General features: G+C 65.4%; 53 protein-coding genes and 4 tRNA genes (2 of these 57 cut by a window edge). 46 read left to right on the top strand and 11 right to left on the bottom strand.

All coding sequences use genetic code 11. The features are described from left to right. The 3 genes in view from FM104_RS03895 to FM104_RS03885 are tightly spaced (each overlapping or abutting the next) and all read left to right on the top strand, a layout consistent with a single transcriptional unit that may run on beyond the window. Positions 1-254: the 3' portion of a hypothetical protein gene (locus FM104_RS03895; RefSeq protein ID WP_087130147.1), read on the top strand. Its footprint begins 13 nt before the window's first position; the window shows 254 of its 267 coding nt (coding positions 14-267); its start codon lies off the left edge, out of view; its stop codon occupies positions 252-254. Beyond that, positions 244-441 carry a helix-turn-helix domain-containing protein gene (locus FM104_RS16875; protein WP_087130146.1) on the top strand — a complete coding sequence of 66 codons (198 nt, stop codon included), beginning with the start codon at positions 244-246 and terminating at the stop codon, positions 439-441. Before FM104_RS03895 ends, FM104_RS16875 begins: the two co-directional genes overlap by 11 nt. Then, on the top strand, positions 441-1532 hold the full coding sequence (locus FM104_RS03885; RefSeq protein ID WP_087130145.1) for a tyrosine-type recombinase/integrase: 1092 nt from the start codon (positions 441-443) through the stop codon (positions 1530-1532). Before FM104_RS16875 ends, FM104_RS03885 begins: the two co-directional genes overlap by 1 nt. A 46-nt stretch (positions 1533-1578) precedes the next feature. Here the strand turns inward: FM104_RS03885 and FM104_RS03880 are convergent. Further along, a tRNA-Val gene (locus FM104_RS03880) sits at positions 1579-1654 on the bottom strand. A 196-nt stretch (positions 1655-1850) separates the two neighbouring features. Between FM104_RS03880 and FM104_RS03875 the strand changes: the two genes are divergently transcribed. The 5 genes from FM104_RS03875 (at position 1851) to FM104_RS03855 (ending at position 4987) form a co-directional block, all read left to right on the top strand. Next, positions 1851-1922 (top strand) — tRNA-Gly (locus FM104_RS03875). Between the two features lie 53 nt (positions 1923-1975). Continuing rightward, a tRNA-Cys gene (locus FM104_RS03870) sits at positions 1976-2046 on the top strand. Positions 2047-2073: 27 nt separating this feature from the next. Next, positions 2074-2145: transfer RNA gene (locus FM104_RS03865), tRNA-Val, on the top strand. Positions 2146-2492: 347 nt separating this feature from the next. Then, positions 2493-4430, top strand: a complete 1938-nt coding sequence (gene thrS / locus FM104_RS03860; RefSeq protein WP_218778553.1) for a threonine--tRNA ligase — start codon at positions 2493-2495, stop codon at positions 4428-4430. Beyond that, positions 4427-4987 (top strand): HIT family protein, encoded by a 561-nt coding sequence (locus tag FM104_RS03855; RefSeq protein ID WP_087130143.1) that lies wholly within the window; start codon positions 4427-4429, stop codon positions 4985-4987. Before thrS ends, FM104_RS03855 begins: the two co-directional genes overlap by 4 nt. Before the next feature lie 27 nt (positions 4988-5014). Here FM104_RS03855 and pdxY read toward each other — a convergent pair whose 3' ends face one another. Both pdxY and FM104_RS03845 read right to left on the bottom strand, forming a co-directional pair. Further along, positions 5015-5866, bottom strand: a complete 852-nt coding sequence (gene pdxY, locus FM104_RS03850; protein ID WP_087130142.1) for a pyridoxal kinase PdxY — start codon at positions 5864-5866, stop codon at positions 5015-5017. 35 nt (positions 5867-5901) lie between these two features. Continuing rightward, a complete protein-coding gene (locus tag FM104_RS03845) occupies positions 5902-7206 on the bottom strand; it encodes an aminotransferase class I/II-fold pyridoxal phosphate-dependent enzyme (protein ID WP_087130263.1) in 1305 nt (434 codons plus the stop codon). Positions 7207-7274: 68 nt separating this feature from the next. Between FM104_RS03845 and pdxS the strand changes: the two genes are divergently transcribed. Together pdxS and FM104_RS03830 are read left to right on the top strand one after the other, a co-directional pair. Further along, the gene (gene pdxS / locus FM104_RS03840) at positions 7275-8174 is read left to right on the top strand and encodes a pyridoxal 5'-phosphate synthase lyase subunit PdxS (RefSeq protein WP_087130141.1); all 900 of its coding nucleotides are present in this window, start codon (positions 7275-7277) and stop codon (positions 8172-8174) included. A gap of 568 nt (positions 8175-8742) precedes the next feature. Further along, positions 8743-8976: a helix-turn-helix domain-containing protein gene (locus tag FM104_RS03830; RefSeq protein ID WP_256971508.1), complete on the top strand. Its 234-nt coding sequence runs from the start codon at positions 8743-8745 to the stop codon at positions 8974-8976. Positions 8977-9102: 126 nt separating this feature from the next. On the opposite strand, the gene FM104_RS03825 is transcribed toward FM104_RS03830, so the two are convergent. The 5 genes from FM104_RS03825 to FM104_RS03805 all read right to left on the bottom strand — a co-directional run bounded on the left by FM104_RS03825 (position 9103) and on the right by FM104_RS03805 (position 16320). Then, the gene (locus FM104_RS03825) at positions 9103-9840 is read right to left on the bottom strand and encodes a hypothetical protein (protein WP_087130139.1); all 738 of its coding nucleotides are present in this window, start codon (positions 9838-9840) and stop codon (positions 9103-9105) included. A gap of 45 nt (positions 9841-9885) precedes the next feature. Beyond that, complete coding sequence (locus tag FM104_RS03820; protein WP_087130138.1) at positions 9886-10101, bottom strand: helix-turn-helix domain-containing protein; 216 nt, start codon at positions 10099-10101, stop codon at positions 9886-9888. Next, the gene (locus FM104_RS03815; protein ID WP_087130137.1) at positions 10098-13241 is read right to left on the bottom strand and encodes a type I restriction endonuclease subunit R; all 3144 of its coding nucleotides are present in this window, start codon (positions 13239-13241) and stop codon (positions 10098-10100) included. The genes FM104_RS03820 and FM104_RS03815 overlap by 4 nt, the downstream gene beginning before the upstream one ends. After that, a complete protein-coding gene (locus FM104_RS03810) occupies positions 13238-14308 on the bottom strand; it encodes a restriction endonuclease subunit S (RefSeq protein ID WP_179206658.1) in 1071 nt (356 codons plus the stop codon). The genes FM104_RS03815 and FM104_RS03810 overlap by 4 nt, the downstream gene beginning before the upstream one ends. A 68-nt stretch (positions 14309-14376) precedes the next feature. Further along, the gene (locus FM104_RS03805) at positions 14377-16320 is read right to left on the bottom strand and encodes a type I restriction-modification system subunit M (RefSeq protein WP_087130135.1); all 1944 of its coding nucleotides are present in this window, start codon (positions 16318-16320) and stop codon (positions 14377-14379) included. Positions 16321-16612: 292 nt separating this feature from the next. Between FM104_RS03805 and FM104_RS03800 the strand changes: the two genes are divergently transcribed. The 14 genes from FM104_RS03800 to FM104_RS03735 all read left to right on the top strand — a co-directional run bounded on the left by FM104_RS03800 (position 16613) and on the right by FM104_RS03735 (position 30415). Further along, positions 16613-16819, top strand: a complete 207-nt coding sequence (locus tag FM104_RS03800; protein WP_087130134.1) for a hypothetical protein — start codon at positions 16613-16615, stop codon at positions 16817-16819. After that, positions 16816-17028, top strand: a complete 213-nt coding sequence (locus tag FM104_RS03795; RefSeq protein ID WP_218778552.1) for a hypothetical protein — start codon at positions 16816-16818, stop codon at positions 17026-17028. The genes FM104_RS03800 and FM104_RS03795 overlap by 4 nt, the downstream gene beginning before the upstream one ends. Positions 17029-17165: 137 nt before the next feature. Next, complete coding sequence (locus FM104_RS03790) at positions 17166-18737, top strand: exonuclease domain-containing protein (protein WP_087130133.1); 1572 nt, start codon at positions 17166-17168, stop codon at positions 18735-18737. A gap of 235 nt (positions 18738-18972) precedes the next feature. Next, positions 18973-20145, top strand: coding sequence for a hypothetical protein (locus FM104_RS03785; protein ID WP_087130132.1), 1173 nt, complete (start codon positions 18973-18975; stop codon positions 20143-20145). Between the two features lie 32 nt (positions 20146-20177). After that, positions 20178-20582 carry a hypothetical protein gene (locus FM104_RS03780; protein WP_143738242.1) on the top strand — a complete coding sequence of 135 codons (405 nt, stop codon included), beginning with the start codon at positions 20178-20180 and terminating at the stop codon, positions 20580-20582. Positions 20583-20997: 415 nt separating this feature from the next. Then, entirely contained in the window at positions 20998-21594 is a 597-nt protein-coding gene (pdxT, locus tag FM104_RS03775; RefSeq protein ID WP_087130130.1) for a pyridoxal 5'-phosphate synthase glutaminase subunit PdxT, read from the top strand. 100 nt (positions 21595-21694) lie between these two features. Then, a complete protein-coding gene (locus FM104_RS03770; RefSeq protein ID WP_087130129.1) occupies positions 21695-22465 on the top strand; it encodes a YebC/PmpR family DNA-binding transcriptional regulator in 771 nt (256 codons plus the stop codon). A gap of 88 nt (positions 22466-22553) precedes the next feature. Continuing rightward, the gene (gene ruvC / locus FM104_RS03765; protein ID WP_087130128.1) at positions 22554-23135 is read left to right on the top strand and encodes a crossover junction endodeoxyribonuclease RuvC; all 582 of its coding nucleotides are present in this window, start codon (positions 22554-22556) and stop codon (positions 23133-23135) included. A gap of 9 nt (positions 23136-23144) precedes the next feature. Next, complete coding sequence (ruvA, locus tag FM104_RS03760; protein WP_087130127.1) at positions 23145-23753, top strand: Holliday junction branch migration protein RuvA; 609 nt, start codon at positions 23145-23147, stop codon at positions 23751-23753. Beyond that, positions 23746-24777 carry a Holliday junction branch migration DNA helicase RuvB gene (ruvB, locus tag FM104_RS03755; RefSeq protein WP_087130126.1) on the top strand — a complete coding sequence of 344 codons (1032 nt, stop codon included), beginning with the start codon at positions 23746-23748 and terminating at the stop codon, positions 24775-24777. The genes ruvA and ruvB overlap by 8 nt, the downstream gene beginning before the upstream one ends. Before the next feature lie 72 nt (positions 24778-24849). Next, positions 24850-25296: a preprotein translocase subunit YajC gene (locus FM104_RS03750; protein ID WP_087130125.1), complete on the top strand. Its 447-nt coding sequence runs from the start codon at positions 24850-24852 to the stop codon at positions 25294-25296. A gap of 39 nt (positions 25297-25335) precedes the next feature. After that, a complete protein-coding gene (secD, locus tag FM104_RS03745) occupies positions 25336-27102 on the top strand; it encodes a protein translocase subunit SecD (RefSeq protein ID WP_087130124.1) in 1767 nt (588 codons plus the stop codon). Then, positions 27102-28091, top strand: a complete 990-nt coding sequence (secF, locus tag FM104_RS03740; protein WP_087130123.1) for a protein translocase subunit SecF — start codon at positions 27102-27104, stop codon at positions 28089-28091. The genes secD and secF overlap by 1 nt, the downstream gene beginning before the upstream one ends. 71 nt (positions 28092-28162) lie before the next feature. Then, positions 28163-30415 (top strand): RelA/SpoT family protein, encoded by a 2253-nt coding sequence (locus tag FM104_RS03735; RefSeq protein ID WP_087130122.1) that lies wholly within the window; start codon positions 28163-28165, stop codon positions 30413-30415. On the opposite strand, the gene FM104_RS03730 is transcribed toward FM104_RS03735, so the two are convergent. The 3 genes from FM104_RS03730 to FM104_RS03720 form a co-directional block, all read right to left on the bottom strand. After that, entirely contained in the window at positions 30394-30957 is a 564-nt protein-coding gene (locus FM104_RS03730; RefSeq protein WP_087130121.1) for a hypothetical protein, read from the bottom strand. The genes FM104_RS03735 and FM104_RS03730 overlap by 22 nt on opposite strands. Before the next feature lie 67 nt (positions 30958-31024). Beyond that, the gene (locus tag FM104_RS03725; protein WP_444875228.1) at positions 31025-32395 is read right to left on the bottom strand and encodes a DUF349 domain-containing protein; all 1371 of its coding nucleotides are present in this window, start codon (positions 32393-32395) and stop codon (positions 31025-31027) included. 61 nt (positions 32396-32456) lie between these two features. Continuing rightward, positions 32457-32765, bottom strand: a complete 309-nt coding sequence (locus tag FM104_RS03720) for a hypothetical protein (protein WP_087130120.1) — start codon at positions 32763-32765, stop codon at positions 32457-32459. A 100-nt stretch (positions 32766-32865) separates the two neighbouring features. Here FM104_RS03720 and FM104_RS03715 point away from each other — a divergent pair, with 100 nt between their 5' ends. The 22 genes from FM104_RS03715 to carB all read left to right on the top strand — a co-directional run. Beyond that, on the top strand, positions 32866-34236 hold the full coding sequence (locus tag FM104_RS03715) for a replication-associated recombination protein A (RefSeq protein ID WP_087130119.1): 1371 nt from the start codon (positions 32866-32868) through the stop codon (positions 34234-34236). Between the two features lie 82 nt (positions 34237-34318). After that, positions 34319-35248, top strand: a complete 930-nt coding sequence (locus FM104_RS03710) for a hypothetical protein (protein WP_143738241.1) — start codon at positions 34319-34321, stop codon at positions 35246-35248. A gap of 166 nt (positions 35249-35414) precedes the next feature. Continuing rightward, a complete protein-coding gene (gene rpsD, locus FM104_RS03705) occupies positions 35415-36044 on the top strand; it encodes a 30S ribosomal protein S4 (RefSeq protein ID WP_087130117.1) in 630 nt (209 codons plus the stop codon). 133 nt (positions 36045-36177) lie between these two features. Then, the gene (locus FM104_RS03700) at positions 36178-36366 is read left to right on the top strand and encodes a hypothetical protein (protein ID WP_087130260.1); all 189 of its coding nucleotides are present in this window, start codon (positions 36178-36180) and stop codon (positions 36364-36366) included. Between the two features lie 63 nt (positions 36367-36429). Then, positions 36430-39090 (top strand): alanine--tRNA ligase, encoded by a 2661-nt coding sequence (alaS, locus tag FM104_RS03695; RefSeq protein ID WP_087130116.1) that lies wholly within the window; start codon positions 36430-36432, stop codon positions 39088-39090. Continuing rightward, positions 39087-39569, top strand: coding sequence for a Holliday junction resolvase RuvX (ruvX, locus tag FM104_RS03690; protein WP_087130115.1), 483 nt, complete (start codon positions 39087-39089; stop codon positions 39567-39569). Before alaS ends, ruvX begins: the two co-directional genes overlap by 4 nt. Further along, a complete protein-coding gene (gene mltG / locus FM104_RS03685; RefSeq protein WP_087130114.1) occupies positions 39562-40989 on the top strand; it encodes an endolytic transglycosylase MltG in 1428 nt (475 codons plus the stop codon). The genes ruvX and mltG overlap by 8 nt, the downstream gene beginning before the upstream one ends. A gap of 1 nt (position 40990) precedes the next feature. Next, the gene (locus tag FM104_RS03680; RefSeq protein WP_087130113.1) at positions 40991-41809 is read left to right on the top strand and encodes a shikimate dehydrogenase family protein; all 819 of its coding nucleotides are present in this window, start codon (positions 40991-40993) and stop codon (positions 41807-41809) included. 68 nt (positions 41810-41877) lie between these two features. Beyond that, a complete protein-coding gene (gene aroC, locus FM104_RS03675; protein ID WP_087130112.1) occupies positions 41878-43107 on the top strand; it encodes a chorismate synthase in 1230 nt (409 codons plus the stop codon). Further along, positions 43094-43615: a shikimate kinase gene (locus tag FM104_RS03670; protein ID WP_087130259.1), complete on the top strand. Its 522-nt coding sequence runs from the start codon at positions 43094-43096 to the stop codon at positions 43613-43615. Before aroC ends, FM104_RS03670 begins: the two co-directional genes overlap by 14 nt. Further along, positions 43612-44700: a 3-dehydroquinate synthase gene (gene aroB / locus FM104_RS03665; RefSeq protein WP_087130111.1), complete on the top strand. Its 1089-nt coding sequence runs from the start codon at positions 43612-43614 to the stop codon at positions 44698-44700. The genes FM104_RS03670 and aroB overlap by 4 nt, the downstream gene beginning before the upstream one ends. Then, positions 44697-45134, top strand: coding sequence for a type II 3-dehydroquinate dehydratase (gene aroQ, locus FM104_RS03660; RefSeq protein WP_087130110.1), 438 nt, complete (start codon positions 44697-44699; stop codon positions 45132-45134). The genes aroB and aroQ overlap by 4 nt, the downstream gene beginning before the upstream one ends. 123 nt (positions 45135-45257) lie before the next feature. After that, positions 45258-45821, top strand: a complete 564-nt coding sequence (efp, locus tag FM104_RS03655; RefSeq protein WP_087130109.1) for an elongation factor P — start codon at positions 45258-45260, stop codon at positions 45819-45821. Between the two features lie 2 nt (positions 45822-45823). Next, the gene (gene nusB / locus FM104_RS03650) at positions 45824-46234 is read left to right on the top strand and encodes a transcription antitermination factor NusB (protein ID WP_087130108.1); all 411 of its coding nucleotides are present in this window, start codon (positions 45824-45826) and stop codon (positions 46232-46234) included. Between the two features lie 54 nt (positions 46235-46288). After that, complete coding sequence (locus FM104_RS03645; RefSeq protein ID WP_087130107.1) at positions 46289-49564, top strand: DEAD/DEAH box helicase; 3276 nt, start codon at positions 46289-46291, stop codon at positions 49562-49564. A gap of 99 nt (positions 49565-49663) precedes the next feature. Beyond that, entirely contained in the window at positions 49664-51238 is a 1575-nt protein-coding gene (locus tag FM104_RS03640; RefSeq protein ID WP_087130106.1) for a Rieske 2Fe-2S domain-containing protein, read from the top strand. Between the two features lie 112 nt (positions 51239-51350). Then, positions 51351-51881 (top strand): bifunctional pyr operon transcriptional regulator/uracil phosphoribosyltransferase PyrR, encoded by a 531-nt coding sequence (pyrR, locus tag FM104_RS03635; protein WP_087130105.1) that lies wholly within the window; start codon positions 51351-51353, stop codon positions 51879-51881. Then, entirely contained in the window at positions 51878-52840 is a 963-nt protein-coding gene (locus tag FM104_RS03630; RefSeq protein WP_087130104.1) for an aspartate carbamoyltransferase catalytic subunit, read from the top strand. Before pyrR ends, FM104_RS03630 begins: the two co-directional genes overlap by 4 nt. Next, a complete protein-coding gene (locus FM104_RS03625; RefSeq protein ID WP_087130103.1) occupies positions 52840-54141 on the top strand; it encodes a dihydroorotase in 1302 nt (433 codons plus the stop codon). Before FM104_RS03630 ends, FM104_RS03625 begins: the two co-directional genes overlap by 1 nt. Beyond that, on the top strand, positions 54138-54644 hold the full coding sequence (locus FM104_RS03620) for a PH-like domain-containing protein (RefSeq protein WP_087130102.1): 507 nt from the start codon (positions 54138-54140) through the stop codon (positions 54642-54644). Before FM104_RS03625 ends, FM104_RS03620 begins: the two co-directional genes overlap by 4 nt. After that, entirely contained in the window at positions 54641-55798 is a 1158-nt protein-coding gene (carA, locus tag FM104_RS03615) for a glutamine-hydrolyzing carbamoyl-phosphate synthase small subunit (RefSeq protein ID WP_218778551.1), read from the top strand. Before FM104_RS03620 ends, carA begins: the two co-directional genes overlap by 4 nt. Then, a protein-coding gene (carB, locus tag FM104_RS03610; protein ID WP_087130101.1) for a carbamoyl-phosphate synthase large subunit crosses the window boundary here: on the top strand, positions 55798-57671 show its 5' portion. The gene runs 1414 nt beyond the window's last position; only the first 1874 of its 3288 coding nucleotides appear in the window; its start codon is at positions 55798-55800; its stop codon lies off the right edge, out of view. Before carA ends, carB begins: the two co-directional genes overlap by 1 nt.

Here is a 57671-nt window from a genome sequence, read left to right as displayed (position 1 = left end):
TTGACGATCTGGCGAACTACTCGCTGGAAGACTTGAACGCCTTCATTCGGCGCATGGAACTCGGTGCGATAGCTGCGGCGCGCGGTCAGGGTCCGGAGGCTGCGGACACGCTGGGTGAGCTTTACGAGCTTCGGGACCGTGTTTGGGAGCGGCAGCGTGCGCAGGAGTGGGAGCGGCAGCGTGAACGTGACTGGCACGCAGAGATCGAGGCTGCTGCTGATCGCGAGTTCGCAGAGGGGCGCGATGATGACTGATCACACGGCCTCGTCCGATGACCGGCTGTTCATTAGTGAGCGTGAGTTGGCGCGTGAGCTTGGGGTTCACCCCTCGACGCTCACGCGGCTTGCTCAGCAAGGCAAGTTGCCGGTGCAGCCCGTTTATGTCGGACACAGACGCGTCTATCCAAGAGCCGAGCTTCTGAAGCTCGGTCGGGTGTCGTAATGCCGTTCGCGCGAAAGACGGATGCGGGCCGGTGGCGGGGTGTCGCGAAGCGGGGTCGGGTGGTGCTGGGATCGCGTACTTTCGATCGTCGGCGCGATGCCATCGCGTGGGCTGAGCGCACGGAGGCGCAAGCGGTAGGCGGCGTTGACCTGAAGGCGGGGAAGGCGCTGGTGCGTGATCTGCTGCCGGAATGGTTGGAGCATCGGCGGGCGACGGTCACGCCCCAGGCGGCGGCGACGGACGGTCAGTTGATCCGGCTTATGTCGCCGTCGCTGGGTGCGCGTGCTGTGGCCTCGGTGCTGCCGGTTGACGTTGAACGCTGGTACGTCCACCTGCGTCAGCATCATCGGCAGTCGGACGGCTCGATGAAGCGCTATCGCGGGTCGCTATCGGCGTTCTTCGCATGGTGCATCGCTGAGGGTCGTGCGGCACAGAATCCGGTGACGCCATCGCGATTGCCAGCGCCAATCGGCCCGCCCTCTGAGATGCGCCCACTCTCTGAGGCTGATCTGTCCGACGTAGTGGAGAAGGTGCGCGCACGCTGTGCACACTGCGCTGATCTCGTCACGGTGCTCGCTTGGAGCGGCGTTCGATTTGGCGAGGCGCGCGAGTTGAGAGTGAAGGATGTGAGCGAGTTGCCCACGCCGTCGCTGCGGGTGTCGCGGAGTCGGTCAGAGGGTGAGCCGGTCAAGAGCACGAAGGGCCGTCGTGCCCGGCGTGTGCCGTTGGCGGAACCAGCCTGGGCGATCGTTCGCGAACTGATGCGCTTGAAGCGTCCGGATGACCTGTTGTTGACCGGTGAGCACGGAGGGCAACTTTGGCGCTCCCAGTTCCTGCGCTCATCAGGCTTCACGGAGGCCTCGGACGGACGCCGCATACACGATCTGCGACACTCATTCGCAACCTTGGCTCTCGCTCGTGGCGTCGATCTTGCGACCGTCTCGAAGTGGCTCGGCCACGGGTCGGTGTCGATCACGGATCGGTACATGCACTACCTCGGCACACAGGCTGACGTGGCTGGCCTGGCGCTGCTGAACGGCGGCGGGAGTGCGCCGGGGGTGCGCGACGATGAGAGTGAGGCGGGGCTATGACGGCAGCGAAAAGGCCTCCTGCCAAGCGACAGAAGGCCTCTCCATATGGTGGGCGATACCGGACTCGAACCGATGACCTCTTCCGTGTGAAGGAAGCGCGCTACCAACTGCGCCAATCGCCCTTGTGGAGTTGTTTCGTGCACGGTGGCACAGGTAGAAAGCATACCCGATCGGTGGGCCGGCGCTGACACGGCATCGGTTGCCGGGCGTGGCGGTGAGCGTCACAGAAATGGACACGCCCGGCTGCGCAAGACGGTTTGGTGATGCTCAGAACCTGGGCTAATGTATTGCAAGTGCCCGGGTCACCGGGAACAAAATGCGGATGTAGCGCAGTGGTAGCGCATCACCTTGCCAAGGTGAGGGTCGCGAGTTCGAATCTCGTCATCCGCTCGAGTGCAGGATCTCCTTCGGGAGTTCCGGCATGTGGGTTGAATCCACCTCGCGGTGGCGTGGCCGAGAGGCTAGGCACCGGCCTGCAAAGCCGTTTACACGGGTTCGAATCCCGTCGCCACCTCTCTGCACAACTGAATAGCCTGATTAGGCGCGATTGGCGCAGCGGTAGCGCGCTTCCCTGACACGGAAGAGGTCACTGGTTCGATCCCAGTATCGCGCACAGAGAAAAACCCCGGTTCTGCCGGGGTTTTTGCGTTTCCGACCGGATGCAGGGGAGGTCCGCTACCACTCGGAGCATCCGCCACCGATCAGCGCGACGATTCCGAACGCTGCAGGTGACCGGCGTAGACTCAGTGCATGGAATCGGTGTCGGCTGCTCTCATGACCGCGGTCATGAGCATCGTCACGCGAACGCCGGGCGCCTGAGCGGGCAGGGCGCGGCCGCGCCTGCAGCTGAGTCGTCTTGTTCCCACGTCTATCTGGAGAATCCCCGTGTCAGACATCGCCCAGCCCAGCGCCCAGAACCGCGATGGCTTCGCCCTGTTCACCGATCGTTCCGTGATCGCTATGCGTGTCAACGGCGAGTTGAAGGATCTGGCTCACGTCGTCGTCGAGACGGATGCCGTCGAACCGGTCCTCATTGACAGCAAGGACGGTCTCGACATCCTGCGTCACTCGACGGCGCACGTGCTCGCCCAGGCGGTGCAGCGCATCCGGCCGCAGTCCAACCTCGGCATCGGCCCGCCCGTGACCGACGGCTTCTATTACGACTTCGGCGTGGACGAGCCGTTCACCCCCGAAGACCTCAAGGCGATCTCGAAGGAGATGCAGCGCATCATCCGCGACGGCCAGCGCTTCACCCGACGCGTCGTCACCCCTGACGAGGCCCGAGCAGAACTCGCGAACGAACCGTTCAAGCTCGAGCTGGTCGAGTTGGCAGGCGGCCCCGGCTCCGGTGCGGATGCTGCCGAAGGCGCCTCTGCAGAGATCGGCGCCGGCGAGCTGACCATCTACGACAACGTCAGCAAAGACGGCTCCGTGGCGTGGAAGGATCTCTGCCGCGGCCCGCACGTGCCCAGCACCCGCATGCTCGGCAACGGCTGGGATCTGACCCGCGTCGCCGCAGCCTACTGGCGCGGCAGCGAGAAGAACCCCCAGCTGCAGCGCATCTACGGCACCGCGTGGCCGACCAAGGACGAGCTCCGTGCGTACCAGGAGCGCCTCGCCGAAGCAGCCAAACGCGACCACCGCCGCCTCGGCGCGGAGATGGACCTGTTCTCCTTCCCGGATGAGGTCGGCCCGGGGCTCGCCGTTTTCCACCCGCGCGGTGGCATCGTGCGCTACGAGATTGAGCGCTACATGCGCGAGCAGCTGCTTCGACACGGCTACGACATGGTGAACTCGCCGCACATCACCAAAGCCGACCTGTTCATGACCAGTGGTCACCTGCAGACCTATGCCGACGGCATGTACCCGGCGATGCATCTGGATGAGGCCGTCGACGACGAGGGCAACGTCACCAGGCAGGGCCAGGATTACTACCTGAAGCCGATGAACTGCCCGTTCCACAACCTCATCTTCCGCTCACGCGGTCGCAGCTACCGCGAACTGCCGCTGCGCCTGGCAGAATTCGGCACCGTGTACCGGTATGAGAAGAGCGGCACGCTCTCGGGGCTCACCCGCGTGCGCGGCCTGACGCAGGACGACGCGCACATCTACGTGGCCGAGGACCAGGTCGAAGCGGAACTCACCCGCAACCTGGAGTTCGTGCTGCAGGTCCTGCGCGACTACGGCCTGAACGACTTCTACCTCGAGCTGTCGACCAAGGACGACAGCAAGGACAAGTTCCTCGGCGAGGACGCGCAATGGGAGGCGGCCACCGAGACGCTCCGCAAGGTCGCCGAAGCATCCGGTCTCGAGCTCGTCGCCGACCCGGGTGGCGCGGCTTTCTACGGCCCGAAGGTGTCGGTGCAGGCACGCGATGCCATCGGACGCACCTGGCAGATGTCGACCATCCAGCTCGACTTCAACCAGCCGGAGCGCTTCGAACTGGAGTACACCGGCCCGGATGGGCTCAAGCACCGTCCGGTGATGATCCACCGGGCGCTGTTCGGCTCCATCGAGCGGTTCTTCGCGATCCTCCTGGAGCACTACGCGGGCGACTTCCCGTTGTGGCTCGCGCCCGCGCAGGTCGTCGGCATTCCCGTGGCGGATGAATTCGCCCCGTACCTGGATGAGGTGATCGCGCAGCTGCGCGCAGCCGGCATCCGCGCCGAGGTCGACCACGCCGATGACCGGATGCAGAAGAAGATCCGCAACCACACCACGGCCAAGGTGCCGCTGATCCTCATCGCGGGTGAGCAGGATCGCGCCGCGGGCACCGTGTCGTTCCGCTTCCGGGACGGCTCGCAAGAGAACGGCGTGCCCATCGCCGCGGCGATCGAACGCATTCGATCTGCCGTCAGTTCGCACGCGCGCGTGCTGACCGCAGAGGATCTGGCATGACAGACGGACCTTGGACAGACTCAGGGGACCAGCTGGAAGACGGCGACCAGTTCGCTGGCGTGCCGGATGAGTTCCAGCGGCTGTGGACCCCGCACCGGATGGCATACATCCAGGCGGGACCAGAGCCTCTGCGGGAAGAGTGCCCGTTCTGCGAGGCGCCGAAGTACGACGATGCCGAGCGCCTCATCGTGGCGCGCGGGAAGACCGCATACGTGCTGCTGAACCTCTTCCCTTACAATTCCGGGCACATGCTGGTCTGTCCGTATCGCCACATCGCGACATACGACCAGGCCACGGCTGAGGAGGTCGCCGAGATCGGGGCTCTCACGCAGATCGGGATGCGCGTGCTGAGCAAGGTGTCGCGCTGCGATGGGTTCAATCTCGGTATGAACCAGGGCGCCGTCGCTGGCGCCGGCGTCGACGCGCACCTGCATCAGCACATCGTGCCGCGCTGGTCATCGGACGCGAACTTCTTCCCGATCATCGCGAAGACGAAGGCCCTGCCGCAGCTGTTGGGCGAGGTGCGTGAGACCGTCTCGAAGGCCTGGCCCGCCTGACGAGCCCTTCGACAGGCTCGCGGTGGTTCAGCGCACCTGCCTGGCGGTGAACTGCATCCGCGGGTTCGCGTAGAACTCCTGTGCTTCGATCAGGCGCAGTTCGCGATCACCGGCATCCAGAGTCATCTGCAGCAGATCGAACACACTCGAGACGGTTCGCTCCAAAGCCAGCTTCGCATCGCCGGTCGCCACGTAGTGCGCGGTGAACAGCGCCGCTGTCACGTCTCCCGAGCCGTTCGCCTTCAGCGCCAGGTGCGGAGTCGTCACGAGCCACGCGCCTCGCGCATCCACAGCGAGCATCTCGATCGTGCCCTCGTCGCGGTCGGGGCGCTCGACCGAAGTCACCAGCACCGTCGATGGGCCAATCGCCATCGCGGCATCCACCGATGCCAGCGTCGATTCGAGCGTGTCGGGCTCGGTGTCCGTCAGATAGCCCAGCTCGAACTGGTTTGGGGTGATGATGTCAGCCACAGGAACCACCCGATCCCGCAGCAGATCGGGGATCGCTGGGGCGACGAAGCATCCGGACTTCGCATTTCCCATCACTGGATCGCAGGCGTACACGGCGTTGGGGTTCGCAGCCTTCACCCTCGCCACGGCATCGATGATGACATCTGCGATGCCCTCACCACCCTGATAGCCGCTCAGTACCGCATCGATCTGCGGCATCACGTCGCGCTCCTCGATTCCGGTGATCACCTCGCGCACATCGCTCGGATCGATCATCGGGCCCCGCCAGGCTCCGTAGCCGGTGTGATTGGAGAATGTCACCGTGTACACCGGCAGCACGTCGACGCCGATGCGCTGGAGCGGGAAGACAGCCGCGGAGTTGCCGACGTGACCGTGCGCGACGGCAGACTGGATCGAGAGGATCTTCATCCGACTATCCTCTCACCCGAGACCGCCGCTCCTGGTCACCGCTGTGCGGCGACGAGATCACCGATCAGACGCGCTGCATCCGCGTCTGACAGGTCGTGCACGGTCAGGCGCAGGTGATGCGACGTCGGCGCAGCGTCGTCGAGCCGGAACTCATCTCCGGTGCGGGCGAGCCATCCCTGTCGCATCAGCTTGTCGGCCGCGACGCGCGCGGGCACCTCCAGTCGCACCCACAGGCTGAGGCCGTCCGATGAGTTCGTGGTGATGCCGTGCTGTTCCAGGGCCGCGGTGAACGTGGCGTTGCGCTGGGCGTAGTGCGTCGCCGCGGCCGCGATCTGCGCCCGAACATCGGCATCCGTCAGCTGCGCGTGCGCGAGGCGCTGCAACAGGTGGCTCACCCAGGTCGTTCCCGGGCTCAGCCGCATCGCCAGCCGTTCGGCGGTCACCGGATCGGTGCCGGCCAGCGCGAGGCACATGTCCGGACCCAGAAACTTCGACACTGATCGAACCAATGCATAGCGGCGATGCTGCGGGCCGATCAGCGACGCGTACGGATGCGGGGACAAGAGCGAGAAGTGATCGTCTTCGATGATCAGCACATACGGGTGCTCCGCCAGCACGTCCTGCAGCGCTGCGGCCCGGGCGGGGGAGAGGCTCACCCCGGTCGGATTCTGTGCGCGCGGAGTGCTGATGATCGCCCGCACCCCGGCATCCAGGGCAGCGCGCACCCCCGCGACGGTCATCCCCTCGTCATCCACCGGCACCGGAATCGCGCGATAGCCGCCGAGACGGACGGTGTGGATGCTCGCCAGAAAACACGGATCCTCGAGAGCAACCGCGTCATCGCGCATCAGGGCCTGGGCGAGCAGTCGTTCCACGGCATCCACCGCTCCGCTCGTGACGCACACCTGCAGGTCGTCACGCGGCAGGTCTGCCAGCATCCATTCGCGAGTCCACTGCTCCAGTTCCGCATCGATCACGGGCTCGCCGTAGAGCACCGGACGCCCGACGATGCGTCCCAGGGCCTTCGTCGGATCGGGGATCAATCGGGCGTCGGGATTGCCGGACGCGACGTCATGCAGCACCGTGTCGGCGACGCCTTCCTGCGCCACGCCGCCGGAGCCGGCGATCAGCGTGCCCCCTCGCCCGCGAGAGATCACGAGGCCGGCCTGCGCCAGTTGGCGATACGCGGATACGGCCGTGTTCCGATTGACGCCCAGCAGGCTTGCCAGCTCGCGCACTGGGGGCAGAGCGTCGCCAGGGCGCAGCATTCCGCGCTCGCGCAGGGCCCGCACACTGTCGGCGATCTCGGCGGCGGTCGTGCCGGTGATATCAGCGTTCATCATCTCGATTCTATGGTGCTACCTTTTGACATAGGCCAAGCAATTCTTTGTCCCAAGGAGTGACCATCGTGTCGACAGAACAGAACCCGACCACCGGATCGCAGCGCGTCAAGCGAGGCTTCGCCGAGATGCTGAAGGGTGGCGTCATCATGGACGTCGTCACCGCCGACCAGGCGAAGATCGCCGAAGACGCGGGGGCGGTGGCCGTCATGGCGCTGGAGCGCGTGCCCGCCGACATCCGTGCTCAGGGCGGCGTTTCGCGGATGAGCGATCCCGACATGATCGACAGCATCATCGCTTCGGTCTCCATCCCTGTCATGGCGAAGGCGCGCATCGGGCACTTCGTCGAGGCTCAGGTGCTCCAGGAACTGGGTGTCGACTACATCGACGAATCCGAGGTGCTCTCACCCGCTGATTACGTGAACCACATCGACAAGTGGCCCTTCACCGTGCCGTTCGTGTGCGGTGCCACGCATCTGGGTGAAGCGCTTCGCCGCATCATCGAGGGCGCCGCCATGATCCGCTCCAAGGGCGAAGCCGGCACCGGCGACATCTCCGAGGCGATGAAGCACATTCGCAAGATCCGCGGCGAGATCGCGGCTCTGGGCGCCCTGTCGAAAGATGAGCTGTACGTCGCGGCCAAGGAGCTGCAGGCACCGTACGATCTCGTCGCGGAGATCGCCGAGACCGGCACGCTTCCGGTGGTGCTGTTCGTCGCCGGCGGTGTCGCCACCCCGGCCGATGCCGCGATGATGATGCAGCTCGGTGCCGATGGCGTGTTCGTCGGCTCGGGCATCTTCAAGTCCGGCGACCCGGCCGCCCGCGCCGCCGCGATCGTGAAGGCCACCACGTTCTTCGACGACGCCAAGGTCGTCGCTGAGGTTTCCCGCGGTCTGGGCGAGGCGATGGTCGGGATCAACGTGGCCGATTTGGCCGCGCCCCACCGCCTCGCCGAACGCGGCTGGTAGGGCGTTAAATCGCAGGTAGACGGCTATTTCCGAATCACTACCTGTGAACCACTCGTGGCGAGGGTAAGTCAGTCACCTATCGACTCCGAGTACGCATGAGTCGAACCAGGGCCCGGTGCCCCGCCGAGGCCCTGGTTCAGCTCCTCGACCCTTCGTCTGGATGCTTCTCGTCGTGCTTCGCGCCGTCGTTCGGCCCGTGCGAGTCTCAAGCGCTCCACGTACGCAGCCTTCTCTGCCAGCTCCTCTTCGCGAGCCATCTCGATGTGCGCCTGAACGCGACGCTGCATATCTGGCGGCAGCGTGTACCAGATGCGTGCGATCGAGCGCCAGAATTCGGACCAGCATTGTTGCTCGCTCGGGAGTGGCTCGTCGCCGTATGGTGCACTGGACGGGGCGGTGACTTCGCTATCGCCCGTACGGCTGGGCTCCGCACGCCGCCAGTGTTCGTATGGTGTCGGCATCGTGTTGCGCTCATTCCTTCCGGTGGGCGTTCAGCCTCATATCGACGTTAGTTCGATGCACGGCAAAACAGGAAGTGATAACTACCTGGAAGCCATCAGTTCCGGCCATGAGGCTGGATGATGTGTCCCGACCGTTGAAATCCGTACTCGGTGAGCGCGTGCGCGGCATCCGCCGCGAGCGTCACCTGACGCAGGAGCGCCTTGCTGAGCAGCTCGGCGTGACGCCGCGCTATCTGGCCGGCATCGAGCGAGGCGAACGCAACCTCACCCTCGACTCCGTCGACGCGCTGGCGGCGCAGCTGGGTCTCGAGGGGTTGTCGCTGCTGGACTCATCGCGCTGAGCGACGCGTCGGACCTCGACGTGGTTCGTGAGCGCATCGACACACTCGACTCCGGCCTCCGTATCCAGTGAAAAGCTGGTCCGATCACAGATTTGTCGGCTTGCCGCACCGGACGTGTGTCGGACGTCAGCGCTCGGTCGACTTCATCCGCGCAGCATCGTAGGTGAGTGCGTCCGCCTCGCGCAGCACGTCGACGTCGATGATCGTCATCGTCGGGAGATGGATGCGGCCCGCGCCGTCAGCCGTCACCAGCTTGTAGGGCGTGAGCCAGACGATGCAATCAACGTCGGCAGCCGTGATCACGTCGAGGAATGCTGCGTCATCAAACCACCGATGGTCACGCCTAGTCGTCGGCGGCGCGAACGACCCCATGGACTCGAAATACGCCGTCGACTCATCGAAGACGAGAAAGCCCAGATCGAACCCGGGCTGCTCTGCGCGATAGGCCGGGACCTTGCGGCCGTGCTTGCGCACCACACTCGTGAAGTGGTCGACATACGCCCGATAGCTGTGGTCCTGCTCCGTCGGCAGGCCGCTGCTGACGTTCGTCACCAACGTCGCGTTGGGGAACATCGCGCCGAAGCCCGCGTCCTCGAGCTCGCGCAGGATCTGGCTTTCTCGTGCGCGTGTTGCATCTTTCTTCCCCGGGCGCGGGTGGTCATCCACGCGCATCGCCTCGAGAAGAAGCGACCGCGTCACGTCCTCGAAGTCGGGTCGTTCGCGTTGCGTCAGCTCGGTGCCCCGGAGCGACGCGAGGCACCGATGAGCGAGATCGCTCTCTGCCGGGTAGAAGCACACATCGGCGTCCGCGACCTTGCGGGCCACGTCGATGATGTCCTGCTCATCCTGGTACGCAAGTTCCATCGTCCTGCCACTCCTTCATCCACATGACACCGGTTCGTAGGATGCTCAGCCCTCGTCTCGACCGGCCAGCCGGATCTCCAGCCCGAGCGCAGCAGCGACCTTGGCGAGGTTCGCTGTGGAGACATCATCTCCTCGCTCGACGCGTGCGATGGTCGGACGCGACACGCCGGCCCTCTCCGCGAGCTCCTCCTGCGTCCAGCCGCGCTGATTCCGCGCCTCGCGGATGTCGTCGCCGAAGGTCAGGCGATCCCGGCCGGTCATGCGCCGGCCTCGACACGACCATCGGCATCCTCCTGGTGCTGCGCGTGCAGGGCGTTCGCGGCGATCTCTGCGATGTCGTCCATGAACGACGGATCGGTCATGTACGACTGGATCTCCTGCGACTCGCGCACCGCCTTCAGCATCGCGAGCCCCACGGCGTTGTTGAAGCTCTCCGACGCCTTCATCTGCGCCGCACTGTTGTTGCGCGCCATCGCGACGGCGTCATCATCAGCGTCGAGGAAGCCCCAGAACGCGGTGATGAAACCGGCGACGCTGTCGGAACTCACATCGACGCCCTTCGCGGAGAACAGCTCGTTCACCGCGTCGATCGCCTCATCCAGCGGTCCCCGCTTCGGCGCAGATCCGACACCGCCACCCCGCTCTCCGTCGAACGCCGGCAACGGGATCGCCTCGCCGCTGCCTTCGCGCAAGGAATGGTCCTCACCGATCGCGGAGGGGACGAGCTTCACACCGGTCAGCTGCACGCCGTCGAGGTAGCTCATGTCGATCTCGATGCCATCGGTGTGGAGCCGGCGTGCCAGCAGCGTGGTGAGCACAGCCCGCTCTGCGAGCGCGGGGTCGTCGTAGTCGACGATCTGGCTGAGGAACTGCCAGGCGTTGCGGTAGCTGATCACATCGGCACGGAACGCCTCGATCTCGGCGCGAGCCGCCTTGTCGCCCGCGAGCTTCGCCTGCTTCCACGCGCCCTGCCAGCGAGCCGCGATCGGCGAGACCGCCTTCGAGATCTGCTCACCGCCGAGGCCTTCGAGGTACGCCCTGGCGACGGCCTCGAGCCCGCTCTCGGTGTAGTAGCCCGCGGTGTCGAGGCGCTCGGCGAGCGTGTACAGCGCGTTCGGATCGACCTCGCCCTCGACGTGGGCGTCCTCGTAGTAGAGCTGGAAGTCCTTCTCGATATGCTCCGGCGAGTTCATGAAGTCCACGACCATCGGTGAGGTCTTGCCGGGGTACATGCGGTTCAGGCGCGACAGCGTCTGGACCGTGGTGATGCCGGACAGCTTCTTGTCGACGTACATCGCCATGAGCCGCGGCTCGTCGAACCCGGTCTGGAACTTGTTCGCGACGATGAGCACCTTGTAGATGCCCTCCTCGCGGAACGCCGCGGCGACATCGCTGACACCGTTCATCGAGACCTCGGTCACCCGATCTCCGGATCCGTCGGCCAGAGACCCCGAGAACGCCACGAGGGTGTCCATGTCGGTGTAGCCCTGCTCCGCGATGTACGCGTTCATCTTCTTCGACCAGGTGTACGCCTCCATGCGAGTGCCCGTGACGACCATCGCCCGCGCCTCCCCGCCGAGCAGATGAGCGACATTGCGGCGGAAATGCTCGACGACCACGCGGACCTTCTGCGCGACCGCGGTCGGGTGCAGTCGGGCATAGCGGACGATATTCGTCACCGCTTCACCCGTGTTCACCTGGATCTCGGTGTCCTCCTCGCCCTCGATCGCGTTCTTCACCCGCAGGAACATGTCGTAGGTCGAGTAATTCCGCAGCACATCGAGGATGAAGCCCTCCTCGATCGCCTGCGCCATCGTGTAGGTGTCGAACGCCTCCCAACGATCGGTCTCGAGGTTCTGCGTGCCGAACAGGCGCAGGGTCTTCGCCTTCGGCGTCGCTGTCAGCGCGATGAACGTGATGTTCTCCGCGTTCGCGACGGCGCTGTTCTTCGCACGCAGCAGATCCTCCGCGCTCAGTTCGGCATCGATGTCGTCCTCGTCGAAATCCAGACCGACCACATCGGCGAGCAGCTCCTTCAGCTGCCTGGCGCTCGCACCGGACTGGGAGGAGTGCGCCTCGTCGGCGACGACCGCCCAGCGACGCCCGCGCAGGTCGTCCATGTTCTCGATCAGTTTCATGACCTCCGGGAAGGTCTGCAGCGTGCAGGTGATGATGTGGTCGCCCTCGAGGAGCGCCTTCTTCAGTTGCGGGGACTTCGCCCCGGACTTCTCACCGACCGAGACGACGAGGCCCTTGCTGGACTGCACGAGATTCATGTCGTCGCGGACGTTCTCATCCAGCACGGTGCGGTCGGTGACGACGATGACCGAGTCGAACGTCGACTTCGAGTCGGCGCTCATGTGCCGGATCAGCCGGTGGCTGAGCCACGCGATCGTCTTGGTCTTGCCCGAGCCGGCGGAGTGCCAGATCAGGTACTTGCCGCCGGGGCCACGCTGCTCGATGTCGCCGACCACGCGCTCGACGGCACGCAGCTGATGGAAGCGCGGGAAGACCAGACGGCCGTCCTTCTTGCCCGTCTTGCTCGGCTCGAACAGCGCAAAGTCCTTCAGGATGCGAAGGAACGTCGACCGCGCGAGGATGTCGCGCCAGAGGTAGTTCGCGGGCGAGCCCGTGTCCGAGACCGGGTTGCCCTCATGGCCGTTGTTGCCCTGGTTGAAGGGCAGGAACACGGTGTCGCCGCCCTGCAGCTTCGTGGTCATGAACACCAGGTCGGTCGACACGGCGAAGTGCACGAGCGCACGCCCCGGCGCGAGCAGCGCGCGGGTCCGGCCAGGCTTGCGATCCTCCTTGTACTGGCGGATCGCGTGCTGGACGGTCTGCGTGTTGTCGGTCTTCAGCTCCATCGTCACGATCGGCAGGCCGTTGGCCGTGAGCACCACGTCGATGCTCTCCGTCGTCGCCGTGTCGAAGCGCACCTGACGCAGGATCCGCAGCACGACCGCATCGGACTGCTCGACAACCTCGATGAGGTTCGGGTTCGCCGGCGGGAAGATCACCATCGGCCCGAACTTCGCTGCAGGACGACCGATCTGCGCGTAGGAGAAGCCCTTGCGGAGCACGCCCAGCAGCCCGCCGACGGGATGCCCCGTCGTCGGGTCCATCTTCGTCTGCTTCGCGAGCTCCTTCGTGAGGTGCTCGAGGAGCCCCCGTTCGGCGGCGTCGCGCTGGCCGTTCACGAGATCGGAGGGCACCGCCTTCTCATACTCGTCCGGGTACTGGGTCTGCAGCCACGAGAGCACATCGCGCGGGACGAGGGCGAGCCCCACATCCCATCCAGCCGCCGCTGTACGGCCGGCATCCTCGTAGAGCCAGCCGCGTTCGGCGAGCTCCTCGCAGAGGTTGGTCTCGAACTCGTGCTCCAGGAGCTGTGCGTCGCTCATGCGACATCCTTTCGGCCGGTGACCACATCGGTGATGAGTGCGGCCCGGCGCTCGGTGAGGAGGGACTTCAAGGTTGCGACCTTGTCGAGCATCGCGTCGATCTGGCCGGTGACCTCGTCGAGATGGTCGGCGATGCGGGTCTGTTCAGTAGCGTCCGGGAACGGAATCTCGAGCCGATTGATCATTCCGATCGTCAGCTGATTGATCGTTGAGGTTGAGTACTGACTGCGTTCGTGAGCGAAGAGTGTCGACTGCAGATACCAACGCAGGTACTCGTTGTTCGGCGAGCGAAGCACAGTCATGAATGCACCCCAAGTTTCATCGACTTCTTCTTCGCCGATGAGTGCGCTCTTTCCAACCAGATGTGCACTCCCATTCCTGCTGCAGACGAGAAGGTCATTCTTGCGAAGGCGGAGCCTGTCAGGGATCTTTGTGCTGACCTGGAGGAGATCACTTCTGTCAATCATGGAGTTCTGAACGCTCCCAGATCTATGCACGATCGTCCCGCCATCGTCGACAACATCAGCCGGGGCATAGGTCAGACCCGTGATCGCTTCGGCGACAAGCCCGAGACGCGCTGATGAGACACCGATGTACGGGAGGAATGCTCGGTCGATGACAGCCGTCCGCCGCGCCTCGAGCGACGTCGTCAGTTCGTCCATCGCAGCGAGCATCGCGTCGATCTCGCCAGTCTCGCGGTCGAGGTAGTCGGCGATGCGCTGCTGGGTGGGGAGGTCGGGGTGCGACACGGTCAGCTCTCGGAGGCCCATCCACTCGGCGCGGGGCATCTTGACGCCCTTGGAAGCAGCATCGGCGTACTTGACGAAGTCGCGGCTGCCCACGATGTAGTTGAGGAAGCGCGAGTCGACATCATCAGCGGGGCGATAGACGTGGATGTCGCCACCTGCAGTACCCGGTCGATCGGCACGCCAATACTTGGCCAGATAAGGGCGCAACTTGCCGAAGAGAACGTCGCCGGGCTGGAACGGGGTTCCCTTTGAGGAGTACTGCGAAAGCTCACCGGAAACGAGACGGCCGGAGCCGGAGATCATATCTTCGAGGGACACCTGGAAGGAGCCAGGCTCGGCAGACTCAGTGATGAGCGTCGCAAGCGACCAGAAAGGTACGTAGCTCGTCACTCCCCGCTCACCGCCTCGAACATCACCGCAAGCTCGCCCATGACGCGCTTGACGTCGGCGTCGATCTCCGCGAGATCGCGCGGCTCCTCGGGCACGTAGAACAGCCGGGTGAACGGGATCTCGTTGCCGGCCTTCGCGCCGCGCTCGTCCCACTGCGCATCGGGGGCGAACGGCAGCACCTCGTGCTGCATGTGCTCATCGAGGTCCTCGCTGAGCGCGACGCGCTCGGTGATCTTCCAGCCCTCGGCGATCACGGCGGCTCCCTTGCGGTCCACCGCTGGCGGAGCGCTCTCGTCGGGCAGACCGACCGCTTTCACGACGGCGTCGATCTGCGCGAGGGGGGTCTTGAGGCCGGCTTCCTTCGCGACCTGCGGATAGTGGCTCGCAAGGCTGTTCCACGGCAGGCCGTCGAAGGAGCGCAGCACCTCAGCGTGCGCATCGGTGAAGTCCCGGCGCTGGAGCAGCTCATCGATCGCCTCGTCGGTCACCGCGGTCGCGAGGCGTGCCTGCTTGTAGACCGGCACGTCGAGGAACTGGAAGTCCTCGGGCGTCATCACCCGCGAGATCGCGGGATCAGCGTGATCGAACGCCTGGTAGGCGCGCAGGATGGTCTCGCGCTTCGTCTCGGAGATGTACCGACGCTTGTCGCCCATGGCCTTGCGCATCGGCTCCCACTGGCCGGAGCCGTCGATGAGCTGGATCTTGCCCTTGCGCTCGGCGTCCTTGTTCGTGTCGAGGATCCAGACGTAGGTGGCGATGCCGGTGCCGTAGAACATCTGCGTCGGCAGCGCGATCACCGCGTCGATGAGGTCCTCGTCGAACAGCCACTGCCGGATCGCGTTCGGGCCCTTGTCGCTCGTGAACAGGGGAGAGGCGTTCGAGACCACCGCGGCGCGGCCGCCGTGGCCCTGCTTGCCGGCGGGGGTGAGCTTCGAGGCGCAGTGCGCGAGGAAGAGCATCTGCCCGTCGGACTTGCTCGGCAGTCCGTGGCTGAAGCGCGAGCCGTCGACCTTCGCCTGCTTGCGGACCTCGGCTTCCTGGACACCCCAGTCTCCGCCGAAGGGAGGGTTGGAGAGGACGTAGTCGAAGGTCTGCCCCTCGTACTCGTCCTTGATCAGGGTGTCGCCCATGCGGATCGCGTCGGGGCGGCCGCCCTGGATCAGGAGGTCGGCCTTGCCGAGCGCGTAGGCCGAGGGCATGAGCTCCTGCCCGAACAGGGTGACCTTGATGTCGGGGTTCAGGTCCCGCAGCGCAGCCTGGGCGACGAGCAGCATGCCGGCCGAGCCCGCGGTCGGGTCGTAGATCGAGCGCAGGGTGCTCTCACCGACCAGCGAGTCCTCGTCCGCAGCGAAGAGCACGTCGACCATGAGCTTGATCGCGTCGCGCGGAGTGTAGAAGGCACCCGCGCCCTTGCCCTTCTTGTCGAAGGCGCGGTACATGACGTCCTCGAAGATGTCGCCCATCGCGGTGTCGGAGACCTGCTTCGCCCCGAGCGGCAGGGTCGAGAAGTGCTTGACGACCGCGTGCAGGCGGTTCGCGGAGGCGAGCTTCGCGACGAGCTTCGGGATCTCGAACGCGGTCCAGATGTCGGCGATGTTGTTCGAGAAGCCGGCGATGTAGCTCATCAGCGACTTCTCGACGTTGTCGTCGACCGAGGCGATCGTGGCCAGGTCGAGATCGGAGACGTTGTAGAAGCTGAGCTTGAAGCGATCCTTGACCGCGACGTCGATCAGGTGCGGCGGCAGCTCCCCGAGATCACGCACGAACTCGATGACCTCCGGCTTCGTGTCGGCGAGCAGGCACTCGAGGCGGCGCAGCACGGTGAACGGCAGGATGTAGTCGCCGTACTCCTGAGGCTCGACCACGTTACGCAGGAACTTGTCCGCCGTGTCCCACACGATCCGTGCTGTCGTCCCTGCCGAGACCGTCGTCTGCGTCATGCTCACTCCTGTTCCCACCGCGGATCCAGAGTCACCGCTTGTATCAGCAACGTTACTTGCCGGACGGCCGGCAACACCAGCTGACCTCTGTGGGGCAGGCCCGGATCCCGCAGGAGCATGCCGCCTCCAGGCGATCCATGTGAGCTGGATCACTCCCCGGCGGCGCACGGCTGAACATGCCACGCGCACCGCCGACGACAAGCTATGGTCAGCGCTACATCAGATGGCGTAAAAGCCCTCGACTCCGACCCGGCAGCGAGCTGTTGTTCGGCCAAGAAACGGAGCACCGAGCATGGTCAGCGTGACTCAGCGCATCAAGCAGTACAACCCGGGAGTGGGTCAGCCGCGTGGCGGACTGATCAAGCCGTCGATGATGACGGTGTCCAGGTTGGCGATGGGCGTCGGCGGCTGGCCATGGGACCTCCCTGCGTTGTCATGTGTTGTTGAGAGCCAGCTTGACACCACCGACATCGCGACGAGGGTTATTCGTCAGGCTTGAAGTGGAATGAAGAAGACAAACTCAAGACCGACATGATGAACCAGCCCGATCGCTGGCAGGCTGTCTCCGTTGAGCAGGTTCGTGCGAAGTGCCGCCAGCTTGGGATGCTCGCCGATGACGTCGATACCATCGCCGACTATCTCCAACGCCGAAAAGAGGGGCGACGTTTCAATGTCGGGGCTTCATATCGGTCGTGCGAGTTCGCCTGAACAGAACGTAAGGGCGAAGGAACCGTCGCGTTCCGTCCACGAGAATGCACCGGGCGCTATGGTCATTCGTAGAACCATCAGCGCAGACGGGATTCGCAACCAAGAATCGTCTGATCGAGCGACTTGGAATGTGACCGATGCTTGACTTCACCGCGATCGATTTTGAGACTGCCAATTCTTACCGTGGCTCTCCGTGTTCGGTTGGGCTGGTTCGCGTTCGTAACGGTCAGGTCGTCGATGAGCGTCACTGGCTGATCCGGCCTCCGATCGGTGCTGACTGGTTTGACGGATGGAACACGGCGATCCACGGGATTACCGCGGAGACGGTCGCTGATGCACCTCGGTGGAGCGAGATTCTTCCGCACATCGTGAGCTTCATCGGGGACGATGTGGTGGTCGCGCACAACGCGGCCTTCGACACGGGCGTGATCCGGTATGCCTGCGCTGTCGACAACGTCGAGTGGCCCGAACTAAAGTTCCTGTGCACTCTCGTGCTCGCACGACGTGCCCTCTCACTGCCGAGCTACCGTCTGCCGTTCGTGGCGGAGTCTCTCGGGTACGAGTTAGAAGCTCACCACGATGCGTTGGCTGATGCTCGGGCGGTAGTTGAGATCGTACGCAGGCTCACCCAAACACAGAGCGCCGCCGACATTGGGGGTCTTGCTGAGTCGGTGGGCGTCGCAATCGGCACCATGGGCAGCGGCGTCTACAAGGGCAGCGTCGCGACCGGAAGAGGAAGCGGACGTGCGTTCACCCCGATCGAGGTGAATCCGGATGCTGACCCTGATGGCTACCTCTACGGGCGTGTTGTCGTGTTCACCGGCGCGTTGATGTCGATGACACGCGACATGGCGCGACAAGCCTGCGCAAAGCTTGGAGCCACACCAGAGGAAAACACCACGAAGCGCACCAACGTCCTCGTCGTCGGCGATATCAATCCCGCCGTCCTGAGGCCCGGATCGAACCTCACGGGTAAGACGCGCCGAGCATTCGAGTTGCAAGACAAGGGCCAAGAGATCGAAGTGATGACGGAGGATGACTTCCTCCGATGCCTTGACGGCAACACGCTGGATGGAGTCGAGGTTCTCCTCGACGAGAGAAGTGCTGCAACTTCCGTCGCTGTCACCGCTGCGCCGATTCGTGGAAACACGACAGCAGGGCGTTCCGAGACGAAGCCTGTCAAGCCTCCTCGCGCGCTTCGACGAAAGCCGGTTCCTACCGATCAGGTCTGCTCAATGGAAGGGTGCGATGCCGTAGCAGCGTTCAAGACACGCACCAAGCCCACCTGGTGTTCGACGCACATCGCAGAGATTCAACTTGCTGGAGGCCTGCGAGCGTTGGAGTCTTTCACCCATCCCGATGATTGGCAGCTCACTGAGTGCGTCGCTTGCGGCGTCGAGGCTCACTACCGGTTCGCTTACACGCTGGATAAGAACCAGTACTCAGAGCCCACGTGTCGGGCCTGTTATTGGCGCAACTGGGCGGCCGAGGGACGCCGTCTGCAGGGGGAGTGGGCGAACCTCACTCCTGTCTCATTCGAGGAAGCCCAAGCCCACGCGGAAGCTCACGGATTCGACTACCTCGGTCCTCTCACCGCGCCCTCATACGGCGGTGATCCCCACCGCACACAATGCCGGCGGTGCGGGAAGATCAGCGCCGACAGATTGGGAGACATCGGCTTCGGCTGCACCTGCCAACCTCGAGGGTAAAGGGTCGTAGGGCGACGCTCGGCACGCATAGAGGCTGCTGCCGCTCTCGTGATCGGAGCGAGGACGGCGCATTTGCCGGAAGCTCTGGTGCCCCGGCGAGTCGAAGCGTGGGGTGTGGGCGACCTTGCCTGCGCTAAGAGCGTTCGCGCAAATGGTGACCAGTGACTCGGTGTGTCCCGATATGTCGAGATGTGTGCTCGCGCTAGCGTCAGAGAACGCTAATGGAGGTGGGTAGATGATCGAGGTCCACGTCAATGGCGAGTTCATGCGCATCGACCGCGCTGTGTTCATCGCACTCTTCGACAACTCCGTCGCGCACGCTCGTGCTCCGTACGAACACGCTCTCACCGACAGGCGAATCGGTCTGGATGCGCTCGTCAAGCTGGCGCGAGTTGCGGATATCCCGTTCAGCCTGTTGTTCGCGCCATTTGCCGTCGTTGAGCGCCAAGTAGCGCTCAAGACGGAGAAGCTCCTCCAAGGCCTCACGAAGGATTCATTCTCACTGAGCTCGCGACACAAGGTTGAGCTGCGGGACGTCGAACTGATTGTCAAGGATCTTCTTCGTAAGCAACAGTTGCTGAAGAGCTTGAATCCTTCGACATCAATGAACCAGGTAGTAGGTGCCATGCGCCGACGTTCGGGGAGTCTGGTGCAAGACGCCGAGCGATTTCGGGGGCTGGTTGACCTTGATCCCGAGGAGATCCATCGGGCGCGGACAAAAGATGCAGCGCTCAGCCTCATCATCGCCAAAGCGGAAGCCAAGCAGATCTTTGTTTCGCAGAGCCAGAATCTGTACATGCCGCAACGTCTGGTCGGAGTTAAGTTCAGCGGCATGACGATCAAGGACGCCAAGATTCCGTTCGTCTTCCTGGCGGGAGGTGACGAGGACGAGCACGGTGAACCAGCCGGGCGTCGTGTCTTCACTCTCACCCTCATGCTCACCTTGGTCGCTCGCGGGATATTCGCACCCGTCAACTACGACGGCACCAGCACTGGGCCAAGCCCCGGGTACGACTATGACCTTGTCGCCGAGATCCTCATGCCGGCGGCAGACCTCACCCGGGAACACGCGGAGTCTCTTGGCATGATTCAGGCGACGGCTGATCGTTACAAAGTCACCCCGAGTGCGGTCGTCGTGCGAGCCATGAGGCTTGGGCTTCTGGAGCGCGACGCGGCCCTTACCCATCTGAATGCGCTGCGCGAAGAGTTCGCTCAGCGGAAGGAGTCGCAACCCCGTCCGGCAAAACCAATCAACGCTGTCAGAAAGTACAACGGAACCGAGTACTCACGACGCATGTTGGCCGCTGTAGATATGGGCAAGCTCTCTACTGCAGACTTCTGCCGTGTTGTCTGCCTGAATAAGCTCAAGCCGCCGCAGATAGCCGACTTTCGGGCGGCACTCGGGTGATTGAGGAGCCACGGTACCTACTCGACAACAATGTGCTGACGAAGCTCAGCGCCGACGAGCGATCATCACGGTTTGTTGCAACCTACTGCAACATCCCGGCTGACGTGTTTTACGAGGCTCGAGGGCTGCCGCGGATCGACGAGCTCAGTCCGCTAGTGTATCCAACCAGTGTCGGAGTGCTTACAGCGCTGACCGAAGTAATGGCAACGGTCGCAGTCGGTGATATCAAACTTGTAGATCTGTACCACAACCGGGGCAACGCTGATCCTCTACTCGTCGCGTGCGCTTTGGATGCCCAGCGGTCGCCCCAGTCACTGTTTGAGCAAGTGTGGACAATCGTGTCTGACGATCAGGCAGTGCGCACGAAGGCTGATGAGTTTGGTATCGAGTGGATCAGTTCGACGCAGTTTCGTGCGTTACTAATTGAAGGCGAATAGGTGGAGTCACTGCTGGCGGTGAACTGGCGCAGAACAGGCAGGGTCGTGGAGCGACGCTTGACGTTGAACCGTCCCGCTCGACTGCGGGCCTGTACAGCTAAGAGAGGTGCGGGCGTGTCGATGCAGAGTCGCCTCGTGCCCACTTCGAGCTCTGACCGCAAGATGAATCTGTGTCCTCACCGCTGGGTCTCGCACCAGACCGTCCCCCGTAGTGCAGCCGGCTTCGGGAGTGGCGGAACGTGCCGCGTTCGGAACTTTCCGGTGAATCTTGTGCGTGCGTCGATCCGGCGCGCTATCGAGCCGAGTAACATTTGGCATATGTCAAAGCAGTTCGCGTCATTGCGCAACACGCGCCCCATTTTGGACCACGGCATCAATGTGACCGACTTGGCCGCACCGCACCGTCTCGCCGAGCGTGGCTGGTAGGCCTCGAGTCGGCGTTCTCGCTCTGCAGGGCGATGTGCGCGAGCATATCGCCCTGCTCGAGCGTCTCGGGGCAGAGGTCGTCCGCGTGCGCCGCCCGGAGGAGTTCGCGGCCGTCGATGGCCTGGTGATCCCGGGTGGAGAGTCGAGTGTGATCGACAAGCTGGCCCGCATGTTCGATCTGCAGCATCCGATCCGCGACGCCATCGCGGCGGGGATGCCGATGCTCGGCACCTGCGCCGGACTCATCATGCTCGCCGACACGATCGTCGATGCGATCGAAGGGCAGCAGACCTTCGGTGGTCTGGATGTCGTCGTCCGGCGCAACGCCTTCGGCCGCCAGCCGGAGTCGTTCGAAGCAACGCTCGATATTCCGACGCTGGGGCCGGAACCGGTGCATGCGGCGTTCATCCGCGGTCCGGTCGTCGAATCGTTCGGCGCGGATGCCACGACTCTCGCGTCCCTGGCCGATGGCCGTGTGGTCGCCGTCGAGCAGGAGAACCTGATCGGACTCAGCTTTCATCCGGAGATCTCGGGGGAGCGGCGGTTTCATCAGCGCTTCCTCGACCGGGTGACCGCACGAGCCTGAGCGACCGCGGATACGGGCTCCGCAACGTGAAGCGCGCAATTCATTAGACTGGACGATGCCCTGGGCACCGCCCCGGGGCGGATAAGACGAGCGGAGATATATGTCCGGGCATTCCAAGTGGGCAACGACCAAGCACAAGAAGGCGGTCATCGACTCGCGTCGTGCCAAGGCGTGGGCCAAGCTCATCAAGAACATCGAAGTCGCGGCCAAACTCGGCGGGGCCGATCTCGCCGGCAATCCGACTCTGTTCGACGCCGTGCAGAAGGCGAAGAAGACCTCCGTCCCCAAGGACAACATCGACCGCGCGGTGAAGCGCGGTGCAGGGATCGGCGCAGACGCGGTCGAGTACTCCTCGATCATGTACGAGGGATACGGGCCCAACGGCGTCGCGCTGATGATCGAGTGCCTCACCGACAACAAGAACCGCGCTGCCGCCGAGGTGCGCACTGCTCTCACCCGCAACGGCGGCACACTCGCCGACCCCGGCTCTGTGGCGTACAACTTCACCCGCAAGGGCGTGATCGTCGTGGGCTCTGAGGGCACCACCGAAGACGACGTGATGATGGCCGCGCTCGAGGCAGGGGCCGAAGAGATCGAGCCGCACCCCGAGGGCTTCGAGATCATCACCGAGGCGACCGACCTCGTCGCCGTGCGCAGCGCGCTGCAGGAGGCCGGCATCGACTACGAGTCCGCCGATGTCGAATTCGTGCCGAACCTCAAGGTCGAGATCGATGCCGACACGGCCCGCAAGGTCTTCCGCCTGATCGACGCGCTCGAAGACAGTGAGGATGTGCAGAACGTGTTCAGCAACTTCGACCTCACCGCGGACGTGCAGGCCGAGCTCGAGAACGACGACGCTGACGACGAGTGACCCGCGTGCCGGGTGGTGCTCCGGAACGCGGAGCCACCCGGCCGCGCGCCTGCGCGCCGTCAGTCGGCGGCGCTCGTAGCCTGGGGGAGTGAGTTCCTCTCTGCGCGTCCTCGGCATCGACCCGGGCTTGACCCGATGCGGGGTCGGCATCGTCGACGTCGATAGGGCCCGGCGCGCGACGCTGGTGCACGTCGGAGTGGTGCGCACACCGTCGGATGCGGATCTCGCGGAGCGTCTGGCGGCGGTCGCCGCCGGCATCCGCGCAGCCATCGAAGAGCACCGGCCGGATGCTGTCGCCGTGGAGCGGGTCTTCGCGCAGCACAATGTGCAGACGGTGATGGGAACGGCTCAGGCCTCCGGCGTCGCGCTGCTGATCGCGGCAGAGGCCGGTCTCCCCGCCGCGACGCACACCCCGAGTGAGGTGAAGGCCGCTGTCACCGGCTACGGCTCCGCGGATAAGCGACAGGTGCAGGCGATGATCGCCCGGATACTGCGGCTGGACACACCGCCGCAGCCGGCGGATGCCGCGGACGCGCTTGCGATCGCACTGTGTCACGCGTGGCGGCGCGGCGCATCCGGCGCGGCGACCGGCGGTGCGCTGACTCCCGCGCAGCGGGCCTGGGCGGATGCCGAGCGTGTCGCTCGAACGTATGTACGACCTGCTCGATAGGGTGGAGGCATGATCTCCTCTCTGCGTGGCACCGTGCTGCATGCGGTTTCCGGGCACGTCGTCATCGAGACCGGAGGCGTCGGGTTCTCCGTCTTCGTGCCGGCAGACGTGGCACACACCGCTGCCGTCGGCGAGGAGCTGCAGCTGCACACGAACCTCATCGTCCGAGAAGACGCGCTGTCGCTGTATGGATTCAGCGACCGCGACGAGCTGGAGATCTTCGGACTGCTGCTGAGCGTCACCGGCGTCGGTCCGAAATCTGCCCTCGGGGTGCTCTCGCACCTCACTGTCGACCAGATCGCCGAAGCCGTCACCGGTGAAGACGACGCCCCCTTCCGCCGGGTGTCCGGCATCGGACCGAAGACGGCGAAGCTCATCGTGGTGCAGCTTGCAGGCAAGGTGCACCACCGTGTCGCGACCGCTCCCGTCGGAGCGCCGGCAACGGCGGTGGTTGATCAAGTGGCTGCCGCGCTGGTCGGCCTGGGGTGGACGGAGCGCATCGCTGTCGAAGCGGCCGCGCAGGCGGGCGAGCATGCGACCGATGCCGAGCGCGAGTCCGTGCCGGCACTGCTGCGCCGCACGCTCGCAGCGATGGGCCCAGGAGCTAAGCGTGGTTGACGACGCCCGTGATGCCGGCGAAGCGGTAGACGAGACAGAACTCGCGATTGAGGGAGCCCTGCGCCCGACGAGCCTCGGCGAGTTCGTCGGGCAGCCGAAGGTGCGCGGTCAGCTGCAGCTGCTGCTGGAAGCGGCGCGGATTCAGGATCGACCCGCCGATCACATCCTGCTCGCCGGACCGCCCGGTCTCGGCAAGACCACGCTCGCGATGATCGTCGCACACGAGAGCGGTCGGCCGCTGCGCATGTCGAGCGGCCCGGCGATCCAGCACGCCGGTGATCTCGCCGCTCTGCTGTCGAGCCTCACCCCGGGCGAAGTGCTCTTCATCGATGAGATCCACCGCATGGCGCGCTCGGCCGAAGAGATGCTGTACCTCGCCATGGAGGACTTCCGCATCGACATCATGGTCGGAAAGGGCGCCGGCGCCACCAGCATCCCGCTCGATCTCGCTCCCTTCACACTCGTCGGGGCGACCACCCGCTCGGGTCTTCTGCCCAATCCGCTGCGCGACCGCTTCGGGTTCACCGGGCACCTGGAGTTCTACAGCGAAGACGATCTCGAGCATGTGATCTCCCGTTCGGCCGATATGCTCCGCGTCGGGCTGCCGCATGAATCGCTGGTCGAGATCGCCACGCGCTCGCGCGGCACGCCCCGCATCGCCAACCGGCTGCTGCGGCGTGTGCGCGACTATGCGCTGGTGCACGGCGGCGGTGCGGAAGCCTCCATCGGCGATGTGCGGGCGGCGCTCGAACTCTACGATGTCGACGCGATCGGGCTGGACCGGCTGGACCGTGCGGTGCTCGAGGCGCTCGTGAGGCGGTTCCGCGGGGGGCCGGTCGGGTTGAGCACGCTCGCTGTCGCCGTCGGTGAGGAGGCCGAGACCGTCGAGAGCGTGGTGGAGCCGTATCTTGTGCGGATCGGGTTCCTCGGACGCACCCCGCGTGGACGTGTGGCCATGCCGGAGGCATATGTGCACCTCGGGGTAGCGCACCCCGAGGGGTCTGCATTGTTCGATGACCTATAATCGCTGAAGGCTTCCCGGATTACTCCCACGCATCGCCGCGTTCGGCGTGCATTTTGAAAGGCTTTCTCTCTTATGGAAATCATCCTCTTCGGTCTTCTCGCTGTGATGCTCGTGTTCATGTTCATGAACACCCGCAAGCGCCAGAAGCAGATGAAGGCTCAGCAGGAGGAGAAGGCCACCAAGACCATCCCCGGTGCGAAGGTGCTGCTGCAGGGTGGACTGTTCGGCACCGTGGTGTCCTACGACCCGATCGACCTGGACAAGCCGGCCGAGATCGAGATCGCCCCTGGTGTGGTGATCGAGGTGCACAGCCAGGCTGTTCTTCGCGTCGTCGAGCCGACCGATTCCTACGACGAGATCGCCGATGACAGTGTCGTCGTCGTCGACGACGACGTCGCCGTCGATGAGGTCGTCATCGACGAGACGCCGGCCGAAGACGCCGCTGACGGCATCGAGACGATCCAGGTGGAGACGCCTGAAGAGACGAAGGCGCGCCTCGAGCGCAACAACGACAACTGACGCCGGTAGTACGGCAACACTCGCGGAAAGCGGAACTACGTGGCCTCTTCATCACCGACTCGCCATGCGTGGCGAGTCCTCACCGGCCTGCTCATCGTCACGGCGGTGCTCTTCGGGATCAATGCGCTCGGCGTCTACGCCTTCAAGACCGATGAGGGCAAGCCGGCGAGCTCGTGGTCGCCCGAGCTCGCGCTCGACCTGCAGGGCGGCACGCAGATCATCCTGAGCGCGCAGTCCTCGGATGGCGCCGATCCCACACAGGACCAGCTCGATCAGGCGGCGGCCATCATCCGCCAGCGTGTGGATGCCTCGGGCGTCGGCGAAGCCGACATCACCACAGAGGGCGGCAGCAACATCGTCGTTCAGATCCCGGGCGTCGCCGACCAGCAGACTCGTGACCGGATTCAGGCCAGCGCCAAGCTCGAGTTCCGTGCTGTGCTCGCCGCGACCGACCCCGCGACCTCGTTCGTCGGTGAAGACGGTAAGGCCACACCGTTTCCGACACCCGACGCGACGATGAACGCCGTGCCGACCCCGGCACCCACCGATGGCAGCGACCCGGCGTGGATGACGGAGAAGCAGATCGCCGAGCTGCAGTCGTTCGACTGCTCGGCCAAGACCGATGACTCCAGCGCACCCGAAGACGAACCCCTCGTCGCGTGCGACCCCACCGGCTCGGTGAAGTACCTGCTCGGACCGATGGAGCTCGATGGCACCGTCATCAACGACGCGACCGCAGGCCGTGATCAGCAGTCAGGCGCCTGGACCGTGAACCTCGTGCTCGATGGCAAGGGCACGAAGGTGTTCGGCGAGATCAGCCAGAGGCTGTACAAGATCAAGCTCGAGAATCAGTCCCTGCCACCGGAGCAGCAGACCGCGCGCGACCAGTTCGCGTTCGTCCTCGATGGGGTGGTGATCTCGGCACCGTCGATGAATGCGCAGATCCTCAATGGAAAGCCGAGCATCTCCGGAAGCTTCACCCAGGAGAGTTCAAAGGCACTGGCAGATCAGCTGCGATACGGCGCCCTGCCGCTCAGCTTCAACGTCGAGAGTTCGGACACGATCTCGGCCACCCTCGGTTCTGAGCAGCTGCGCACCGGCCTCATCACCGGACTCATCGGTCTCGCCCTCGTCGCGCTCTACTCGCTGATCAGCTACCGCGCTCTCGGCTGGGTGATCATGGCCTCGATCACGGTGATGGGCGTGCTGACCTACATCATCATCAGCATCCTCGCCTGGCGAATGGGCTTCCGTCTGTCACTGGCCGGTGTGGCGGGTCTGATCGTGTCGATCGGATTCACCGCCGACTCGTTCATCGTCTACTTCGAGCGAATACGCGATGAGCTCAGAGACGGGAAGTCGATCACCGGAGCGGTGGAAGACGGCTGGGGTCGTGCCAAGCGCACGATCTACATCTCGAAGTCGATCAACATCCTCGCGGCGGTCGTGCTGTACATCCTGGCGGATGCCACGGTGAAGGGCTTCGCGTTCACACTCGGCCTGACCACCCTGATCGACGTCTTCATCTTCGTGATCTTCACGCACCCGATCATGCAGATTCTGGCGCGCACACGATTCTTCGGCGGCGGTCACAAGCTCTCCGGTCTCGACCCCGAGGCGCTCGGTGCCGTCTACCGCGGCCGAGCGCAGTTCCGTGAGGCGCAGATCGGATCCTCCGGTCGATCGGCTCGCAACAAGGGCGCGCGGATCGAAGCCGAGAAACGGCAGACCATCGCCGAGCGCAAGCGTGCCGAAGCTCTCGCTGCGCTGGGCACCAAGAATGCCGGAAAGGACTCCGACGCCTGATGTTCTCCATGAATGAATTCGGAAACAATCTCTACTCGGGCAAGACGTCCTTCCCCTTCGTCGCGCGTCGGCGCCTGTGGTTCATCATCGCGATCGTGCTGGTGGTCGGCTCGGCCCTTGTGCCGCTGATCCGCCCGGTGCAGTTCTCGATCGAGTTCACCGGCGGCTCGCAGTTCATGGTCGCGGCGCCGCACTCCCTCGAACAGTCATTGGCGACGGATGCTGTTCGCACCGTCGTCCCAGAGGCCGCCACCCGCGTCGTGATCGTCAACAACAAGGACATCCGTGTCCAGACCGATCAGATGAGCGCGAAGGACACGCAGCTCGTCGTCACGGCTCTCGCCGATGCCTATGAGGTCGACTCCGCCGAGATCACGAACTCCTTCATCGGCCCGGCCTGGGGTGCCAACGTCACCCGTCAGTCGCTCTGGGGGCTGGCGATCTTCCTCGCACTGACCTTCCTGATCCTGGCGTTCTACTTCCGCACCTGGAAGATGTCCGCCGCGGCGATCATCGGGCTGCTGGATGTGCTCGTGATCACCATCGGCATCTACGCTCTCGCCGGGTTCGAGATCTCGCCAGCGGCGGTGATCGGATTCCTGACGATCCTGGCCTATTCGCTCTACGACACGACTGTCGTGTTCGACAAGGTGCGAGAGAACACGACGGAAGACGTCAATCAGACGTCGCGAACATTCGGGGAGTCGGTGAACCTCGCGGTGAACCAGACTCTCGTGCGCTCGATCAACACGTCGGTGGTCGCGGCACTTCCCGTGGGTGCGATTCTGTTCATCGGCTCATTCTGGCTGGGCGCGGAAACCCTGACCTCGATCTCGCTGTCGATCTTCGTCGGCATCATCGTCGCGACGTACTCGACGCTGTTCGTGGCTGCGCCGCTGTACTCGCTTTTCCGCGAGAAGGAGCCGGCCCTGGTTGCACACGATGCCAAGGTCTACGAGGCGCGCGAGAACTCGGTAGCAAAGGCGTGATTCCGCGCGGAGTCGAGCACATCCGGCTCCGCGTAGGATTGACCCCATCAGGGGGCTGACAGGGAGTACAGATGGTTGATTCGCCGGCCGCGTCACAGGGCTCCAGCCTGCGACGCCTGGTTCCGCGCATCTTCTCTCGCGCGCCCCGGGTCAACGACCTCGACAACCTGATCCGCACCGTCCGTGCAAATCATCCGCGCGGTGATCTGCCCATCATCGAGCGTGCGTATCGTGTCGCTCGAGAGAAGCACGAAGGGCAGGTTCGTCAGAGCGGCGAGCCGTACATCACCCACCCGCTCGCCGTCGCGCAGATCCTTGCCGAGCTGGGTCTCGGTCCCCGTGCAATCGCGGCGGCGCTTCTGCACGACACGGTGGAGGATACCGGATACGCGCTGACCGAGCTGACGGAGGAATTCGGCGACGAGGTCGCCATGCTCGTCGACGGCGTCACCAAGCTCGACAAGGTCAAATACGGCGAGAGCGCCCAGGCCGAGACCGTCCGCAAGATGATCGTCGCGATGTCGAAAGACATCCGTGTGCTGCTCATCAAACTCGCCGACCGGCTGCACAATGCCCGCACCTGGGGTTTCGTCCAACCCGAAAAGGCAGCGCGCAAGGCCAAGGAGACTCTCGAGATCTATGCGCCGCTGGCTCACCGCCTCGGCATCCAGACGATCAAATCCGAGCTCGAAGATCTCTCTTTCGCGGTGCTGTATCCGAAGATCTACGCCGAGATCAACAGCCTGATTGCGCAACGCACTCCGCAGCGAGAGAAGTACCTCCAGCAGGTGATTGAGTCCGTTGACGAAGACCTCAGGGAGCTCCGCATCCGCGGCAGGGTCTTCGGGCGTCCGAAGCAGCTGTATTCCGTCTACCAGAAGATGGTGGTTCGCGGCCGCGAGTTCGACGATATCTACGACCTCATCGGCATCCGCGTGCTCGTCAACTCGGTACGCGACTGCTACGCGGTTTTGGGCGCGATTCACGCACGCTGGACGCCGCTTCCCGGTCGCTTCAAGGACTACATCGCCACTCCCAAGTTCAACCTGTATCAGTCACTGCACACCACGGTGATCGGGCCCTCCGGGCGCACGGTCGAGATCCAGATCCGCACGCACGAGATGCATCAGCAGGCGGAGTTCGGCGTCGCCGCGCACTGGATGTACAAAGAGCGGATGAACGGCGGCAAGGTCGACGTCAAGGCGGCAGACACCGATATGGCGTGGCTCGCGCACATCTCGGACTGGCAGGCCGAGACTGCCGATCCGAGCGAGTTCCTCGACTCCCTGCGCTTCGAGATCGGGGCGAAGGAAGTGTACGTCTTCACCCCGAAGGGTCGGGTGATCGGTCTCCCGGCCGGCGCCACTCCGGTCGACTTCGCGTATGTCGTGCACACCGAGATCGGCCACCGCACCATGGGGGCCAAGGTCAACGGACGACTCGTGCCGTTGGAATCCGAGCTGAAGAGCGGCGACGTCGTCGAGGTCTTCACGTCGAAGAACCCTGACGCGGGCCCCAGCCAGGATTGGCTCGGATTCGTCAAGAGCACCCGTGCCCGCAATAAGATCCGCGGCTGGTTCACGAAGGAGCGCCGCGAAGAGGCGATCGAGCAGGGCAAGGAATCCATCGCCCGGGCGATGCGCAAGCAGAACCTGCCTCTTCAGCGGTTGATGAGCCAGGAGTCGTTCACCGAGGTCGCTCACCAGCTGCGGTACGAGGACGTCTCCGCGCTGTATGCCGCAGTGGGTGAAGGCCACGTCTCCACTCAGTCGGTGCTCGAGAAGGTCACCGCACTCGTGGCATCCGATCAGGACACGAGCACCGGTGCCATCGAACTGCCCGGCCACGCGCCAGTGCGCGAAGCGCGCACTTCCGACTCCGGCATCCTCGTACGCGGCGCCTCAGACATTCTGGTGAAGCTCGCACGGTGCTGCACACCGGTGCCGGGTGACGCGATCATCGGCTTCGTGACCCGTGGCAGCGGCGTCTCGGTGCACCGCCAGGACTGCGTGAACGTGAAGGCGCTCGGTGAAGAGCCCGATCGGCTCGTCGAGGTGGAATGGGCGCCCACTACCAAGAGCGTGTTCCGGGTGCAGATCCAGGTCGAAGCCCTCGATCGCTCCGCGTTGCTCTCGGATGTCACTCGTGTGCTGACCGAGCACCACGTGAACATCCTCTCGGCGTCGGTGACCACCACTGATGAGCGGCTCGCATTGAGTAGATTCGTGTTCGAGATGGGTGACTCGGTGCACCTGGATCGTGTTCTCAATGCGATTCGCCGGATCGATGCCGTCTACGACGTCTATCGGGTGACCACGTCCTGAGCTGAGATGATCTCGGCGAGCAGGTTCAGTCCCAGGCGGCGACCCGGGCGACGAGGCAGCTGCTCGACATGCGCGAGCGCGCGGCATCCCAGGCCCGGATCGGCGAGCAGCAGCGCCCGCAGCCAGCGATCATCGGCGTGCTCGATCACCGACTGAAACAGCATCTCGACGGCGGCGGAGAGCGGAGTCGCCACGGCGATCCCCGCGATCTGCATGACTTCTTCGGGAGGCAGTCGACGCTCATGGAACACCACTCGGAACGACCGCTGCGAACGAAAACGCGAGGCGCTCACGCGTCGCACATGGTGGACCGCGGGCGGCTGGTCGCCTGCGCCGTGGATCCAAGCAGCGGTGCGCCCGCAGGCGGCGAGACGAGGCGTCACCAGGTCAGCAATGCTCGTGGCTCTGGCATCGCGCCCCTCGACCGTGTCGACGGGCATGTACCCCTCGCCCACCTCGATCACATGGCCGTCGAGCCGGGCGGCGCTCAACTCTGACAGTGACAACCGATCACCGGGTCGATAGAACAGAGCAGCATGCACGCTTAACAGTGTGAGCCGTGCCGCCCGGTGATGGGCGAGCACGGCTCACACTGTGGATAACGAACGATCAGCCGCCGAGCGCACTCAGCCACGCACGGCGTGCCGAGAGTGCTTCGGTGGCTTCGGCGATGGCCTTCTTGTTGCCGGCCTTCTCAGCGGAAGCCAACTCGGACTCGAGCTTCTCGATCACGTCGTGCAGCTGGGAGCTCATGTCGCCCACGCGTGCCTTCGTCTCCGGGTTGTTCTTCTTCCAGTCGACCTCTTCGCGCGACTTGAGACCCTGCTCGATGCTGCGCATGCGGTCGTCGAGCGCGCGCTCCTTGTCGCGAGGGAAGATGCGGCCCACTTCGTCCCACTGACGCTGGATCCGCGTCAGGAGCGCCCGTGCGCGCTTGAGGTTGGACTCATCGGCGACGGCCTTGGCTTCGACGAGGAGCGCCTCGCGAGCCTCGATCCGCGGAGCCGAGTCGGCTTCTTCCGCAGCGGACTGCTCTGCGCGTGCGGCATACAGTTCGTCACCGGCGGCCTTGAACTTCGCCCAGAGAGCGTCATCGGCCTTGCGCCCGGCGCGGCCGGACGCCTTCCACTCGTCGAGCATGTTGCGATAGGCGGGGATGCCATCGACTCCGCGCGGGGCGAGCGCCTCCGCGCGCTCGACCAGACGCGACTTGGCATCACGGGCGGCGCGGTGGGTCTCATCGAGGTCGGAGAAGAACGCGCGGCGTGCCTTGTCTACGACGGAACGGGCATCGCGGAAACGCTTCCACAGCTGCTGCGCGGTGCCCTTGGGCAGGCGTGGTCCGTTCTGCTGATGCGCCTGCCAGGCGTCGAAGAGCTCCGTCATCTCGACGGTGACCTGCTTCCACTGCACCTTCGCGAGGTCGCGAGCGGCCACAGCCTCCGCCTTCTCTACGATCGCGGTGCGTTCGGCAACCGCAGCAGCGAGCGCTTCCTTGGCTGCTTCGTTCTCTTTCGCGGTGGCTTCGGAGAGGGACTCGAGCAGGGCGTCGACGCGAGCGCGGAGCCCGGCCAGGTCTCCCACAGCGGCGGCATCCGTGAGCTCGCCGCGCAGGTGCGTCGCCTGCTTCGTCAGATCGGATGCCGAAGCACCGCCACCCTGTGTGCGAGTCTCGAGTGTGCCGAGCTTGATCGACAGATCATCGAACTTGCGAGCGAAATAGGCCAGTGCCTCGTCAGCGGTTCCGTCAGGGTACTGACCCACGGCGCGCCAGGTTTCGCCTTCGAGAACCTCGACTGTGCCGTCTTCGGTGACGCGGCCCCACTTCGCAGCATCCGATGAGATCGGAGCCGTGACAGCGGGGGATGCAGCGGGTGCGGCGGCGATCCGAGGCATCGGCACTGGAGTGCGCGGCGGCCCTGGAACGGGGGGAGTCGGGACGGGAGGGGTGGGCGTGGGGACGTTGTCGTCAGCAGACACGATGTTCTCCTTGCGCGGGCATCCCGCGGGAGTGGGAAAGGACGTTGATCAGCCTAGTTCACTACTCGGCACTCTGCGTGGGGGCAGGCTCCGGCGACTCGTCCGGCTGATCGGCGGGTGGGGGGAGCGGTGCCGGAGAATCCGTCGAGGAGGGCGAGGGCGTGGGGACCGGTGCTGTCGTCTGGGCATGAACGGTCTGGCTCACGATCGCACCGATCACGATCAACCCGCCGACGACAACGGCGATGACCGTGTCGCGTCGGCGGCGACGCAACTGCTTCTGATGCCAATCCGTGCGCGCGGCATACAGCCGAGCGCGTTCCGACTCGGTTCGTGCTCGCTGCACGCCCCGGCTGCCGCGTACCGCCATCGTCGATCCTCCTTGGGTCGCCTCGGGTGCACCACCCGCTGACCCTGCGAGCCTACCGGGGACGAGGCGCAGTGTCGGTCCGCCGCACTACCCTGGAGCCATGACTTCTGCTGCGCCTCTGCTCTCGGGGCAGACCCCCCTGGCTGTGCGGATGCGGCCGGTTTCCCTCGCCGAAGTCGCCGGGCAGCAGCACCTCCTGCGCGCCGGTTCCCCGATCGTTGCGCTTGCCGATCCGGATGCGACTTCTCCCGGCGCGGTGTCGATCATTCTCTGGGGTCCGCCCGGCACGGGGAAGACGACGCTCGCGCAGGCCATTGCCCGCTCCTCAGCTCGGCGATTCGTCGAACTCTCGGCGATCACCGCGGGGGTGAAAGACGTGCGCGAGGTGATGCAGGAGGCGATCACCCAGCGCGACCTCTATGGGCAGACGACGATTCTCTTCCTCGACGAGATCCACCGCTTCACGAAGGCGCAGCAGGATGCACTGCTGCCCGGTGTCGAGAACGGCTGGGTGATCCTCATCGCGGCCACCACCGAGAATCCCTCCTTCTCGGTGATCTCACCGCTGCTGTCGCGTTCGCTGCTGCTGACGCTGCAGCCGCTCACCGATGAGGACATCGGGATGCTGCTGGACCGTGCGGTCGCCGATGCGCGGGGGTTCGCCGGTGCTGTCTCCGTCGCCGACGATGCCCGCGCTTCGCTCGTCCGCCTTGCTTCCGGCGACGCCCGTCGGGCGCTCACCGGGTTGGAAGCGGCTGCGGCTGTCGCATTGTCCCGAGCCGAGTCGGATGCTGACGAAGATTCTGCGAACGTGTCCGAGACCGAGGATGGGTTGACGGAAGTGAGCGGCGATGACGTCGCGCAGGCGGTCGATCGGGCACTGCTGCGCTACGACCGCCAGGGCGATGAGCATTACGACGTCATCAGTGCATTCATCAAATCCATTCGCGGGTCTGACCCCGATGCAGCGGTGCACTACCTCGCGCGAATGATCGAAGCAGGAGAGGACCCACGCTTCATCGCTCGACGTCTGGTGATCTCCGCCGCAGAGGACATCGGACTCGCCGACCCGCAGGGCCTCGTCATCGCGAATGCCGCCGCCGATGCGGTCGCATTCATCGGAATGCCAGAGGGACGGATTCCGCTGGCTGAGGCGACGATCTATCTCGCCACGACAGCCAAATCGAATGCCGCGTACATGGCTATCAACCAGGCCATCTCCGATGTGCGCTCGGGTGGTTTCGGCCGCGTGCCGCTTCACCTCCGCGATGCGCATTACGCCGGGGCCAAGCGTCTCGGCCACGGCAAGGGCTATCGCTATCCGCACGACAGCGATGCGGGCATCCTGGCGCAGCAGTACCTGCCGGATGAACTCGTCGGTCGCCGCTACTACGCGCCGAAGGCTCTCGGAGCCGAGCGAGATGTTGCGGCGCGGCTCGAGCGCATCCGCCGGATCCTCGACGGCCGGTGAGACGATCGACGTCCGCCGGACACTGACGATTGAGGCGTGGGAACCATCTGCGCACGTGGCGAACGGGACATCGGTGAGAAATATGCGAACTCTGCGAGAAGCAGCCGTCGTGGGAGCGGCGATCGGGGTACTCGTCCTAGCGGGTTGTGCATCGGCGCCCGCTGGCGAGGCCGGTTCGCAGGCACCGCAGCTGTCCCCAGCCAGTCTGGTGATGACTCCGGGCGCAGTGACGGTGCTCGACGACGGCACGGGAGCGGAGCTCTGCCTGGGAATGATGGCGATGTCCTACCCGCCGCAGTGCGGCGGCGCGTCCGTCGTCGGCTGGGACTGGGACGACTGGACCGGTTCGTTCACCGAAGCCGCCGGCGTGCGCTGGGGAATGTTCACACTGACCGGTGAATACGACGCCGAGGCGTTCGAGTTCACACCGACCGAGGTCGCACCGTGGCACGAGAACGACGAGACCACCGAGAATCCCTGGGGGAGTGAGGTCGACTTCACCACGCCGTGCACGACGCCTGACGGCGGGTGGCGTGTGCTCGACGCGGAGCGCACGAGCGACGAGACGATGAATCGTGCATTCGAACGCGCCGCAGAGCTGCCGGGCTACGCGGCATCGTGGGTCGATCGCTCCCGAATTCCGCAGGTCGGCAGCGACGCCACCGCAGAGGAAGAAGTCGCAGCGACAGCGTCGTCCCCTGAGCTCACCATCGTCAACGTCGCGGTTGTCGGCGACACCTCCGCTGCTGAGGCCGTGATGCGCGAAGAGTGGGGCGGGATGCTGTGCGTCTCTGCGGCGGAGCGCACCGAAGCCGAGCTGCAGGATATCGCCGCGGAGGTGACGAGCGAAGACAGCCTCTCATCGGGCACTCTGGGTGTCGCCCCGAACGGCATGACCGGCCAGGTCGAACTGCAGGTCGTCTACGACGACGGCTCGCTGCAGCGTCAGCTCGATGATGAGTACGGCGCCGGGATCGTCGTGGTGTCATCGATGCTGCGCTCGGTGAACTGAGCGGCTCAGGTTGATCTGTTAGCATTGACCGGCTCGAAACACAGTTTTCGGGCATCCCCGCACTCACTCACACCTTCACGCGCCCCGGCGTGCGCATGAAGGCAGAGCGTGGGAGATACGCCCGTGAGGCGCGAAAGACGCGTCCACGTCACGGAAGGAATACTTCGTGGTCACGAAGTCCCAGGACCGCCGCAAGGTCCGTCTCAGCCGCGCGCTGGGAATCCCGCTCACACCCAAGGCCGCCCGCTACCTCGAGAAGCGTCCCTACGCTCCGGGCGAGCACGGTCGCACCAAGCGCAAGACCGACAGCGACTACGCCGTCCGTCTGCGTGAGAAGCAGCGTCTTCGCGAGCAGTACGGCATCCGCGAGAAGCAGCTGCGCATCGCCTTCAACGAGGCGCGCCGGAAGGACGGCCTGACGGGTGAGAACCTCGTCGAGCTGCTCGAGATGCGCCTCGACGCACTCGTGCTGCGTGCCGGCTTCGCCCGCACCACCGCACAGGCCCGTCAGATGGTTGTGCACCGCCACATCCTCGTCGACGGTCAGCTCGTCGACCGCCCGTCGTTCCGCGTGAAGCCGGGTCAGCTCATCCACGTCAAGGCCAAGAGCGAGGGCACCGAGCCCTTCCAGGTGGCAGCAGCCGGCGGTCACGCCGAGGTGCTCCCTCCCGTTCCCGGCTACATCGAGGTCGAGCTCGACAAGCTCCAGGCACGCCTGGTTCGTCGTCCGAAGCGCGCAGAGGTCCCCGTGACCTGTGAAGTGCAGCTCGTCGTCGAGTACTACGCAGCACGCTGATTCACCAGGTGGATGCTGCTGCAGCATCCGCAACACGAGAGGCGTCGGGGATTCCCGGCGCCTCTCGTCGTCTCAGGCACTTTCCGCCTACGATGGAAAGACCGCGTCGAGCGGACGAGCGAGGATGGCGAACATGAAGACTCTGCTGTGGTTTCTGATCGGTGTGATCGGCGGGTTCATCGCTGCGCACTTCATGAACAAGGACCCGCGCGGTCAAGAGATATTCGCCGATGTCGATGCGCGCATCTCGGAGTTCACCGCGATCCTCAGTGACGCCTACCGTCAGCAGGAAGCGCGCCTGTCCGATTCTGCCGACGACTGATCACCCCTGCCGTATCCGCGTCCGCGGGTGCGGCTCTTCCACGCAAGGAAACTCACGAGCTCTATGAAAACTGCGGCCATCGCGCAGCGCTACCTCGACTTCTTCGAGAAGAACGACCACGTCATCGTTCCCTCGGCCTCGCTGGTCAGCGATGACCCGACGGTGATGTTCAACATCGCAGGCATGGTGCCGTTCATCCCGTATCTGACCGGTGTCGTGCCTGCTCCGCACCCGCGCATCGCCGATGTGCAGAAGTGCATCCGCACCAATGACATCGAAGAAGTCGGCAAGACGGCCCGGCACGGCACGTTCTTCCAGATGCTCGGCAACTGGTCGTTCGGCGACTACTTCAAAGAGCAGGCGATCCGCTACGCGTGGGAGCTTCTGACCTCGTCCGAATCCGATGGCGGATTCGCGTTCGACGAGAAGGACCTGTGGGTCACGATCTACGAGACCGATGACGAAGCCGAATCGATCTGGCGCGACACCATCGGCCTCAAGCCCGAGCGCATCCAGCGACTGGGACGCGCCGACAACTACTGGCACACGGGTCAGCCCGGTCCTGGCGGACCGGACTCCGAGATCTTCTTCGATCGCGGACCGGCCTACGGCAAGGACGGCGGCCCCGCGGTCGACGATTCCCGCTTCATGGAGATCTGGAACCTCGTGTTCATGCAGGACTTCATTCAGAACGTGCAGAGCGGCACCGAGTTCGACATCGTCGGCGAGCTGCCGTCGAAGAACATCGACACCGGCATGGGACTCGAGCGCGTCGCGTTTCTCAAGCAGGGCGTCGAGAACATGTACGAGACCGATCAGGTGCGTCCGGTTCTCGACCGCGCGGTCGAGCTTTCGGGTCGTCGCTACGGTGCTGTGCACGAAGACGACGTGCGCTTCCGCGTGATCGCCGACCACGTGCGCTCATCTCTGATGCTCCTCTCTGATGGGGTGCGGCCCTCGAACGAGGGGCGCGGGTACATCCTGCGGCGTCTGATGCGCCGTTCGGTGCGAGCGATGCGGCTTCTCGGTGTCGACGAGCCGGTCTTCCCGGCGCTGTTCGAAGCGTCGCGAGATGCGATGAAGGAGTCGTACCCGGTGCTGGAGAAGGACTGGGCGGTCCTCTCGGGCGCGGCATTCGCGGAGGAGGAGACGTTCCGTCGCACCCTCGCGCAGGGGTCCACGATCCTCGATCTCGCGCTGAACGAGACGAAGAAGGGCGGTGGTTCGACCCTCAGCGGTTCCGAAGCCTTCCTCCTGCACGACACCTACGGCTTCCCGATCGATCTCACGCTCGAGGTCGCCGAAGAAGCCGGGCTCCAGGTCGATCGCGGCTCCTTCGACACCCTCATGCAGGAGCAGCGCCAGCGTGCCAAGGCCGATGCCAAGGGCCGCAAACGGCAGTTGGCCGATGTATCGGTGTACCGGGAGTTCCGTGCCCACGGAGAGACCGGGTTCGCCGGGTACTCGGACCTGCAGACCGAGTCGCGAGTGCTCGGCATCATCATCGATGGGCATCCGGTGCAGACCGCGAGCGAGGGCGATGTCGCGGAAGTGATCCTCGCGGAGACCACGCTGTACGCCGAGTCCGGTGGCCAGGTCGCTGACAAGGGTGCCATCATCGGAGCCGGGTTCGAGCTCGATGTCCTCGATGTGCAGCGCCCGGTGGCCGGTCTCATCAGCCACACCGTTCACGTGGCATCCGGCAGCGTCGCGGTCGATGACCGCGCGACCACTGTCGTCGACGCTGCCAACCGGCGCGCCGCCAAGCAGGCGCACTCGGCGACGCACCTCGTGCACGCCGCACTGCGCGACACCCTGGGGCAGACCGCGACACAGGCGGGGTCCTTGAACCGTGCCGGATACATGCGCTTCGACTTCGCCTGGTCTCAGCCGCTGTCCACCGACACGCGCTCCGAGATCGAAGACATCGTCGGTCGTGCGGTCAACGACGCACTCGAGGTCACCACGCGCATCGTCTCGCTCGATGAGGCCAAGGAAGCCGGCGCGATGGCACTGTTCGGCGAGAAGTACGGCAATGTGGTGCGGATGGTCGATATCGGCGGGCCCTGGTCGCGCGAGCTGTGTGCGGGTACGCATGTGTCGACGAGCTCTGAGATCGGGCTGGTCAGCCTGGTCGGCGAGTCGTCGATCGGCGCATCGAACCGCCGTATCGAGGCTCTGGTCGGCCAGGAGGCCTTCCGCGAGCTCGCCGCCGAACGTACGATCGTCTCGCAGCTGACGGCTGCGCTGAAGACTCCGCGTGATCAGCTGGCCGCTCGGATCGACGAGCTCACCGCGAATCTGAAGGCCGCAGAGAAGCGCGTCGCACAGTTCGAAGCGAAGGAGCGCGAGGGTCGCGTGCCTGCGCTCGTCGAAGCCGCGCAGCAGGTCGGCGCCTACCGCGTCGCCACAGCGGACCTGGGAGCCGTCGGCTCCGCCGACGATGTGCGCACGCTGGCGCTGAGCGTGCGGGAGCGCCTCGGCACGGACGCTGCCGTCGTCGCATTCGGCGGTGTGGCCTCGGGCCGACCGATCGTCGTCGTGGCGACGAATGACGCTGCTCGGGCGGAAGGTGCGAAGGCCGGTGCTCTCGTGCGCATAGCGGCCGGCGTGCTCGGCGGCGGCGGCGGGGGCAAGGATGATGTCGCCCAGGGCGGAGGCACCGACGCATCAGCGCTGAACACCGCTCTCACAGCGGTCGTCTCGGAGCTTCAGGGCGCGTGAGCGGGTTCCGGCGCGGCACTCGACTCGGAATCGATGTCGGGAAGGCCCGCGTGGGTGTGTCCCGGTGCGATCCGGACGGGATGCTGGCGGTGCCGATCGAAACGGTGCCTCGCAGCGAGACCTCCATCGACCGCATCGCGGCGCTCGTCGCCGAGTGGGAGCCGCTGGAGCTCGTGGTCGGGCTACCCGTGAACATGCGCGGCGAAGAGACCCTCTCGACGGTCGATGCGCGGGAGTTCGCCGCTGCGCTGCAGGCGCGGACGGGCACCGACGTCAGGCTCGTGGATGAGCGTCTGAGCACTGTCACGGCGCACGCGGCGCTGCGCTCTTCGGGAAGAACTCAGAAGAACTCTCGTAGCATTGTCGACCAGGTGGCCGCAGTGGTGCTGCTGCAGCACGCCATCGACACCGAGAAGAGCACCGGATACCCTGCCGGTGAGTTGATCGAACCCGTTGAGGAGCTGCCCCGCGATGCCTGAGCCGGATGCGCACAAGCCCACCGGGCTCGGCGACCTCTTCGACAACCTTCCGGACGCGACGTCGCCGCTACCGGATCGAGCGGCCCCCGAAGAGCCGGCTCCCGGCTCGCGACGCGCGCGGCGGGCAGCCGCGCAGCGGGAATCAGGTGATGCGCGCGGCGCCGAGGGCGCCAGCATCCCTGGTCCATCCCCGGCGGGGGCCGCACCACACTCAGATTTCGCATCGGTTTCGGATTCGGCATCCGCCGATCGTGACGTCACGGCGGCAGCATCCACGACTGCGGCCGCCGAACCGGCGCCCGCGCCCCTGGACGATCTCTTCGCCCCCGAACAGCACCGCGAGGTGCCGAAGAAGCGTCGCGGGCGCGGATGCCTCATCGGCCTCATCATCGTCGTGATCATCCTCGGGGGCATCGCAGCTGGCGGTATCTGGGCGATGAACACCTACGGCGACAAGATCAATGAACTCATGGGCTGGGGCGAGCCCAAGGACTACGAAGCCGGAATGGCGACGGGCGAAGCGTACGTCACCATCAAATCCGGCGACACCGGCTCTCCTGTCTCCACAGCGCTCTACTCGGCCGGAGTGACCAAGACCGACCGAGTCTTCTACGAGTGGCTGCTCAAAGAGAACCCGTCCGCGCAGTTCTATCCGGGCGTGTACAAGCTGCAGAAGAAGATGACGGCCGAAGCTGCACTCGCGGCCATCGAAGACCCGGCGAACCGCATGGAGAATACGGTGCGCATCGGCGAGGGCAGCACGATCGAGTCGTCGCTGCCGCGGATCGTCGACGGGGTCGGCATTCCGCTCGAGGAGCTCGAGGCAGCGGTGAAGGACCCCTCCGTCTACGGTGTCAACGCGGAATCGCTGGAGGGATGGTTGTTCCCAGCCATCTATACCTTCGATCCCGGCGCCACCGCTGAAGACGTGATCGCACGCATGGTGGAGCGCACGCGTGCCTCGCTGGAATCGGCCGGGGTGCCGGATGCTGACGCGGAGCGGATTCTGGTGATCGCCTCCATCATCGAGCGCGAAGGACGCACTCCCGACTTCCCGAAGGTCTCGCGCGTGATCCAGAACAGGCTCGACAAGGGCATGAAGCTGCAGATGGACTCCACGTCGCAGTATGGCTACGGCGAGCTGCATGCCGGCAGGGCGAGCACGTCGAAAGAAGCGCAGCACGACCAGAACGCGTGGAACACGTACGAGATCTCCGGCCTGCCGAAGTCGCCTATCGCCAATCCGGGCGATGACGCGATCGAGGCGGCGATGCACCCGGCGGACGGCCCGTGGCTGTACTTCGTAACCATCAATCTCGATACCGGGGAGACCCAATTCTCGGAGACTTACGCCGAGCACGAGCGAGGCATCGAGAAGTGGGATGCCTGGTGCAAGGCGAACCCCGACAGCGGATGCTGAGATGAGCGCACGCGCTCGGCTGGCGGTCTGGGGCGATCCGATCGATCACAGCCGTTCTCCTGCACTGCACACTGCTGCATATCGGCTGCTGGGCTTGGACTGGGAGTACCAGCGGCGACAGGTCGACGAAGAGTCTTTCTCTGCGACATTGGACTCACTCGATTCGAGCTGGCGGGGGCTGTCGCTGACCATGCCGCTCAAGCACGTCGCCCATGCTGCGGCCGACGTGATGGACCGTCATGCTGAGCTGACCGGAGCCGTCAACACTCTGCTGCTCGGAGCGAGACGAAGAGGGTTCAACACCGATGTCGGCGGAGTCGCCGATGCATTCGTCGCGGCGGGTGTCGAGCAGATCGAACGGGCGCGCCTTCTCGGGTCCGGGGCGACGGCAGCATCCGCTCTCGTCGCCCTGCATGAACGCGGCCTGCGTGAGGTCGATGTGCGCGCGCGGCGGCCGGAGGCCGCGCGGCAGCTGCGGCAGATCGCTGAGACTCTCGGCGTCAACCTGAGCGTGCAGCAGTTCACCGCGCCTGCATCCGAGGTCGACGTCACGGTGGCGACCCTTCCGAGCGGCACCGCGCTGGCACCCGATGTCGCAGCCCCCCTGGCTGACGTCGGCGGCACCCTCTTCGAAGCGGCGTACGCGCCATGGCCCTCGGCTCTCGCAGCGGAATGGCCCCATGCAACGGTGATCTCCGGGTTCGAGATGCTGCTCTACCAGGCGGTGCGTCAGATACGGATCTTCGTGCACGGCACGCAGGCCGAGCCGTTGCCGGATGAGAGCGGCATCGTCGCTGCGATGCGCGCCGCCATCGCCTGATTCGCGACTGCGCGTCACATCGCCGTCGCACGGCGTGGCCCGCCCGAAACCCGTGGGAGACTGGAGCAATGCTCCGCGTGCTCACAGCCGGCGAATCGCACGGCCCCGAACTCATCGCCATCATGGAGGGCCTGCCCTCTGGGGTGACCATCACGGCCGAGGCGATCCAGGCAGACCTCCAGCGCCGCAAACTCGGCTATGGCCGCGGGTCGCGGATGAAGTTCGAGCAGGACGAGCTGAGCATCTCCAGCGGGGTCGTTCACGGTCGCACCCTCGGCAGCCCGATCGCACTGCGCATCGGCAACACCGAATGGCCGAAGTGGACCGAGGTGATGAGCCCGGCGCCGACTGACCTCACCGACAGATCGCGCGGCAGGGGCGCAGCCCTCACCCGCCCCCGCCCCGGTCACGCCGACCTGGTGGGGATGCAGAAGTACGACTTCGATGAGGCTCGCCCCATCCTCGAGCGCGCGAGCGCCCGCGAGACCGCCGCGCGGGTGGCCCTCGGCGCGCTGGCCCGCGCGTTCCTGCAGGAGCTGGGGATCCGGCTCGTGAGCCACACCCTCTCGATCGGCCCCGTGCAGGTGCCCGAGGGGTCGCCGCTGCCCGCCCCGGACGACGTCGATGCGCTGGATGCAGATCCGCTGCGCTGCTTCGATGCCGCGACCTCGGCGCTGATGGTGGCGGAGGTCGATGCTGCGAAGAAGGACGGCGATACGCTCGGCGGCATCGTCGAGGTGCTCGCCTACGGGCTGCCTCCTGGCGTCGGCTCGCATGTGCACTGGGACCGACGCCTTGATGGTCGTCTCGCGCAGGCACTGATGAGCATTCAGGCGATCAAGGGGGTCGAGGTCGGCGACGGCTTCGAGACGACACGTCGCCGTGGCTCCGCCGCGCACGATGAGCTGTTCGCCGCAGATGGCGGGATCACTCGCGGCTCTGATCGAGCAGGCGGCACCGAAGGCGGAATGACCACGGGCACCGTGCTGCGCATCCGCGCCGGCATGAAGCCGATCGCGACGATCCCTCGCGCGCTGCGCACCATCGATACCGCGTCCGGCGAGGATGCGACCGCGCATCACCAGCGCTCGGATGTGTGCGCAGTGCCGGCCGCTGGCGTGGTCGCCGAGGCCATGGTTGCGATCGAACTGGTGAACTCGCTGCTGGAGAAGTTCGGCGGCGACAGCGTCGGTGAGACGCGCCGCAACCTCGAGAGCTATCTGGCGGCGATCCCCGAGACGCTGCGCACCGCACCCGCGTCCGAGGCGGCGCTGCTCGCCCATGATGAGCACTCCTGAGCTACCGCCGACGCTGGTGCTGATCGGCCCGATGGCTGCGGGCAAGACCAGCGTGGGGCGTCGCGCGGCGCGCCTGCTCGAGGTGCCGTTCATCGACACCGACAAACGCATCGCCGCCGTGCACGGCCCGATTCCGGAGATCTTCGCGACCCGCGGCGAGGAGCACTTCCGCGAACTGGAGCGGCTGGCTGTCGCTGAGGCCGTCGGCGAGGGCGGCGTGATCTCGCTGGGTGGGGGAGCGGTGACGGATGCCGGAACCCGGGAGCTGCTGGCGCAGCATCCCACGGTCTTTCTCACCGTCACCGAAGATGCGGTGTCGCACCGCATCCGCGGAGCCGGGCGTCCACTGCTCGCCGGCGAGGAAGACCCCGTGAAACGCTGGCGCACGATCTTCGAGAAGCGCCGTCACTGGTATGAAGAAGTCGCCGATCTCACCGTCGACACGTCTCGGCGGCCCATGCGCATGCTGGCAGAGGAGATCGTCGCCTGGAGGAAGGAACAGTCATGAGTACGACGACCATCAGTGTGACGGGGCAAGACGCCTACGACGTAACCATCGGACGCGGCATTCTCGACACCGTCTCGGCAGCGCTCGAGCCGTCGGTGCGGAAGATCCTCGTGGTGCACCCGCCGACGCTCTCTCAGCGCGCGGCAGAGCTGCGCGATCGTCTTCTCGCCGACACGTCCAACGGTCCACGTGACGTTCTGCTCGCCGAGATCCCGGATGCCGAGCAGGGCAAGCGCATCGAAGTCGCCGCCTTCTGCTGGCAGGTGATGGGCCAGGCCGACTTCACCCGCACCGATGCCGTCATCGGCTACGGCGGCGGCGCCGTCACCGACCTCGCCGGCTTCGTCGCGGCGACCTGGCTGCGCGGTGTGCAACTCGTGCAGGTGCCGACAACGGTGCTGGGGCTCGTCGACGCTTCCGTCGGCGGCAAGACCGGTGTCAACACGAACGAGGGCAAGAACCTCGTCGGCGCGTTCTGGGCGCCGCGCGCCGTGATCGGAGATCTCGACGAGCTCGGCAGCCTGTCGGCGAACGAAGCCACCGCCGGGTACGCCGAGGTGGTCAAGGCAGGGTTCATCTGGGCCCCGGAGATCCTCGACATCATCGAGGCCGATCCGCAGCGCGCCATCGACACGAGCAGCGATGAGTTTCGCCGCACAGTGGAGCTGGCGATCGACATGAAGGCGAAGGTCGTCTCGGAGGACTTCCGCGAGGCAGGTCAACGCGAGATCCTCAACTACGGACACACCCTCGGGCACGCCATCGAGCACGCCGAGCGGTACCAGTGGCGCCACGGTGCTGCCGTGTCGATCGGCATGATGTACGCCGCCGAGCTCTCGCGCCTGGCGGGCCGTCTGTCCGACGCGGGCGCGGAGCGCCACCGTGCGGTGCTGGAATCGCTCGGTCTGCCCACCAGCTACCGGGCCGGCGCGTGGCCGCAGCTGCTGGCGACGATGCAGCGCGACAAGAAGGCCCGCGGCGCGATGCTGCGCTTCATCCTGCTCGATGACATCGCCAAGCCGACCGTGCTGCAGGCACCCGATGAGTCGCTGATGTTCGCCGCGTACCAGGAGCTCGGCGAATGACCTCCCGCCGCCTCCTGCTGCTCAACGGGCCGAACCTCAACCTGCTCGGAACGCGCGAACCGGCCTTGTACGGCACCGATACGCTCGCTGACGTCGAGCGGCTGACGACGGATGCTGCTGCCGCCGCCGGCTATGAGGTGCGCGCGCTGCAGAGCAACCACGAAGGCGTGCTCATCGACACGATCCATGCCGCCCGCGAGGACTGCGCAGGGATCATCATCAACCCCGGTGGCCTCACGCACACCTCCGTTGCTCTGCGCGACGCGCTCACCGCAGTCGCCCTGCCCTTCGCCGAGGTGCACGTCTCAGACGTGTACGCCAGAGAAGCCTTCCGGCACTTCTCATACCTCGACGACGTCGCCGCGGTGCGCGTGGTCGGCCACGGCGTGAACGGCTATGCCGAAGCGGTGGAGCAGCTGATCGCGCAGCTTTAGCAGCAGCTGAACGCGGTTCGGGCGGGGCCGTCGACGTGATCCGATAGAATCGTTCATCGGCCCGCTTCTCGCGTGCGCATTCGCACCCGGCCACTGACTTCGACACGAACGGAACTCTCCCGCATGGCATCCACAGCAGACATCAAGAACGGCGTCGTCATCAAGATCGACGGACAGCTCTGGAGCGTCGTGGAGTTCCAGCACGTGAAGCCGGGCAAGGGTGGCGCCTTCGTGCGCACCAAGCTCAAGAACGTCGTGACGGGCAAGTCCGTCGACAAGACGTACAACGCCGGTACCAAGATCGAGATCGAGAACGTCGACCGCCGCGATTTCACCTACCTCTACACCGACGGCGACAGCTTCGTCTTCATGGATGTCGAGGACTACGACCAGCTCAATGTCTCCGCCGCGATCGTCGGCGACGCGAAGAACTACATGCTCGAGAACCAGCAGGTTCAGATCGCGCTCAACCACGGCAACCCGCTGTACATCGAGCTGCCGGCGTCCGTCGTGCTGGTGGTCACCTACACCGAGCCCGGCCTGCAGGGCGATCGTTCCTCCGCAGGCACCAAGCCTGCCACCGTCGAGACCGGCTACGAGCTGCAGGTGCCGCTGTTCCTCGAGACCGGCACCAAGGTCAAGGTCGACACCCGCACCGGTGACTACCTCGGCCGCGTCAACGACTGATCTTGAGCGCACGCACCAAGGCGCGCAAACGCGCCCTCGATATCCTCTACTCCTCTGACATCCGCGACGAAGAGATCTCCATCGTGCTCGCTGCTGCCGCCAAGCGCGCGGCGAACGAGCCCAGTCGTGAAGCATCGTGGCTGTACGCCCGCGACATCGTCGATGGCTACATCGATCACCGCGATGAGATCGACGAGCAGATCACCACGCACAGCCGTGACTGGAAGCTCGAGCGGATGCCCGCCGTCGATCGGGCACTGCTGCGGATGGGCACCTGGGAGATCCTCTTCAACGCCGAGGTGCCGACCGCGGTCGCGATCGATGAGGCCGTCGAACTCGCCAAAGAGCTCTCCACTGACGAGTCCAGCGCATTCGTGCACGGTGTGCTCGCCCGTATCGCCCGGACGAACTGACTCCGCCGCATCGCCGAGTGAGACAGCGTCAGTGGTCCACGGCAGGATGCTGACATGATCCCTCCAGGCAGCCTCGGCCAGCTTCGACAGCTCGCCGGTTCAGGCGGCTATCAGCGCGGGGTGGACTATGCCGATCGTGGCTTCGTGCGATTGACGCGATGGGATGCCGCAGCGCAGACGCTGAACGCGGAGGTCGACGGCAGCGGTCGCGCCCGCTACCACTGCCGGGTGCGCTTCGACGGCGCGCGGATCATGAACACGACGTGCTCATGTCCTGTCGCAACGGCGTGCAAGCACCTCGTTGCCGCCATGATCGTTGCAGAGCGTGATGACTTGACATCCGGCGGAACCGGGGTGTCTGCGACGCCGGCCACGCCGAACCGCTCCGCTCCGCTGTGGCGTACGATCCTCCCCGCGCGGTCGACGCGCGCACTCATCCCGCTCGCGCTCGGTATCGAGCTGCGCACTCGTCCGCACGGCTCGGCGCAGCAATGGAAGCCGGAACCGCCCCGCTCGGCCACCCCGCGTGGACTGGTGCGTGAGCCCGGTGAAGTGATGCTCGCCGTGCGCCCGCTGATGCGGAGCACGAACACTGATCGCTGGATCAAGGGCGACGCGACGTGGGATGCCCTGCGCCGCAGCGGCCAGCACTCCGAGCCGCAGCGCCGCTGGTTCACCGACTTCCTGAACATCTCCAGGGATTCGCTGCTCTCCGGCACGGCCGGGGAATGGATTCTGCTGGATCGCGTGGAGTCCCCGCTGCTCTGGCGGCATCTTGATGCCCTGTCCGGGCTGGGAATTCCGCTGGTGCCGCTCCACGCGCACACCCACGTCACCCTCGCGAGTGCCGCGTCCGCCGGGCTGCGGATCGCCGAGGAGGGCAGCGGCGGGCTCGAAGTCGCAGCAGATGTCAGCCTTGACGGCATCCCCGTCGATTCTGCGCACGTGCAGCCACTCGGACGCTTCGGGCTCTACCACTGGGACGTGATCGCGACCGACATTCACGTGACGCTGGCGGCGGTGGACCTGCCCTCGACGGTTCTCGCCGTGCTGCGCACCGGGGCGCCGATCTCGGTGCCGCCAGAAGACCGCGGCGACTTCTTCGCCGAGGCGTACCCGCTCATCGCGCGCGAGAGCGAGGTGCGCGCGGCATCGGGGCTCGAACTGCCGCCGCTGAGCGTGCCTCGCCCCGTCCTGACCGCCGCGTTCTCTGCAGGCGATCGCATTGATTTCCGGTTCGGCTGGGAGTACGCCGGTTTCGGCGTGACGCCATTCGAGCCCGGAATGCAGGCCTTCCGCGACTTCGAAGCGGAAAGCACAGCCCGCATCGCCGTGGAGAGCATCTGGCACTCCGTCGCGACGTCTCCGTTCGCCGCTGCTGGACGCATCGAAGGCGTGGATGCTGCGGAATGGGCAGCCCAAGTGCTCACCGCATACGAGGACAGCGACGTCAGGGTCGTCATCACCGGGCGCCGTCGCGACTATCGCGAGCTGTCCGGCATCCCGGAGATCACCATCTCGACCGTCGAGACGACAGACGCGGATTGGTTCGATCTCGGCATCATCGTGAAGATCGACGGCCGATCGATTCCGTTCACACCGTTGTTCACCGCGCTCAGCATGCGGCGCACGAAGCTGCTGCTCATCGACGGCACCTACTTCTCGCTCGCGCACCCCGGTCTTGATCGTCTGCGCGAGCTGATCGATGAAGCCACCGGTCTCGCGGAGTGGGAGACCGCTCCGCGAATCAGCAGGCACCAGGTCGATCTCTGGGAGGAGTTCGAAGACCTCGCCGACATCTCCCAGCCTGCCGTCGCATGGCGCGCCCTCGCGGAGGGCCTGCGCGACGTCGATGGCGTCCCCGAGACCCCGGTCCCCACCGGGCTGCACGCACAGCTCCGCGAATATCAGAAGCAGGGCTTCGACTGGCTCGTTTTCCTCTGGGAACGGGGGATGGGCGGCATCCTCGCTGACGACATGGGGCTCGGCAAGACTCTGCAGCTGCTCGCTCTGACGGCGCACGCCGTCGAACGCGGAGAGCAGCATCCGTTCCTCGTCATCGCACCCACCTCTGTGCTCGACACCTGGCGCCGGGAAGCCGCCAGGTTCGCACCGGGCCTTCGAGTGACGATCATCGACAGCACGATCGCGCGGCGCAGCGAGAGCGTGGCGGAGGTCGCGGGGCGAGCCGACCTCGTCATCACCTCGTACACGCTCGCGCGACTCGACGAGCAGGAATACGCAGCAGTCGCGTGGGCGGGGCTGATCCTCGACGAGGCGCAGTTCGTGAAGAACTCCGCGACCAAGCTGCACCGCGCGGTCGCGGCGATCGCTGCGCGGGTGACATTCGCCGTCACAGGCACGCCGTTGGAGAACAGTCTCACCGATCTGTGGTCGCTGTTCGCACTCACTGCTCCCGGTCTGTTTCCGTCTGCGCGGAAGTTCCGCCAGGACTACGTGCAGCCGATCGAGAAGGGCAAGGTGCCTGAGAACGAAGAGGGCGGGGAATACCGCCAACGGCGCATGCAGCGGCTGCGGCGGCGCATCCGCCCGCTGATGCTGCGTCGCACCAAAGAGCTCGTCGCGGCCGATCTGCCCGAGAAGCAGGTGCAGGAGGTCTTCGTCGATCTGAGCCCCGCGCATCGCGCGCTGTACGACACGGTGCTGCAGCGCGAACGCCAGAAGGTGCTCGGCCTGCTCGCCGATCTCGACCGCAACCGCTTCATCGTCTTCCGGTCGCTCACGATGCTGCGGATGCTGGCGCTCGATCCTGCACTGGTGAAGACCGAGGGGCAGTCCGACAAGATTCCCACGCGGGCCGTCTCACGCAAGCTCGATGTGCTCCTGGAACAGCTCGGCGAACTTCGCGCAGAGGGTCACCGGGCACTCGTCTTCAGCCAGTTCACCTCCTTCCTCGAACTCGCAGCCGAGAGACTCGCCGACGCCGGCATCTCCTACGCGTATCTCGACGGATCGACTCGGCGTCGCGCGGACGTCGTCGAGCAGTTCCGCGGCGGGGAGGAGCCGGTGTTCCTGATCAGTCTCAAGGCCGGTGGGTTCGGCCTGACACTCACCGAAGCCGACTACGTCTTTCTGCTCGATCCGTGGTGGAACCCCGCCGCGGAGTCGCAGGCCATCGACCGCGTGCACCGGATCGGCCAGCAGAACCGCGTGTTCGTCTACCGTCTGATCGCGGCGGGCACGATCGAGGAGAAGGTGCTCGCGCTGCAGCAGCGGAAAGCACGGCTGTTCAGCGCCGTGATGGATGACGACGCGGTGTTCGCGCAGGCACTGACTGCCGATGACATCCGGGGTCTGCTCGAGGCGTGAGCGCGGGGGAGAGCGGTTCCGCCATATCCACGGCTGGGCACCAGCCGCCCACAGCATCCGCTCGGTAGAATCGAGGCTGTCCACAGCAGGAGGAGAGACATGCGGATCACGGGACTCGGCCACGCCGGGATGTTCATCGAGACCAACGGCGGAAACATCATCTGCGACCCGGTTCTCGGCCCGTCGTTCTACGGCTCGTGGTTCCCGTTTCCCGACAATCGAGGCCTCGACTGGGAACGGTTCGGCCGCGAAGCCGACTTCCTGTACATCTCGCACCGGCACCGCGATCACTTCGACCCGCGTCTGCTTCAGCGCTACATCTCGAAGGACATCGAGGTGCTGCTGCCGGAGTACCCCATCGATGACCTCGAAAAGGACATCCGCGCTCTCGGATACGACAACATCACCTACGCTCCGGCTGGGGAGGTCATCCAGCGCGGTGAGCTGAAGATCATGATCACGCCGCTGCGGGCACCCAGCGACGGCCCAATCGGCGACTCCTCGCTGAGCCTCGATGATGGCACGGCATCCGTGCTGAACCAGAACGATTCGCATCCGCTCGACCTGGAGGCGCTGCTCTCGTTCGGCAAGCCCGACGCCTATTTCACTCAGGTGTCCGGTGCGATCTGGTGGCCGATGGTCTACGACCTCCCTCAGGAAGCGAAGCAGAATTTCGCCCGTCTCAAGCGCGAAGCGCAGAACAAGCGCGCGATGTACTACATCGAAAAGGTTGACGCGCCGCGGGTCTTCCCCATGGCGGGGCCGCCGATGTTCCTGCGTGATGAGCTGTTCAAGTACAACGGGACCGGCCTCGACAACGACTCGATCTTCACAGACCAGAAGGAGTTCCTCGCCCACCTCAAGGAGCAGGCGCCGCAGTACGACGGCCGGCTGTTCGTGCCGGGCACCGTCGTCGAACTCGATGCGGGTGAGATGACGGTCAGCCAGAGCCTGTACACCGAGGCCGAGATCGCGCACATCTTCGATGAGAAGTGGGAATACCTCGAGGAGCAGCGCGCGTCTCGCCAGCAGGAGATCCGCGATGAGGAGGCGACGCGCGCCGCGGTGCTGCCGCCGGCGGAGATGCTCGCCGCTATCAAGGAGTGGTGGGAGCCGCTGCTGAAGAAGTCCCGCACGATCCGCCTCGGCGTGGGCGGGAATGTGCGCTTCCGCATCGGTGAACTCGACATGGTCGTGGACTTCCCCAAGGCCAAGGTGCGCGAATACTCGGGGGAGGAGTGCATCTACTGGTACACGATTCCCGCTGATCTCGTCTCCACGAACATCGCCGATCACGAGATCGACTGGTCCAACTCGATCTTCCTGTCGATGCAGTTCTCGGTCGGTCGCAGCGGCAAGTTCAACGAGTTCCTGACGACCTTCCTCAAGTGCCTCTCGGTCGACCGCATCGAGTACGTCGAGAACTGGTATCAGGAGCAGACGGACCAGACCGAAGACGCCGAGATCGGCGACTGGACCGTACAGCGCCGCTGCCCGCACCTGCGCGCTGACCTCACCCGCACCGGAAAGATCGACGAAGACGGCATCCTCACCTGCAGCATGCACGACTGGAAGTGGGATCTGAAGACCGGAAAGTGCCTGACGACCACCGGTCACCCGATCCGAGCCGAGCGCTGCCCCGTCACCGAAGACGCCCTCCGTCTCGACGTCTGAGTTCCGCCGCACTCGGCGGCCTGGCCTGCAGGAAGCAGGACGGGACGTTCGCTAGACTGGACCCATCACCACCTTTAACACCGTCCTGAGAGGCGGAGAAGGGACGTGGCCATTGTCTGCACGTACTGTGCTGCAGGAAGCCGATATCGTGCGCGCTCTGACGCGCATCGCCCACGAGATCCTCGAATCCAACCGTGGCGCTGAAGGCCTCGTCCTTCTCGGCATCCCCACCCGTGGCGTCACTCTGGCAGACCGACTCGGTCCGATCATCTCCGCGATCGCCGACACCGAGATCCTCGTCGGCTCGCTCGACATCACCCTCTTCCGGGACGATCTCGCCAAGCACCCCACGCGCTCGCCCAAGCGCACCGAGATCCCCGAAGGCGGCATCGACGGCAAGACGGTCGTCCTCGTCGATGACGTGCTTTTCTCCGGGCGCAGCATCCGTGCCGCCCTCGACGCGCTCCAGTCGATCGGACGCCCCGCAGCCGTGCGCCTCGCGATCCTCATCGACCGGGGTCACCGGGAACTGCCCATCCGCCCGGATTTCGTCGGCAAGAACATCCCGTCCTCGCGGGCGGAGCGCGTCAACGTGCGGCTGCGCGAACTCGACGGCGCCGATGAGGTGACGATCGAATCATGAGACACCTCCTCGACACCCGCAGCCTTGATCGCGATGGTGCGCTGCGCATCCTCGACGTCGCTGAAGACATGGCCGACACGCAGTCTCGCGAGGTCAAGAAACTGCCCACGCTTCTCGGGAAGACCGTCGTCAACCTCTTCTTCGAGGACTCCACGCGCACGCGCATCTCTTTCGAGGCGGCCGCCAAACGGCTCTCGGCCGACGTCATCAACTTTGCGGCCAAGGGTTCCAGCGTCTCCAAGGGCGAGAGCCTGAAGGACACCGCGCAGACGCTGCAGGCGATGGGAGCGGATGCTGTCGTCATCCGTCACTCGGCATCAGGCGCCCCGCGAACACTCGCGACCAGCGGCTGGATCTCGGCAGGGGTCGTCAACGCCGGCGACGGCACCCACGAGCATCCCACTCAAGCGCTGCTCGATGCATTCACGATGCGCAAGCGCCGCTATGGCGCCGCAAGCCGCGGCAAAGATCTCTCCGGCATGCGCGTGACGATCGTCGGCGATGTGCTGCACTCCCGCGTCGCGCGCTCGAACGTGTGGCTGCTGTCGACGCTCGGTGCTGACGTGACGCTGGTGACACCACCGACGCTCATTCCGCAGAATGTCTCGCACTGGCCGGTGCGCGTGCTCTACGACCTCGATGACGCACTGGCCGAAGGCCCCGACGCCGTCATGATGCTGCGCATCCAGGGCGAGCGCATGAATGCCTCATATTTTCCCACTGAACGGGAGTATTCGCGCATGTGGGGTCTTGACGCACTGCGCGCGGCATCGCTGCCGAGCGATAGCATTGTGCTGCACCCGGGACCCATGAACCGCGGGCTCGAGATCTCTTCAGAAGCCGCAGATTCACCGCGCTCCACTGTGCTGGAGCAGGTCACCAATGGCGTCTCCGTGCGCATGGCAGTGCTCTACCTGCTTCTCGCGGGTGAACGCAACGACGAACGAGGGGAAGTGTAATGAGCCAGACCCTCGTCATCGAAGGCGTCCAGCTGCTCGGGCGCGACAGCGCCGACATCGTGATCGAGAACGGCCTCATCGCCGAGATCGGCACCGGGCTGAGCCGATCCGGCGCGCGCGTCATCGACGCGGCCGGACTCGTCGCGCTGCCGGGTCTCGTCGATCTGCACACGCACCTGCGCGAACCGGGCTTCGAAACCTCCGAGACGGTGCTCTCGGGCACTCGCGCCGCCGCTTCCGGGGGCTTCACCGCGGTATTCGCGATGCCGAACACGCAGCCGGTGGCCGACACCGCCGGCGTCGTCGAGCAGGAGCTCGCACTGGGCGAGGCCGCGGGGTACGCCACGGTGCAGCCCATCGGCGCCGTCACCGTCGGTCAGAAGGGCGAGCGTCTCGCCGAACTCGGCGCGATGGCCAGCTCCCGCGCGCGGGTACGGGTCTTCAGCGACGACGGCTTCTGCGTCTGGGACCCGCTGATCATGCGCCGCGCGCTGGAATACGTGAAGTCGTTCGACGGCGTCATCGCCCAGCACGCGCAGGACCCCCGCCTGACTCCCGGCGCCCAGATGAACGAGGGCATCGTCTCGGCCGAACTGGGCCTGGCCGGCTGGCCGGCCGTGGCCGAGGAATCGATCATCGCCCGTGATGTGCTCCTCGCCGAGCACGTCGGCTCACGCCTGCACGTCTGCCACCTGTCCACGGCAGGTTCGGTCGATCTGATCCGCTGGGCCAAGAAGCGCGGCATCCGCGTCACCGCCGAGGTCACACCGCACCACCTGCTGCTGACGGATGAACTCGTGCGCGACTACGACCCGCGCTACAAGGTGAATCCACCGCTGCGCACCCAGGAAGACGTCTTCGCCGTGCGCGAAGGTCTTGCCGACGGCACGATCGACATCGTCGCCACCGATCACGCGCCGCATCCCACGGAGGCGAAGGCCTGCGAGTGGCAGGCCGCGGCCAACGGCATGGTCGGGCTGGAAAGCGCGCTGCGCGTCGTCCACCAGGCGATGGTCGAGACCGGGATGCTGGACTGGACCGACGTGGCGCGCGTGCTCAGCGCCGCTCCCGCGCGGATCGGCCAGCTCGAGGGCTTCGGCTCACTCGAGGTGGGTCGGCCCGCGCACGTCACGCTCTACGATCCGAGCGTGCAGGGCGTGTTCACCGAGGCAGATCTGCACGGGCGCAGCCACAACTCGCCCTATCTCGGTCGCGATCTTCCCGGGCGCGTGCAGTGGACGATCCACGGTGGCACGATCACGGTCGATGGGGGAGACCTCGTCGCGGAGTTGCGCCGATGAGCCGGGAATTTGCCGTCCTGGTCATGGTCGCCATCGCGGCGGTCATCCTGCTGGCGATGTTCTTCGGCTGGCGAGCCCGCATTCGCCGCGACGCAGGGCTGGCCGCGCCACTGGGCGTGCCCGAGCATGCAGAGACGACGAGCAGGCACGAGATCCTCTACGTCGCCAGCACACGTCATGACGAGCCGCTCGAACGAGTGGCCGTGCGGCCGCTGACATACCGTGCACGCGGTGAACTGGTGCTCACCGATCGCGGTGTCGCGCTCAGCCTAGATGGTGCGCCCACGGTGTTCCTGGCATCCGCGCAACTCACTGCCGCCGACCTCGCCACTGTCACCATCGACCGCGTCGTGGAGCCGAACGGCCTCATCCGCCTGGTGTGGCGCGTGGCCGACGGCATCCTCATCGATTCCTTCCTTCGGCTCGCCTCCGGCACGCCGAAACAGATCCTTCCGGAGCTTCAGCACCTGTGCGCGGCCTCGGAGAACGGAGTGAACTCTTGACCACCTCCCCCCGAATTCCGCACGAGCCCGCCGTGCTCGTTCTCGAAGATGGATCGCGGTTCCCCGGTCGCGCCTACGGCGCCCGCGGCACCACCCTCGGCGAGGTCGTCTTCGCCACCGGCATGTCCGGCTACCAAGAGACGCTCACAGACCCGTCGTACGCCGGCCAGATCGTGCTGCAGACCGCTCCGCACATCGGCAACACCGGCATGAATGCGGAGGATCGCGAGTCCGAGCGCATCTGGGTGGCCGGCTACATCGTCCGCGACCCCTCGCGAATCGTCTCCAACTGGCGCTCCGAGGAGTCGCTGGATGCCGCGCTGGAGCGCGATGGCATCGTCGGCATCAGCGGAGTCGACACCCGTGCAGTGACCCGCCGCATCCGCGACGCCGGCGCCATGCGCGGCGGCGTCTTCTCCGGCGCGGATGCCGCGCTGAACCCCGCCGAGCAGCTGCGCCGCGTCACCGCGTCTCCCGAGATGGCGGGCCAGAACCTCTCGGCAGCGGTCTCCGTCACTGAGGTGCGAGTGATTCCGGCATCCGCGGAGCGCATCGGCAACCTTGCCGTGCTCGACCTCGGAGTGAAGCAGTCGACCCTCGACAACCTCGCAGCGCTGGGCTTCGACGTGCACGTGCTCCCGCAGGCCGCGACGTTCGCCGACATCCAGGCGACCGACCCGATCGGCGTGTTCTACTCCAACGGACCGGGCGACCCGTCGGCCTCCGATGCCCAGGTCTCGGTTCTGCGCGAGGTGCTCGATGCCCGCCTGCCGTACTTCGGCATCTGCTTCGGCAATCAGCTGTTCGGCCGCGCGCTGGGGCTCGAGACCTACAAGCTCACCTTCGGGCACCGGGGCATCAACCAGCCCGTGGTCGACAAGACGACCGGGCGGGTGGAGATCACCGCGCACAACCACGGTTTCGCCGTGGAAGCCCCGATCGACGGCGTCTTCGACAGCCCGAACGGCTACGGACGCATCGAAGTCAGCCATGTCGGGCTCAACGATCAGGTCGTCGAAGGGCTGCGCGCCCACGATCTTCCGGCCTTCTCCGTGCAGTACCACCCGGAGGCAGCGGCAGGTCCGCACGACGCCCACTATCTCTTCACCCGTTTCCGCGATCTCGTCATCGCCACCCAGGAGGCCAGCAAGTAATGCCGAAGCGCGACGACATTAACTCCGTTCTCGTCATCGGGTCCGGCCCGATCGTGATCGGGCAGGCCTGCGAATTCGACTACTCCGGCACCCAGGCGTGCCGCGTGCTGCGTGAGGAGGGCGTGCGGGTCATTCTCGTCAACTCCAACCCGGCGACGATCATGACCGACCCCGACTTCGCCGATGCCACCTACATCGAGCCGATCACGCCCGAGGTCATCGAGACGATCATCGCGAAGGAGAAGCCGGATGCCATCCTGCCGACCCTGGGAGGTCAGACCGCGCTGAACGCCGCCATGGAGCTGCACGGGCGCGGCATCCTCGAGAAGTACGACGTGGAGCTCATCGGCGCGAACGTCGATGCCATCCGCAAGGGCGAAGACCGACAGATCTTCAAGGAGCTCGTTCTCGAATGCGGCGCCGATGTGGCTGCCTCCGTGATCTGCCACACCATGGACGAGGTGCTCGCTGGAGCTGAGAAGCTCGGCTACCCGCTCGTCGTGCGCCCGAGCTTCACGATGGGCGGCCTCGGGTCGGGTTTCGCCTACGACGAGAACGACCTGCGCCGCATCGCCGGTGCGGGGCTGCACGACTCGCCGACGAACGAGGTGCTGCTGGAGGAATCGATCCTCGGGTGGAAGGAATATGAGCTCGAGCTCATGCGCGACACCGCCGACAACACGGTGGTCGTCTGCTCGATCGAGAACGTCGATCCGGTCGGCGTGCACACCGGCGACTCGATCACCGTGGCCCCCGCACTCACCCTGACCGACCGCGAGTATCAGAAGCTCCGCGACATCTCGATCGACATCATCCGTGCTGTCGGCGTCGACACCGGCGGCTGCAACATCCAGTTCGCCGTGGACCCGACCGATGGCCGGATCATCGTGATCGAGATGAACCCGCGCGTCTCACGGTCGTCGGCGCTGGCCTCCAAGGCCACCGGCTTTCCGATCGCGAAGCTGGCCGCGAAGCTGGCGCTCGGCTACCGTCTGGACGAGATTCCGAACGACATCACCGGCGTGACCCCGGCGAGCTTCGAGCCGACCCTCGACTACGTGGTCGTGAAGGTGCCGCGGTTCGCGTTCGAGAAGTTCCCGGCGGCGGATGCCACGCTCACCACGACCATGAAGTCGGTCGGCGAGGCGATGGCCATCGGTCGCAACTACACCACAGCGCTGCAGAAGGCGCTGCGGTCGCTCGAGAAGCGCGGATCGAGCTTCCACTGGGGTGCCGAGGACCGCACGGTCGAAGAGCTCCTGGAGATCTCGAAGACGCCGACCGACGGTCGGATCGTGGTGCTGCAGCAGGCGCTTCGCAAGGGCGCGACGATCGCGCAGGCCTTCGAGGCGACGTCGATCGACCCGTGGTTCCTCGACCAGATGGTGCTCATCAACGAGGTTGCCCAGGCGGTCGCCGACGCACCGGAGTTCGATGCCGAGACGATCCGGTACGCGAAGGAGCACGGCTTCTCCGACCTGCAGCTGGCAGAGCTGCGCGGCATCGACGAAACCGAGGTGCGCAGCATCCGCCATGCTCTCGACGTGCGTCCGGTCTACAAGACGGTCGACACCTGCGCCGGGGAGTTCCCGGCTCTCACCCCGTACCACTACTCGAGTTACGACTTCGAGGATGAGATCGCCGCATCCGACCGCACCAAGATCGTCATCATCGGGTCGGGCCCGAACCGCATCGGGCAGGGCGTCGAGTTCGACTACTCGTGCGTGCACGCGTCGTTCGCACTGTCGGATGCCGGGTACGAGACCGTCATGATCAACTGCAACCCCGAAACGGTCTCCACCGACTACGACACCTCGGATCGGCTCTACTTCGAGCCGCTGACCCTGGAGGACGTGCTCGAGGTGCTCGATGC

Source organism: Microbacterium esteraromaticum (genome assembly GCF_900163815.1).
GTDB lineage: Bacteria > Actinomycetota > Actinomycetes > Actinomycetales > Microbacteriaceae > Microbacterium > Microbacterium esteraromaticum_B.
The sequence above is the reverse complement of the archived record's forward strand: the minus strand, read 5'-3'. Positions and strand labels throughout refer to the sequence as shown.

Bases quoted from the DNA above. Each gene is read 5' to 3' on its own strand.
- FM104_RS16875 (WP_087130146.1), top strand. From the start codon at position 244: ATGATGACTGATCACACGGCCTCGTCCGATGACCGGCTGTTCATTAGT.
- FM104_RS03885 (WP_087130145.1), top strand. From the start codon at position 441: ATGCCGTTCGCGCGAAAGACGGATGCGGGCCGGTGGCGGGGTGTCGCG.
- thrS (WP_218778553.1), top strand. From the start codon at position 2,493: ATGCGTGTCAACGGCGAGTTGAAGGATCTGGCTCACGTCGTCGTCGAG.
- FM104_RS03855 (WP_087130143.1), top strand. From the start codon at position 4,427: ATGACAGACGGACCTTGGACAGACTCAGGGGACCAGCTGGAAGACGGC.
- pdxY (WP_087130142.1), bottom strand. From the start codon at position 5,866: ATGAAGATCCTCTCGATCCAGTCTGCCGTCGCGCACGGTCACGTCGGC.
- FM104_RS03845 (WP_087130263.1), bottom strand. From the start codon at position 7,206: ATGAACGCTGATATCACCGGCACGACCGCCGCCGAGATCGCCGACAGT.
- FM104_RS03830 (WP_256971508.1), top strand. From the start codon at position 8,743: ATGAGGCTGGATGATGTGTCCCGACCGTTGAAATCCGTACTCGGTGAG.
- FM104_RS03825 (WP_087130139.1), bottom strand. From the start codon at position 9,840: ATGGAACTTGCGTACCAGGATGAGCAGGACATCATCGACGTGGCCCGC.
- FM104_RS03820 (WP_087130138.1), bottom strand. From the start codon at position 10,101: ATGACCGGCCGGGATCGCCTGACCTTCGGCGACGACATCCGCGAGGCG.
- FM104_RS03815 (WP_087130137.1), bottom strand. From the start codon at position 13,241: ATGAGCGACGCACAGCTCCTGGAGCACGAGTTCGAGACCAACCTCTGC.
- FM104_RS03805 (WP_087130135.1), bottom strand. From the start codon at position 16,320: ATGACGCAGACGACGGTCTCGGCAGGGACGACAGCACGGATCGTGTGG.
- FM104_RS03800 (WP_087130134.1), top strand. From the start codon at position 16,613: ATGGTCAGCGTGACTCAGCGCATCAAGCAGTACAACCCGGGAGTGGGT.
- FM104_RS03790 (WP_087130133.1), top strand. From the start codon at position 17,166: ATGCTTGACTTCACCGCGATCGATTTTGAGACTGCCAATTCTTACCGT.
- FM104_RS03785 (WP_087130132.1), top strand. From the start codon at position 18,973: ATGATCGAGGTCCACGTCAATGGCGAGTTCATGCGCATCGACCGCGCT.
- FM104_RS03770 (WP_087130129.1), top strand. From the start codon at position 21,695: ATGTCCGGGCATTCCAAGTGGGCAACGACCAAGCACAAGAAGGCGGTC.
- ruvA (WP_087130127.1), top strand. From the start codon at position 23,145: ATGATCTCCTCTCTGCGTGGCACCGTGCTGCATGCGGTTTCCGGGCAC.
- FM104_RS03750 (WP_087130125.1), top strand. From the start codon at position 24,850: ATGGAAATCATCCTCTTCGGTCTTCTCGCTGTGATGCTCGTGTTCATG.
- secF (WP_087130123.1), top strand. From the start codon at position 27,102: ATGTTCTCCATGAATGAATTCGGAAACAATCTCTACTCGGGCAAGACG.
- FM104_RS03735 (WP_087130122.1), top strand. From the start codon at position 28,163: ATGGTTGATTCGCCGGCCGCGTCACAGGGCTCCAGCCTGCGACGCCTG.
- FM104_RS03720 (WP_087130120.1), bottom strand. From the start codon at position 32,765: ATGGCGGTACGCGGCAGCCGGGGCGTGCAGCGAGCACGAACCGAGTCG.
- FM104_RS03715 (WP_087130119.1), top strand. From the start codon at position 32,866: ATGACTTCTGCTGCGCCTCTGCTCTCGGGGCAGACCCCCCTGGCTGTG.
- FM104_RS03710 (WP_143738241.1), top strand. From the start codon at position 34,319: ATGCGAACTCTGCGAGAAGCAGCCGTCGTGGGAGCGGCGATCGGGGTA.
- FM104_RS03700 (WP_087130260.1), top strand. From the start codon at position 36,178: ATGAAGACTCTGCTGTGGTTTCTGATCGGTGTGATCGGCGGGTTCATC.
- alaS (WP_087130116.1), top strand. From the start codon at position 36,430: ATGAAAACTGCGGCCATCGCGCAGCGCTACCTCGACTTCTTCGAGAAG.
- mltG (WP_087130114.1), top strand. From the start codon at position 39,562: ATGCCTGAGCCGGATGCGCACAAGCCCACCGGGCTCGGCGACCTCTTC.
- FM104_RS03680 (WP_087130113.1), top strand. From the start codon at position 40,991: ATGAGCGCACGCGCTCGGCTGGCGGTCTGGGGCGATCCGATCGATCAC.
- aroC (WP_087130112.1), top strand. From the start codon at position 41,878: ATGCTCCGCGTGCTCACAGCCGGCGAATCGCACGGCCCCGAACTCATC.
- FM104_RS03670 (WP_087130259.1), top strand. From the start codon at position 43,094: ATGAGCACTCCTGAGCTACCGCCGACGCTGGTGCTGATCGGCCCGATG.
- aroB (WP_087130111.1), top strand. From the start codon at position 43,612: ATGAGTACGACGACCATCAGTGTGACGGGGCAAGACGCCTACGACGTA.
- aroQ (WP_087130110.1), top strand. From the start codon at position 44,697: ATGACCTCCCGCCGCCTCCTGCTGCTCAACGGGCCGAACCTCAACCTG.
- efp (WP_087130109.1), top strand. From the start codon at position 45,258: ATGGCATCCACAGCAGACATCAAGAACGGCGTCGTCATCAAGATCGAC.
- FM104_RS03645 (WP_087130107.1), top strand. From the start codon at position 46,289: ATGATCCCTCCAGGCAGCCTCGGCCAGCTTCGACAGCTCGCCGGTTCA.
- FM104_RS03640 (WP_087130106.1), top strand. From the start codon at position 49,664: ATGCGGATCACGGGACTCGGCCACGCCGGGATGTTCATCGAGACCAAC.
- FM104_RS03630 (WP_087130104.1), top strand. From the start codon at position 51,878: ATGAGACACCTCCTCGACACCCGCAGCCTTGATCGCGATGGTGCGCTG.
- FM104_RS03625 (WP_087130103.1), top strand. From the start codon at position 52,840: ATGAGCCAGACCCTCGTCATCGAAGGCGTCCAGCTGCTCGGGCGCGAC.
- FM104_RS03620 (WP_087130102.1), top strand. From the start codon at position 54,138: ATGAGCCGGGAATTTGCCGTCCTGGTCATGGTCGCCATCGCGGCGGTC.